The organism is Mesorhizobium sp. B2-3-2, assembly GCF_006442295.1.
In the GTDB taxonomy this organism is placed as follows: domain Bacteria; phylum Pseudomonadota; class Alphaproteobacteria; order Rhizobiales; family Rhizobiaceae; genus Mesorhizobium.
Window position 1 is genome coordinate 1 of sequence record NZ_VFWA01000008.1, and the last position, 57,094, is coordinate 57,094.

A 57,094-nucleotide genomic window follows, 5' to 3' on the forward strand; every position below is an offset into this window, starting at 1 on the left:
CGCAGACCGCCCCGAGAAGCCCCGCGCCCCCCCCACCAGACATCAGTGGCGGCATAGGCATTGGTGGTGTGTTTTAGCTGCGGCAACGATGGCGCCGGTCCGTCGGGCCCTGCTGCTCAGCTGAATGGACGCGCGTTAAACCACAATGCGTCCGCCGTAAGAGCGTACCAATCTGATCTTGCCGGCGCCTGATCAAGGAGTAGCCAAGCGCACAAACGCACCATCTGCGCGAACACGACGCCCGATGGAGCACTGGCCGTTATTGATCGTTGGCGGGGTCAATGGTTTGCGAATGTCCTGCCGCTCAGCCCGCATGGTTTCCCGCTTCGCTAAGGGGCAAAATCACCCACGCGTCAGCATCTTCTCGGACAATTAGCGTGAGGCGGGCAGCTTTTCGGATGCGGAAACAGTCGGCGCAGACGTCTAAACAGGCAATGATCGCTCGATACCGAGAACTAAACAGAAGTCGAATTATATTAAATGCTGTGACCGAGTTCGCGATCGTGTCAATTTTACCGTCAACGTCTGCCAATGATTTTCAGACGTTCTGCTGAACTTCGAACTTAGGCCCCGCTGTCACGTCGCTGCTCAAGAATTATTGCCGTTGCCGAAGAGCAACAGGGGGGCAGAGTTCCTCGCATCATGATCTCTGTCAGTCCATTTAAGGTTTGCCTTTTGGGTGAAGCTGAGATCATACATTAGCCGGAGATGATGCATTCCTAAATTCCTAGTTAGCTGAGATCATAGATTCCTAATTAGTTGATTTGTGGAGATCGGCACCATGGCTGCGCGCGCAAGCGGGGAAGCTGCGGGCGGGCCCTTCCCGGAAGAGAGCGAACCGGCCGAAGCCTCGCCCGATCTCACCTATTCGATGTCGGCTGGGCTGGTGGCGCGGCTGAAGGCGCTGGATATTGCGCTCGCGGTCACCTCATACCAGTCCGGCCTGTTCTATCTCATCGGCCGCAACCCGATGACCGGCGGGCTCAACGTTCACCAGACGCCGATTCTACGGCCGATGGGGCTGGCCCATGCCTCCGACGGGACGCTCATGCTAGCGGCAGGCTTCCATCTCGTGCGCTTCGTCAACGCGCTGGAAGCGCACCAGCGGGCCAATGAGATCTTTGACGCCTGCTACGTGCCGCGCACCGTGCACGTGACCGGGGAACTCGACGCGCATGACGTCGGCATAGGGGCGGCCGGCCAACCCATATTCGTCAATACACGCTTCAACTGCCTTGCTGTCCTGTCAGACCGCTACAGCTTCGCGGAAGTGTGGCGGCCGCCTTTCGTCTCGACGCTGGTAGACGAGGACCGATGCCACCTGAATGGCTTGGCGATGCAGGAGGGCGAACCCGCCTACGTCACGGCTGTCAGCCGTTCCGACACAATCGACGGCTGGCGCGACCGGCGCTCCGACGGTGGCGTCGTGATCGACGTCAGGACCGGCACGATCGTGTGCGAGGGGCTCTCCATGCCACATTCGCCGCGCCTTCACCGCGGTACACTGTGGCTGCTCAACTCCGGCACCGGCGAGCTCGGATGCGTGGAGCTGCCGAAGAATGGCGGTACGGGCCGCTTCGACCCAGTCGCGTTCTGCCCGGGCTTCCTGCGCGGGCTGGCATTTTGCGGGAAGTACGCATTCGTAGGACTTTCCAAGCCGCGCTACCGGCGCTTCGAGGGGTTGGCGCTCGACGCCCGCCTTGCGGCAGCCGATTCGGAGCCATGGTGCGGCATCCAGGTCATCGACCTTGAGAAGGGTAACTGCGTCGACTGGTTCCGCATCGACGGCCAGGTGGCCGAGCTCTACGACCTTGCCGTGATCCCCGGCTTCGCCTGCCCGATGGCAGTGAGCCCGGGCTCGGCCAACGCGGCAACCGTCGTCAGCCATGCGCCGGGTGGGGCGCTGCCGCAATTGCCATCGAACGATTCTCTCGCGGTGGCTGTCGTGCCGCCCTCGGCAGCCAACGACCAAGGTATATGAGTGGGTGACAATCATGAGGCAGGGTGCGAAACTGCGAAATACGGACGGGCCGGCGCTCAGTCTGCGCCACCGATTTGTGCTCGGTAGTGCGCTCGCGACGAGCGCGTTCTTGGGCGGCTACCGTGGATATGTCCGCCGTGCCTCTGCCGACTGCACGCTTCTCGGCGGTACCTACACCTGCGGTGGCACGCTCACGGCGGAACAGGCGCTCCCCGACGAACCACAGCCCCTGACCGTGACCACAGTCCCTGGATTCAGCATCGACACCAGACTAGCCAGCGAGGGGAGCGGCGGCAACGCCTTCACGCTGACCGGCACAGGTGGCTTGACGTTCACCGACAACTATTCATCCACTATTGTTGGCCAACTTAACGGTATCGAAGCCCGCAACAATGGGGGTGGCGCGTTGTCGATCACGACAACGGGCACAGTGATGGGCACGGCAGGCGCCGGCCTCCTCGCAATCAACAGCTCGGCCGGTACCGATCTGACAATCAAAGCGGCGGAGGTGACAGGTGGGTACGCCGGCATTAGCGCATACAATCTCGGGAGCGGGGAGCTGTATATCGCGGCCACCGGTGCAGTAAAGGGAGCGACGTATAGTGGCATTTTCGCTCGCAACTATGGAACCAATCTTACGATAAAGGTCGCGGATGTGAGCGGAGGATCCTCAGGCATCGTCGCCCTTAACAATGGAAGCGGTGCGCTTTCGATCACTGCCACTGGCGCTGTCAGCGGCGAGGGAATGGGCTATGAATCTTGCGAGTGCAGACTTGGGGCAGACGGCATCTACGCCAACAACGATGGAACCAATCTGACGATCAACGCCGTAGACGTGAGCGGTGCATCCTCCGGCATCGTCGCCCTTAACAATGGAAGCGGCGCGCTCTCGGTCACCACCACTGGCGTGGTGAGCGGTGCGGGTGCTGTAGGGTATCCCTTTACCTCTTACGGCAGCGGGGGATACGGCATTGCCGCAATCAACAGGGGAAGCGGCGCCTTGTCGATCAATGCCACCGGTTCAGTGACAGGCACGACAAATATCGGCATTCTTGCCGACAACAGTTCCGGTGCAGATCTCACGATCAGCGCTGCGAATGTGAGCGGTGGCATAGATGCCATCCGCGCTCTCAATGGGGGCACAGGCTCATTGTCGATCACCGCCACTGGCATGGTGACAGGCAATGGCGGCGCGGGCATCTACGCGCGCAACGAATCCGCCGTCACCAGTTCGACGACCACGGTGACGGTGGGAAGCGGCGCGACAGTAAGCGGAACCACGGTCGGCATCGAGCTTGTGTCGGGCACCGGCCGCGCAGCGAGCGTGAATAACGCCGGTTCAATCGCAGGCGCAACGGGTATTCTCGCAAACACGGCGGCCGCGGTGACGATCTCCAACACAGGCTCGATCACCGGCACTGCCGGCAGCGCGATCGATCTGACCGCGAGCGCCCCCAACACTATCAACCAGATGGCCGGTATCATCAGCGGCAATATCCTGCTTTCGGGAGGCAGCCCGGACTTGGTCAGCGTAACGGGCGGCACGATCACGGGCTCGGTGTTTGGTCTTGGTGGTGGCAACAGCTTCAATGCGAGCGGCGGTACGATCGATGGCTCGATCTTCGCAGGCAGCCAGAACGACACAGTGATCATTTCGGGCACCGCAAAGATCCAGGGTAATGCCGCGATCGGGCCTGATGCAGTCGGACTTGAAGACGGCGATGACACATTCAGGATGACCGGCGGTCATCTTGGCAGCGCCGTGAGCGGCGGCAACGGCAACGACACCCTGACCGTCGACGGCGGCATAATCGACTCCTTCGTCGCGGGTAATGATGGCGCCGACCAGATCACCGTCTCGGGCGGCTCGATCGGCGGCGATGTCACAGGGGGCAGCGGTATCGACCAGGTCGCGATGTCAGGCGGTTCAATCGCCGGTGATGTCGACGCCGAAACGGTCACTCTGACTGGCGGCGCAATCGGTGGCAATATCACCGGTCTATCCAGTCTCGTCATCAACGACCCGCTTTCGCCAGCGCCAATCAGCCTGCGCGACGGAGTCGTCTTCAGCGGAACCAACGCCGTTGCCACCATCATCGATACTGACCTCTCTGCGGGCGGCACGAAGACCCAGTTGTTTGAAGGATTTGACAGCGTCACCGTCGACCCGTCGACAATCAAATTCGGCACGGGCATGAATTTTATTAACTTGCTGAATTTGGTGGATGGCTCCACGCTCATCATCAATGGCAATGCCGGTCTGAGCGGTAGGGCCAACGTGGTTGGGTCGACCATCACCATGCTCGATGGCGTTGCCGATGACATATTCACCCTTGGCGGTCTTGCGCTCAACAATGCCCAGCTAGGGCTCGATATCGATCAGCAGACGGTCCAGGCGGACAAGATCGTCACCGGCACGTTTTCGGCCACCGGCACCAACACCATCCTCGTCAATCTTCTGGGCACACCGCAATTCGCCCAGGCGACCGATATCCCGATCATCGTCTTTGCCAGCGGGCCGGTTACCGGGACCTTCAATGTCCTGGGCATTCCCGGCACGCCGGGTTCGCTTTTTACCTATCAACTCGTAACTGGCCCAGGCGGCTTGTTCCTGCGCGCCACACCAGCCAATTTCGGCATTGCCGCGGCGCCCACCAGCGCCACCAATGCCGGCGCGGTCGAGGTGGCAATCGACGCTGTCTATGGCATAAACCGCGACGCACTCGATGCCGACCTTCCTCTCTCGCCCGCAAGCGGCTCTGGAATGGTGCCGGTTTCGTCTAGCTTCGGCGTCTTTGCCTCCGGCCAGTTCGCTCATACCGAGCATGACGGCTACAACATCAGCGGCGGTGGTTTGAATGGCGCCGGCCCGAGCTTCGATGCCAATGATTTTTCGGCCGCCATCAGCCTGGATTTCAATGCCGCCAAACACTTCCAGTTCGACAAGGAGTATGGCCTGAACATCGGCGTTTTCGCCGGCTATGCCTCGACCGACGTCAGCCTCGGTGCGTTCAACGGGTTTGATGCCATCGGCGAAGGCACAAACAAGGCCGGCATGTTCGGCGGTTACGCGCTGTTTCGCATGGACTACAACTACGCGCTAGTCTCCGCCTCCGGCTTCTTCGGCGGAAGCGATGTGACCAACGGCGTGCTCGGCACCACTGGCAGCTATGACACCAGGGGCTACGCCGTTACGGGATCGGTCGGCCACATCTTCACCCTGGGCGAACGCACCCGATTTGACCTGCGTGGCGGACTGCTTGGCGTTTCGTTCCGCGGCGATCCCTATACTGACAGCGGCGGCAACGAGTTCGGCAAGAGCCAACTCTCCTTTGGCGCGATCAAGTTAGAGCCCGGCATCTATGGCGATTACACGCTTAGCAACGGCATGGTGTTCAGCCCCTATGCGCGAGGCGAATTGCAGCAGCGTTTCGACTACAAGAATACGACCGAAATCGGTACCCGAAAGATCGACTTCGACGATGCGGATTTTTCCATGGCGCTAACGGCAGGGTTCAATCTGAAGATATCGGAGTTGACCACCGTCAACGGCGAAGTCCGTGGCAAGGCGTCGTCTGACAGTTCCACCATCGGCGCCAAGCTCGGAATAAAGATTGCCTTCTAGCTAGTCGCTCGTGGGCACCAGAGCGGCTTATGTCTCGTGCGGCGACCCGTGCCCGATAGGTGCTACGCTCGGCGATCGAGCACAGCAATGCGACATTTGTTTTTCCTGACGCAGAAGGCTAGCATAAGCAGCCATCAAACCGTGCTGCCGTTTCATCAATGCTTAGAATTTCGGGAACTCTTCTCAAGGTCGGGTCAACCCGTGTGCTGGTTGAGGTTCGTCCCGATTTTGGCGGGGGCCATATTCGACACGGCGCTCAACAGCCGAGTCTCGAAACATGGGAACGTGTCTCGCCGCCCACGACCCTTGACGCGCTTGTTCGAGAACTGCAGCGGCAATTTCCCCACATGAACATACACGTTACTGGCGGAATGCGGACCGTCCGCCGCCAAGCTGAATTGATGGCGGAGCGGCGGCTTTCGAACCGTACGCAGTTCCTGAGGGTATATCGTCAGGCCCAGCATATTCGGGAGATGGACGAATGGGCCGCTCAACATTCTCGCGCTACCCGATCGCAAGCCATCGAGGCGTTCGAACAGATAATACACCGAGCCCGCGCACGCGGGGCTACGGTTAGCAACCATCTGGATGACCGCGCCCGCGATATTTCCATTCCACTTGGAAATCATCGCCAGCAAACCGAAGTGCAGCGCGCGCTGGAAAGTTGGGGCGCGCATGTCGGCCCGGAGCCGGATGCAACCCACGGGCCGCATTGGCACGTCGACTACACGCCACCAATCGGGCGTAGGCCTTGAATGTGCGCTGCGGAAGAGCGGCTCAATGCGCTCGCCGTCGCGTAGCGCAGCTCCTGCTGTTGTTGAGCCGGGAACCCTAGCCGAGATTTAGTCGCTCATGGGGCAGTACCGGGACGGACAGGGCCGCGGAGAAGCTATTAGTGACCGCGAAATCCTGGCGCGCCTCGCAAAGATCAGCACATGCCATATCTGCCGGACCCCACAATCCAGGTCAAGCCGGGCGAACTGCTTCCGCCTCCCCTTCAAGTCTGTCCGGTGTATATTCGACCGAGCTCAACGAATCGAGTAACTGCGTCGACAAGCGCACCTCTAATCCCATTCATCTCAATTCCCCCAGCTCGAACCTAACACTTCCCAATTCAGTTAGACGAGCCAAAAGGGGCGCTTGCCACACCAAGGTGTATCCCCATAGCTGTCTCAAATGTATACATTTTGAGATTTCATTTACACGGTCCCACTCTTGCGCCCCATGCCACGTCCTAATACGAACTTGGCATCTGATGGGAGTCGACACATGAGCAACGAAGCAGATCACCGCGCATCCGCGCTTGCCGAGCTAACCGCGGATGTTGTTGCCGCATATGTCAGCAACAACCCAGTGCCGGCCGGCGAATTGCCAAGCCTCATTGTGTCTCTACACGCTTCCCTCTCTGGTCTTAGCAAGCCGGTCGCACCGGCAGTCGAGACGTCGCAGGTCCCTGCGGTCAATCCCAAGAAGTCGGTCACGCCCGACTTCATGATCTGCCTTGACGACGGCAAGAAGTTTAAGTCGCTGAGACGCCACCTTCGTCAGCTTGGTATGACGCCAGACGAGTACCGCGCCAAGTGGGGCTTGCCGCATGACTATCCAATGGTTGCGCCCAACTACACGGCCCAGCGATCGGCACTGGCGAAGGCAAGTGGCTTGGGCCGCAAGGCTGTGCCTCTCGCGCCGGTAAAGAAGTCGCCAGCCAAGCGTTTGGCAAAGTGACCCGCCTATCGATCGCCGAAGAGCTTGAAAGCGCCGCGGTACCAGGTGGTGCTCGGCTGCGTCGGCTACTTCGGATAGTCAGCCTGGACCACAATGCGCGTATAGGCGCACTCGACCTGGAACACAGCTTCAACCCTGGTGTCAGTCGATCCTCTGGCCACGCCAACGAAGCAAGACCAGAACCAGCGGCCGGCGGATGGGCCGTGAAGCTCTTTCTTGATGCGACCGACGCTGCGGCCCTGAAAGTCGCCGCAGAAGTCAAATGGCGACGGCGGGCCGCCTATGACCGTCCGGCCCCACTGGAGACGAACGCGGGCGCCTCGATCCATGACATACCGAAATGCGCCTTCCTTCGACTCAAATGTCCCGAGGATCGTACTGCCATCCACGACCTGCCAGCCGCGTTGATCGGCGAGACGAACGATGAGGCGATCGGGTGCCATCAAGCCGATTTAGTGCAGGCTAGGTCAGTTCGCCAAGCCAGCGTCGTGGTAGACGACCGCATCGAGAATCGTATTGTAAACGCTGACAGTATCTTCCTCGATTTCGGCGTAGCTAGAAGCCCGCGCCACTTTGCCGGTGAGCGCGGGCCGATCGGAGGGCCGATCTTCAGCAGGCGACGGTGGCTCCGCCTGCCGCAGCATAAACCTTTAGAGGGGGCTAATGTTCTGTCAACCCGGAACCCGGTTACTGTCCGCTTATCCCCGGTCGAACGTCGGCTTCCAATCGCGGTTTCGCTCCCGCTGCTGGCCTTCGTAGTCAGGAATGCATGTTAAGAACACCGGCAGGCGATCACGCCCAGCGGCCTTGCAGTTTGCGCAGCTAAAGTGACGCACCAATGGCCGCCTTCAGGAGCAGCTCGACGCGCTCAAGGCCCCTCCTCTCGAAGCGCCATTAAAGGTCACCTCGGGCCGCCCTACGTTTCAGGTCGGCAGCATTCAGGAGGTCGATTAGGTCGTCGGCATACTCCATTTCGAGACCCTCGGCGGGCGTGCCATACACATCCGCCGGCTGCCCGGTGAACACATCGAACACCGTCCAGGTCCCGTCCGGTTCCTTCCTGAGGTCAAATCTCTGCTGCGCCATGAGGGTTAATCTAGGGTTCCCTTGTGAGCCTCTTCAATGGCGTCCAGCAGTGAGGTTAGCGTTGGTGGCAGCGCAGGTTCAGCCTCCAACCCAAAGACCCTCTGTACTTGTCGGCAATTGTCCTCGTTGCGTATCAAATCACGAAGATGGTCAGCGACGGTCTTGTGACCGGCTTTGTCGCGCTTGGCCATTATGCTGTCCCCGACATTCCCCGCAACGTATTGTCAGACAAATGGTTCCCCTGCGGGGTCGGAATGTTTGCTAGAAGTCTCTGAGGATGCACCAGGTCATGCGGTCCTCCCGCTTGAGAGGCTCCAGATTTGAACGGTTCGCCCTTTTAAGAAAGTCACCCGAAAGAGCGATTCGGTCGGCAATTGGAGGTAGATGCCCAGGAAACCCAAAAAAGCCCGCCCCGGCGTGAGCCGAGACGGGTAATTTGAGCCGACGCCGACGGGGTGGGGGGCGGAGGGAGGGCATCGGCTAGACCCCTAACCTCTCACGGCGCTGGTCGTTCCGGGCTGAAAGCGAAAAAACCTGCCACCGTTTCGGCAGCGGGGCGAGGCCTGGATCTAACCTGTAGCCTCACTCAGTCGGGCGTAGCCTCGTTCAAGATGTTGTTGACAGCGAGATCAAGGAGAATCGCGAAAAGCATACGAGCTGGTAGGCGGTCAGTCATGGCCGGTATAAGAAATGTTAAAACCGGTTCCGTCACAGGCGTCAGGCTGATTGAATTACAAGCTCGGCGGTGAGCCAAAAGCCGGCCGCCATAAACACCAAGATCACTGCCGCGAAGAACAATATGCGCATGCCCCCCCCCCAGTTCGCGGCCCGCCAATTAGCACACAACAAAATGTACCTGCGACCTTCTTTGTCGGTTAGGGCCTCGACCAAGAACAGGACACAGGGCGCGCCTGGCGACCTTGAGGCCTTCTGCAAGGAGACGTGGCCTGATGACCATGGCCGCCGCCTGGAGAACGAGGGCGGGGCCCCACTGCACAGCCAGAGCTGTTCCGGCTACTCAGCGACGGCAAGACCGGCGACATCCTGCTTGTCGATGGACAGGCCAATCTCGTCGACCAGTTTGCGGCGGAGTGCGACGGCGTAATCACTCTTGTTGGCCGGCGCGATGACGAATGCGCTGGGTCCGCCTATGACATTCTCAGCGAAGTAACTTGTGAGATCGTATTTCACACTCCGAATAAGTGGGGATATGACGATCGCATTGATGGTAAAACCCTTCGAGATCGCCCGAAGTCGGCTCTGCTGAACCGGCAAGCCGTCGTTGTTTGTCCCATTGCCGGCGATGTCTATTATCTTTCTTGCCGCCGCTCCCGGAAAGTATTCGAGGAGCAGACTTCCCTCGTCAATGGCGAAGGATATGGACGTATCGCCTCCAGTGTGCCCGTAGCCTCTCTGGGCGCGTTCGAGGATGGCGGATGCCGCAGCCTTCCCGTCGCTGAGCCCACAGACCCGTGTCCATGGCAAAACCATGTGCAAATGCCCGCGACTTGCCCATTCAAAATAGGTTATGCCCACGCACCCAATACGGTTGCGGGTGATGGCGGCCATGACCTCTGGTGCATACATTGCTGAGGCATGCCCTTCGCGCAGCATGTCGGCTGTCGCTGCATCGACCGACGACGACATATCCACCGCGAACACGATCGCCGCATCGACATCGGCGGCATAGGCCGGCAACGCCAACAATGCCGACGCTACGGGTATCGTCAACCTTCCCAACGGGTTCATTGGAACTTGTCCCTTCCAGAACATATCTCATGAAGGTACTAAATTAGCAATATCTGATGCAAACAGGGCACGGCCCGCCAGTCCAGCAAACCTCGTCTGCCCGTCCGCAGGGGTATAGTCCAACGGTCACTCGGAAACGTGCCCGAAAGGGTGTCCGTTAGGATTGACTTCTGTCTGTTGATTGCCACCGAGAACTGACCCGGTAGCACAGGAATTTCCATCGAGAATTGACCCATGTTTGAACCTTGCCCTGCGTGTTTTCAGCGGGGGCTACGGAGTGATCGACATGGCATTACTGAGCGTGATCCGACGCTGGCATTTTCGAGAGCATCTATCGATCCGGGAGATAAGCCGCAGGACCGGCCTAGCCCGGAATACCATCCGCAAATACCTGCGCCAGGGCAGCGTGGAACCGAAGTTCAAAGTGCCTGATCGGCCGAGCAAGCTTGATCCGTTTGCGGACCGGTTGTCGGCGTGGCTGAGGACGGAAGCCAAAAAGAACCGCAAGCAGAAGCGCACTCTGAAGCAGTTGCATGCCGAGCTGATGAGCCTTGGCTATCAGGGGTCTTATGGTCGTGTTGCCGCTTTCGCTCGGGAGTGGAAGGCGGATTTGCAGAGAGAGTCGCAGACAACAGGGCGTGGGACATTCGTGCCGCTTGCGTTCGATCCGGGTGAAGCTTTCCAGTTTGACTGGTCGGAGGACTGGGCGATTATCGGCAATGAGCGCACTAAGCTGGAGGTGGCCCATACGAAGCTCAGCTACTCCAGAGCCTTCATCGTCCGGGCCTATCTCCTGCAGACGCACGAGATGCTCTTTGATGCCCACAATCATGCGTTCCGTGTCTTTGGCGGCGTTCCCCGGCGCGGCATTTACGACAACATGCGCACGGCGATCGACAAGGTCGGACGTGGCAAGGAGCGGGACGTCAATGTCCGGTTCCTGGCGATGGCAAGTCACTATCTCTTCGAACCTGAGTTCTGCAACCCGGCATCTGGCTGGGAGAAGGGACAGGTTGAGAAGAACGTTCAGGACGCTCGTCATCGGCTGTGGCAGCCCCTGCCGCGCTTTCCGTCGCTGGAAGCCCTGAACGATTGGCTGGAGCTTCGATGCAAAGAGTTTTGGCAGCAGACCGCGCACGGGAAGATGCGCGGCACCATCGCCGATATCTGGGCTGAGGAAGTGCAGGCTCTGATGCCGACATCGCGCCTCTTCGACGGCTTTGTCGAATATACCAAGCGAGTTTCCCCGACCTGCCTCGTGCACCTGGAGCGTAACCGCTATAGCGTTCCGGCATCCTTCGCCAATTGGCCTGTCAGCCTTCGGGTCTATCCAGATCGCATCGTTGTTGCTGCAGAAGGCCTGATCATCTGTGAGCACCGACGCATCATCGACCGCTCCCATGATCGGCCGGGACAGACGGTCTACGATTGGCGGCACTATCTGGCGGTCGTGCAGCGCAAACCCGGTGCCCTTCGTGATGGCGCACCGTTCACCGAGCTTCCCGAGACCGTCAGGACGCTGCAGCAGCACCTTCTGAAGAAGCCAGGTGGTGATCGCGAGATGGTCGACATCCTGGCGCTTGTCCTGCAGCACGACGAACAGGCCGTGCTCTTGGCCGTCGAGATGGCGTTGAAGTCCGGCGTTCCGACCAAGACCCATGTGCTGAATCTGCTGCATCGCCTGGTCGACGGCAAGTCCTCCACGCCACCGACTATCGACGCGCCCCAGGCCTTGACCCTCACCAACGAACCCAAGGCCAATGTCGAACGCTACGATGCCCTGAGAAAGAATGCGGAGGTGCGCTATGCGTCATAATCCAGCCAGCGGCGCAATTGTCATCATGCTGCGGAGCCTGAAGATGCACGGCATGGCACAGGCTGTCGGCGAACTCACCGGACAGGGATCGCCGGCGTTCGAAACCGCCGTTCCCATCCTGTCGCAGCTCCTCAAGGCCGAGACGGCAGAACGCGAGGTCAGATCGACGGCTTATCAGCTCAACACGGCACGCTTTCCAGCCTATCGTGATCTGAACGGCTTCGACTTCTCAAGCAGCGAGGTCAACGAGGCTAATGGCGACGATGCCAAAAGCAGCGGTTTGGAAGGCAATGTCTGTTTGCTGGTGGTGGCTACGAATACCAGCATAGGCGGTAATGTACCCGAGGTATCCAGCTCCTAGCGCGACTTGTATCTGCAACGGAGATTGAAAAAACTGCTCCATTAGAAAGCCCCCTCGCTGGATCAATTAAGCTTACGCCAGTTCTATGGCGACCGCCATTCTTCTTTACTGAGGTATTCGCGGCATTCCACGGATGCTGACGATCCATAGGCCGGCCGTTGAGCGCGTGGTGGTGAGGTGCGCACGTGCTTTCGTGGTGGTCCGGATCGACTACTAGCGCCCAGCTGCCCTTCTGCGGGACACGGTGGTTCACGATAGTAGCGCGTGTAACTATGCCCGACCTTAAGGCAGTGCTCGCATAGCGGTTGCTTAGCGCACTTGGCGCTGTGCGGATGCCCATAGCTTTAGATTGTACCAAGCGTCGCGCGCAGCCAAGCGCCACGGGTACATGCAACCGTCACTTGACCTGGACTCCAACCAGCCGGCACTGTCGTGCGGAACGCGCCCGATGGCGCGCGAGCTCGCAACGGCGTCACCGGCGATGATGCGCCATTCATTCGGCGGAGCGGAACGGGCCAGTAAAGAGCTGAATAGCCCGGCCGGTCTCCGTGTGACACAGGATTCGTGGGCTAGACCATGCTCCCGGTGCTGATCCGGAACGGTCGAACATTGCACCCTTTTGCGGCGTCCCACAATAACTGCCCATTAGCAGGCTCTTGCCTACTGGCGCCGCCACTCCAGAATCCAAAGCATGGCAAGCGGCATCAAGATTGGCGACCAACTGAGCGAGCTCGGTCCTGGTCTCCAATCTCTGCGAGCGAGGAGTCACCTGTCTGTGAACCACTGCCGTCGGGACCTTGACGGCCATCGGGGGGGCATGGCTGTTTCTGAAGCAGGGCCTTCAGGCTATTCTCGAATCCTTTTGACCTCGTGCGGATTTCGGCGATGTCGCGGCCGCTGAGCGTAGCCCTGCCTGAGAGCGAAAGGCCGATCAGGTACATGGCCTTGTCGCGCGCCTGATGAACATTGGCCGGCCTTTGCCGGATCAGCCGCCGCCACGCAATTTTCTCGGCAAGGATTGCTCCCGCGCTGGCGAGATCGATCGCTATGACGCGATAAAGCGATCCACCGCACCGTTGGCGAGCGGCAGTTAACTTTGTCACAAGTCGTAGTCGCTTTCTGTGCCGCTGAATGGCACGATCGGTTCCGCTCACGAAAATCATCCGCGAGATCCTCCGGCGCCAGTTCCAGAGTTCAGGCCACTGCTTGCCCGGCCAGGTGGGGCGCGCTTTGGGACCAAAGTACCGTCTCCGAGACCCCGTAGATTTCTTGGGTGGTTCGAAGGGCATCGGGGCTGATCTCGACCATCAGACCAATGATCGATATGCCGTCGCGCCGCAGCGGCCGACCCAGTCGCTTGGGGTTCCAGCCAATGGAGGCGAAACGAGGCTGCCAATAGTCCTCGCAAACGATGGTCAAGTACCGGATCTCGCGTTGCAGGCAGTATTCCTGGATTCCGCAGTAGACGATACCTGCCGCCTGGCATGACCTGCCCGGCGCGCGCAGCGCCTTGATCACAAAAAATCGGGTCCACTCATACGTATCGGCTCGGCATTTCACGCCGCCCCGTGCCAGTTCCGGAAACACCTCACTCATCAGATGCGGCTGCACGCTTGGAACCAACCGCGATCCAGCAACCACGCCGAGCTGAGGCGATATTCCAATCAGGTAAATTGCGTCGGGTGTGTCGAACGCATCAACTTCCCGGCCATCTGACCGTCTCAGTTCCTTCCAAGCACGCTCGCCAACGTAGATTTCATGGCGCAACCGGAAATGCGCTTCGAGCTCGTCCTTGTAAGAAGCGTGATTATTCCTATCAACGACGTGGATGTTGAACATGGCGTTTCCTCGTTTCACGATCATGTGAACATCCTGATCGGGTGAGGCCATACTCAGTTTTGGCGATGGATCAAAGTTGGATTTCGTGCCGGCGAAATGCCTCCACGACGGCGTGTGCGATGTTGGCGGCGCTCAGCTTCTGACGGATATTGCGCAGATGCGTGTTTACGGTGCTTTCCGAGATGCCCAAAATAACGGACACCTCCCATGCCGTTTTGCCAGCCGCAGTCCATTGGAGGATTTCCCGCTCTCTGTCGGAAAGTCTCTTTTCCGGGGCCCGGCCTGCATTCCCGGCCAGCCGCAGGGCTGCGGTATAGGCGTGTCGGGACAGCGCATGGACGCTGCAACGGGCCTCGGGAGCCAAATCGATCTCAGTTCCCGCCACGGTCACGGCCGCGGGTTCGCCATAGGGTACCTGAATTGGAATGCATACCCCATCCCTGAGGCCAAAATCCTCGGCCTCATCCATCACCTGCCGCGCGCTTGGATCAGTCAAACGACGTCGGACATCGCTCCAAACAAACGGTCCAACCCCGGTACGACATAGAGCCGCACAAGGGTCGTTGCGGTAATGGCGCTCAGCCTGGTAGTGGCGATACCATTCAGCTGGCCAGCCGTTGAGGAGGATGTGTTCGGCCAGCGAGCCGGTCTTCTGCTGCGGCAATTGCGTGATCAGGCATGCAACATATCCGTACCTTTCGATCCCGCTGCGGAGATGCCCCATGATGTCACGAGCAGTGACTGCTCGGTCGATGTGAGACGCGGCTTCGAAGATGCGATCAATACTGCGGCGAGAAGCGGCTGCCGAAAGGTTACCCATTGGCGGTCTCTCAAAGAGTTCTCCAAGCCCAAGGATATACAAGCAAATATTGCAGGCAACCGTCAGGAAGACGTTTGACCACTATAGTAGGTGGCACTAAAGGGTGCGTTCTGACTGCCTCACGCCATGAGGCTGAGGTTCATATTCGCGCGCAATCTGAGGTTGCTCCGTCAGGGTTCCGGCCTGTCACAAGAGCAACTTGCGGATCTGGCCGGGCTCGATCGCAACTATATCGGCAAGTTGGAACGTGAGGAAAGTTCGCCCACGCTGGACACTTTGGAGGTGTTGGCGCTGGCCCTGCATATTGACGCCGAGGTCCTGATCCGCCGCAGCAGGCCATGATGGGGCGCGGCGAAAGTTTCAAACTCGATCCCGTCAACCAGAGCCGCGCCTGCGCTTGGAGCCTGCGGCCGGTGTGCTTTGCGGCGCGCGCAGCAACTCCTCGATGGTGATACTCAATGCCTCGGCGATCTTTGCCAGCGACAAGAGTGTTGGATTGCGGCGGCCTGCCTCAAGCCCGCTGAGATAAGCGCGGGTGAACCCCGAGCGGAACGACAGTTCCTCCTGGGAAAGCCCCTGCCCCCGGCGAATCCGTTGAACGTTGAGGCCGACAACCGTGCGTAGGTCCATGCCGACACGGTCGGTGCAACGCACACTTTATGACGACACACTATAATGAACATTCGTCGTTGACAGCGCAAACCGAAGCTGTATGGTTTCGCAAAATACGGAACATCATTCCGAAATAAGGAACACGTCGCGTGACTGGGAACCTTTCGTTGGAGCGAGGCCTGGCGGTCCTGAATGTCCTCAAGGAGGCCGGCGAAGCTGTTGGCGTGCGCGACCTCGCCCGACGGCTGGAACAAAGTGCTGCGGCCGTCCAGAGGATCCTCAATACTTTGGCCGAACAAGGTTATGTGGAGCAATCTGCGGACTCGCGGCGCTACCGGCTTGGTCCGTCTGTCTTGGCCTTGGCACGCCACGTTCTAAGCAAAGATCAACTTGTCGGTCTGGCGGAGCCGGAGTTGCAGGCTCTGGCCTCAAGGGGATGCTTCAATGCCTTCCTGGCGGTCAGACGAGGAAACAAGGGCCTATATCTCTTGACCGTGCAGAGCAGGAGCCCCGTCGTCATACGGTCCTCTCCGGGTGAGACCTTCCCCCTCCATTCAACGGCTTTGGGCAAGGCATTCCTGATAGACTTTGATCGCGAGACGATTGTCTCGGTCCTGGGCGAAGCGCCGCTGGAGCGCTTGACAGAGCGCACCACCACCGATCCGGGGAAGCTGGCCCTTCAGATAAGGTCATCACGGGCAATCGGCTACACGACTTCCCTCGATGAAAACTTTGTCGGCCTGGTCGCAATCGGCGCACCAATTCGCGACGGCTCAGGCAGCGTCGTGGCGGGAATTAGCGTTGCCTATCCGCGCTCCGTGGGCCCACAGATCGGCATCGCGGATGTTGGCGAGCAAGTCATGGCGGCAGCGTCGAGGGTTTCCGCGGGCCTTGGCTTTCGGCCCGTCGGGGCGCAAGGCGGAGGAGCTGGCAATGTTGCTTAACGAACAGCGTCTGACTGAGCACATCACCGCCGCCGGCCTGGACGCCATTGTGGCGGCCGCTCCAGAAAACGTCACCTACATGAGCGGCTTTTGGGCTCTGCCCCAGTGGATACGCCGCGGGCCACAGACCTATGTGTTCTGGCCAGCTCAAGAAGCAGGCGCGCCCGAAATCATTGCCAGCACCAGCACTCTGGACCTCATCGCTGACCAGCAGCCATGGGTGAGACACGTCCGCCCCTATGGCGACTTCCATGTCGAAGCCGGCTTCGACGCGGCAGGAGCGGTCGACCAAAGGCATCTTGCGTTGCGCAGTTTGCCCCGACACGCAGACGCAATCACGGCGCTGGTGACGTCGCTGCAGGCTGCCGGCTTGGCTTCCGGCCGAATTGGAATCGACGAAGCCGGGTTTCTGCCCGGCGATTTGCAGGCGCTTGGCACCCGCTTGCCCAAAGCCCGCTTGACGCCCGCCTCGGCCATGCTCCGCAACGTGCGGGCCGTCAAGACAGCTGACGAAATCGAACGGCTGGGAGCTGTGGCGCGCATCGCGGAACGGTCCATTCATGCTTCCCTGGCGGCCGCCACGGAGGGCGCCAGCGAGCTCGACCTGGCGCGCGCATTCCACAGGCAGACCGTGGAGGACGGAGCATTGCCCGTGTTGGGCTGCATCGGTTTTGGCGAACGCAGCGCGCTCATGAACGTCCAGCCCTCAGCGCGTAAATTGCGCCCTGGCGAAATCATACGCTTCGACGTTGGCGGACGGTTTCAACATTATCGCGCCGACATTGCCCGCATCGCCTGTCTCGGCGAACCCCCGGCGGAGGCATCAAGGCTGCACAGGGCGTTGTTGCGCGGTGTCGAACGTGCCTGCGAGGTGATACGCCCCGGGCTGCGAGCCGCAATGCTGTTCGAGGAGGTGATGAACGTCGTTCGCCGCGAGGGTATTGCGCACTACAAACGTGATCACGTCGGTCACGGCATCGGGCTCGATGGCTATGATGCTCCCATTCTTTCCGCCAGCAGTCCTGAGACGCTCGAAGAGGGCATGGTCCTGTGCGTGGAGACGCCCTACTACGAAATAGGCCGGTGGGGGCTCCAGGTCGAAGACATGCTGGTCGTTCGCGAGCGCGGCGCTGAACGGCTCATGACCACCTCCGGAGAACTGATGGTGGTGGCGCAATGAGCAAGGTTGCCGGTTATACCTGCATCCGCTGTCGCGCAGCCTTTCCGGCGGACCTCAAGATCGATTCCCGCGGCTGTCCGCATTGCCGCGCGGATGCACCAGCTAATCTTGAGGTGATTTATGCACCGGCTGGAAATGGTGGCGCCGTGGATCGGCTTTCCCGGAAATCACCGCCCTCGCTCTGGCGCTATGCAGACAGGCTTCCCTGCCGAGAAAACGACGCGATATCCTTGGGCGAGGGCTTGACGCCCCTTCTGCCCGCTGAAACCCTGGGTGGGCGGCTGGGTGTTCCGCGTCTATTGATCAAGGATGAGGGCGCCAACCCGACCTGGTCCCATAAGGACCGGTTCTCAACGGTCGCTGTGTCGATGGCGCGCTTGACGGGCGCGCGCGTGGTAGCAACGGCTTCTTCGGGCAATGCCGGCGCCTCGCTTGCCGCCTATGCCGCTCGGGCCGGGTTGAAGTGCGTTGTCGTTACCTTCGCCGGTACTGCCGGCGCGATGTTGACGCAGGTCCGCAAATATGGCGCGACCGTGGTGCCGATGGCCGATAAATCGTTGCGCTGGCCATTTCTTGCCAGTGCCGTCGATCAGTTCGATTGGTACGTCACCTCGCCATTTCATGCACCGGTTGTCGGGAGCCACCCGGTTGGGCTCGAAGGCTACAAGACGCTGGCCTATGAAATCTGCGAGCAGATGGAGGGCGCAGCACCGGAGTGGTGCGCATTGCCTGTGTGCTATGGCGATGCGTTGGCCGGTATCTGGCTAGGCTTCAAAGACCTTTTTGAGCGAGGAGTGATCGAACGCCTGCCCAGGCTGGTGGCAGCCGAAGTCCACGGCTCCCTGACGAGGACGTTGGACAGCGACAGAGATGCCATCATTGACGCTCCTTCGGCCTTCGATTCGCTTGCGATCTCCATCGGAACCACCCGCAGCACCTTCCAGGCGCTCCAGGCGCTTCGCCAATCGCGTGGCACCGCGGTGGCGATCGACAATGACGGTCTGATCGAGATGCAAGAGCAACTTGCGGCTTGCGAGGGAATATTCGCCGAATTGGCCTCAGTGACGCCGCTTGCAGCAATCGGCTCCTTGAGGCGGCGCGGCGTCATTGGCGCGTCGGACCGTGTCGTGGCCATCACTACGGCGAGCGGTCTCAAGGATCTCGACCGTTCAACAGCGTCGGTGTCGGCTCCGCAGTCATTCCAGTCCGTTGATGATGCCTGGCAGCATCTGCGAAAGAATATGCAAGATCGGACGGCCGGCAAAGACGCAGGATGAATTGCATTCGTCGGGCGGTGTCATCGCCGGACCTTGCTCCGTTTTGACCGCGGGCGCCGGCGCAGGCACTCGGTAAGTACCAGGCACGATGACGGGCCAGGCCGCATCAACTTTTACACATCAGGGAGGTTTCGATGCTCTGGAAGATTATAGCCGGCGGCGTGGCCGCCATCATGATTGCACTGACAGCAACTCAGACGATGGCGGCCGAGACAATCAAGGTCGGCATCACCCCAACAGGAGTGCCTTTTACGTTCGTCGACCCAGCCACGCAGAAGCCGGCCGGCGCAATGGTGGATCTGGCCGCCGCTATTGCCGAGGCAATCGGCACGGAAACCGAATTTCAAGTCATTGCGTTTCCCGCGCTCATTCCCTCCCTGACGACCAGACGCATCGATCTGATCTCGGCCAGCATGTTCATTACCGACAAGCGTAAGGACGTAATCAACTTCAGCAGCCCGGTTTATGCTTACGGCGAGGCCATGTTCGTCGCGGCTGCCGATCCCAAGGACTACAAGCTCGACGACCTCAAGGGCGAGACCGTCGGCGCGCCTGTCGGCTCGACCTTCGCGGAGGCTCTGCAGGGCCTCGGCGTTTTCGGCGAGGTTAAGCTCTACGAGTCCATCGCCGATATTATTCGTGACGTGAAGCTTGGAAGGCTAAAGGCCGGTTTTGGAGACAGACCGATCGTCGCCTACCAGCTTTCTCAGAATCGGGGTCTCGGCGTGCGGCTCGTCGAAGGGTATGTGCCTATGAAAATGGGCCAGATAGCGCTTGCTGTCGCCAAGACCAATCCTCGGCTGCTGGAAATGGTTGATGCCACCATAGCCAAGCTGCAGCGAGATGGGCAGCTTAAAAAGATTTTTGCAAAGTACGGCCTCTGACGGGCGACAGCATGCAAAGGGCCGCAGCAGGTCTCAATGAAGGTTGCTTCTTGCCTGGCGCCGACGAACCATTGGCCGGAAGAGGAGTGTGAACATGATTGATTTCGTCACCCGCTCAGCAGAATACCTGCCATTTCTTGCCCGTGGCCTGACAACGACTATGCTCGTCACCACGCTGGCATTGTGCCTGGCGACTGGCTTGGGTCTCATCTGGGCACTGCTGCGAACATCGAATGTCCGCTGGCTGGCGCTACCGGCTCGCGCGGTGGTCGAGTTCGTGCGTGGCATTCCGCTGCTTGTTACGCTGTTTTACATCTATTTCGTCGCCCCAGAAATCGGCATCGAACTGACGGCCTTTCAAGCAGGCGTCATTGGACTGGCGCTCACCCATTCCTGCTATCTCGGCGAGACATTCAGGTCAGGGATCGAAGCCGTCGATCACGGCCAGGTCGAAGCCGCGAAATCAATCGGAATGAGGCGGCCAATGATGATGCGTCGTGTGGTTTTGCCGCAGGCTTTCAGAATCACCTTGCCTCCCTATGCGAACAACATCGTCGTGCTCCTGAAAGATTCCTCGCTGGTGTCGGTGATCTCGGTCGCTGACCTTACCATGCAGGGGAAGATGCTCGCCTATTCGACGTTCGACAATATGACCGTCTTCACCTTAGTGGCGTTGCTCTACCTTAGCCTCACCGTGCCCTTGAATTTTATGATGGGTCGGCTGGAAAAGTCTGTGAGCGTCGGCCGATGATCACGTTCGAAAACGTAGAAAAATCCTTTGGGCGTCACACGGTTCTGAAGGGGATCGATGCCGAGGTCCGCAAAGGAGAGGTTGTCTGCCTGATCGGTCCTTCTGGCTCCGGTAAGTCGACGCTGCTTCGGTGTGTCAATGGGCTCGAGACCTACCAGCGTGGCCAGATTCGTGTCGGAGGTACCCTGGTCGATGCCAGTTCCAAGCTCATTCACGGCATTTGCGCCCGCGTCTCGATGGTGTTCCAGAAGTTCAACCTATTTCCCAATCGCACCGCGCTGGAAAATGTCATGGAGGGCCCTCTCTACGTGCTCAGGGAAAACAGACACGATGTTCGGGAGCGGGCAATGGCGCTGCTGGCCCGTGTTGGCTTGGAAGACAAGATGGATGCCTATCCCGCCATGCTGTCCGGCGGGCAGCAACAGCGCGTGGCGATTGCCCGCGCGCTCGGCATGCGGCCCGAAGCAATCCTGTTTGACGAACCCACCTCCGCTCTGGATCCCGAAACCGTGGGTGAAGTTCTCCACGTCATGCGCGCTCTCGCCGAGGAGCGCATGACAATGCTCATCGTCACGCACGAGATCCAGTTCGCGCGCGAGGTCTCCGACAGCGTGCTTTTCCTGGATAGTGGCCGAATTGTCGAGCGTGGGCCGGCAGAGGAATTGTTGCGCAATCCAACGCAAGAGCGCACCCGCGATTTTCTGAGGCGCGTCATGCATCCCCTGTGAAGCACATCGCAGGCGGCAAACATACGGGCGGTTCCACTCGTCGGCATGCTTCGAACCGCTCGACAATGGTGCCGCGTATCGACTTTTGTGCCTTTGATGCCGCTCATTCCCTCCAAAGGGATCGCCAGCAGACTGGTTTGACGAGGCGCATTCAGACAGACCCCTCAGCCTTGGCAGAACGCGGCCAGCACTTCATTGAGCGTTCGCCGTCTCCATGGAAACCGCGTCCAATCCGTTTCCGGGGCCGGGCCAATTCGATCGATCTCAACCGGCTCAGAGGGAATGACCATCGGCCATCCCTCGATCTTGCTAAGCCATTCGTCATTGTAGACGGTGTCGGAATGGCGATGACCCTCGTCAGGCATGATCACGACGGTGGCCATGTCGGGCATTTGCCGCGTGACCCAGCGGGCAACGAGCGCAGCCGCGCCGCTGGTCGGTCCCATGAATATGCCGTGGTCGCGAAAGAGTTCGTGAGCCATGGCGTAGGCAGGCAGGGCGCCCACCCAATGGACCTCGTCAATCATGTCGTGGCGGACGTTTGCGGGTAGCACACTGTTGCCAAGACCTCGCAGCATGCGCCGCCCCACGGGTTGACCGAACAGCATGCTCCTATGCGTGTCGACAGCAACAATTCTCAGATGCGGGAAGAGCTCGCGCAGGAAGCCGCCAGTGCCGCAAAGTGAACCCCCTGTCCCGACGCAGCCCACCAGACAATCAACACGTCCAAAGTTCCTCACGATCATCTCTGCCAGGCGTGCATAGGCAAGGGGGTTCTCGGGGCTGTCATACTGCCGCGGCCAATATATATCCGGGTTGCTCTCGACGATCGTTTGCAGCCGCTCCAGCCGACCTGGCTGATTACCGTCTCCCTTTGGATCGTCCACGCTCAAGACCTTGGCGCCAAGCCGCTCCAGGCGCCGGGAGAGCTTGAGATCAATCAGGCTAGACGCGGTAATGAGTGTCAGCTCATAGCGACCAACGGCGGCGAGCATGGCCATCGCCAGGCCGAATGTGCCCGATGTTGTCTCGACTATGTGCCCACCTGTCTCGAGGCGGCCGGACGCGAATGCCCGATCGACCATGAAACGGGCCGGCATCAGCTTCATGAGCGGGAAGCAGGCAGCGGTGAGACTTGGTGCGAGTTTGGCAAAACGGGGTGCTTCAAAGGCACGAAGGTAGTCTGCTGCCCCGGTCATGGGTTCCGGGCTCCGTCGGTTCCGATCGCGAAGCGCGTGAAATCTCCGAAGCCTGCGCCTGCCAGGCTCTTCTTCAATGCGGCAACTCGGTTTCCCCTCATGACTTCATCGGCATCCATCAGAATTCCGATCAAGGTCCCGCTATGGGCTACCTGAATCCCGAACGCGCCGTGTTCGTTTGCCAGCGCTGTCAAAGCGTCGAAGCTGGGCTTGCGAAGGCGCCTTTGATTGATCTTGGCGCTCAGCGTCGCCACCCGGCCGAGAAGTCGAGGATCCTGCTGCCGGATTGAGCGGCAAGCCAGCCCTCTTAGCACGCGAAACAGCTCAATCTCGCCGCTGTCATATCGCGCCCGCGGATGCCGCAGAGTGTCGACGGGCTGTCCCCTCATATGTCGGAAACCGAGCACCTCAAGCGGTGGAAATTCCCTGCCGAAATGTTCCAGGACCGCGCCCTCGCGGTGTGCAAACAGCAATGCCCACTCGCCGTAGGCGATTGCGTCACTGGCGCCTTCGGCCGCAACAGCCAGCCTTGCCACTGAGGCATGCTGCAAGGTCGCGCCTGCCGAGGCAGCAACAGCGCGTATCGTGGCGATGACATCTGCGGTTGACGAACCGTATCCGTGACCGATGGGGATGGTGCTTTCAATGGTCAGGTCGCCACCTATACCTGAAATGCCCAGGTGCTGAAGCGTAAGATGCGCAGCGCGGGCAGACTTGGAGCGGCCGGCCGGACGCGTGCCGATACCGGGCTGCTGCCTTGGCCAAAAGGTCGCCACCGCCTGTTGTCGGGCATAGGGCAACGTGAGAAGGGCTCGGTGGAGACGGCCATGTTCGTCTTCAAAAACGCCCTGCAGCAGTTCGCCGTGATGGGCGCTTGCCCGGCCCGTGCCGACCCGCAAGGCAGGGTTCTCGACGGTCGTCGAAGCAGGAGGCTCTGCTTGACGATGGGGTGATTGAGGTTGCAAGAATTTCACTGGTTGTTTCCTACCGTGATCAAGTCTCACTGTGCCAGGAGTGAGCAGGACCGTCACTCGCCAGATCAAGGTAGGATCGAGAGCGCCAATCACCTTAAATGAGGGCGCGATGGCGGAACCCAATCTTGGGAAGCAGCTTGATCGCGGATCGACATCCATCGTGGTCGCTGCGCCGGCGAGCTCGCTTTTGGCTGGAGGCTGTTTCGCCGAACACCTGCGAACGGCCGCGAGCGTGAAAGGTCTGGACTCGACCCCGTTCAACATCAGGCGGCAAGTTACATCGCCTCGGCGGCGACATCGCCTTCTAGGCCGAGTGCGAGCAACTTATCAGGTCCGGGGCGTGGCTCGGCCACACGCAGGTCACACCGCCTCGCTGCCCGTGCAGTCCAAGGGTTCGGCTGATCAGATTGATCAGCTCACCGCGCGGCGGGCAGCTGAGGGTCATCGAGACTGACGAAGCTCAAGCGCCCCGGCCGGCTATGCCCTTGCCTTGCGCTTCGCTCTCTCCGCTTTTGACGGAAGGGCCGCCTTGCGGCCAAGGCCGCTCGCTTTCGCCAAGGCTGACCGTTGCGCGGCATAGCTTGGCGCCACCATCGGATAATCTTTGGCCAAGCCCCATTTGGCTCTGTATGCCTCGGGGGTCATGCCAAGCAGGCCGAGGTGACGTCTCATCGACTTGAATTTTCGGCCGTTTTCCAGACTAATGATGTAGTCGGGAAACACGGACTTCTTTGGATTTACGGCGGGAATGAGTTCGGGCTTAGGTGCGACCGCCGGCTGCTTCAGCTTCGACAGCGCCGCATGCACGCTGGTGATCAAATCGGGCAAGCCCGTTGTCGGCAGTGGATTGTTTTGAACATAAGCGGCCACGACGTCGGCAGTCAAACTGATGAGCTCGCCGCTCTCGATCTTATCCAATTCTCACTCCTGTATTCCCTAGCCTGTATTCCCTGGATGGTTCCATCCTTTCCTATTGCGGAAATTTTGGGCGCGCAACGTCTGGGCTTCTAAATGATCAACAACTAACGCAGGAAATCTGCCGCCGTGCTTGGCCGCACAATCGACTGTCCACTACTCCCCGGGGTGGCGGTCCCCGCACAGGGCAGGACGGATAAAGCCCGCGCGGCGTTAACCGCGTGCCGACCCAAGCTCGAACCAAGGGCACCTGTCTCCCGTTGTGGGACCATGAAAGGTCAGGTCAAGGCCAGGTTCCACTGTCGTCTCGAGCCATCGGGTAGATGGATGGTGTGGGATGATCTCAACAACGCGCCTGCGAGATTGGGAGGCTGTTCCCTTGTTGGCCGTACTCGGCAGCGCGCCAAAGTGGCCTGCGAACTGCTGACGCGCATTTATGATAAGCGGTTGGGGGCTCGCTCGCTCGGGGGCCGCACGAAGGCATCGGTCGGGCCGGCAGACCATGTCGGCGAGCTCATCACGTCCATTCGTAAGGCTCGCGATTTGGAAAAACGGCCTCCCTAGTCCTATTCCGGGGATGGGCTAAGCCCTGATGGTTGCACCCAGGGTGATCTATCGTGCGTCAGTAGGGCAGTGATGCTAGCTGAACTGCATCGACTATATGGGATCCCTGCTATAGTCCCATATGGCCGTTCGAATAGCGATTATCCTGGTGGTCCTTTTTGCCTTCGCCACGGATTCGCAAAACTTGTGGAGCGTTATGGCGGCGACGGCGATGAGCCCTCTCCATGTGCACAATTGTCAAACCTTGGTTGCCCCAAGGCCCCTCCTCCTGCGCCTTAGCGAGACAGTCCTTCTCGCGAGCGATAGCCGAGCTTTTCGTCAGTTGAATGGAGTTCCGGCCGGTGGGTTCGCGCACCCCCCGCCAATCGGTCAGTCGAGCACCGGCTCTGACACTTAGCTGACAGCGCGCAGGCGCCGAGATTGAACAAAGCGCTTTAGTCCCTCCGAATCCAACGCATGGCCGAAAGCATAGCCTTGCAGTATGTCGCATCCCAGACCTTCGAGTATCCGTGCGTGCTCCATCGTCTCGACACCTTCTGCAATAATCTCGATACCCAAGGACTTGCCGATTTCAATGATCGACGAAACGATCTGCCTTCGTTGCGGCGATTTGACAATTGGGATGATCAACTGCCGATCTATCTTCAATCGGCGAGGGTGTAGCTTGAGCAGGCTGACTATCGAAGCATAACCGGTCCCGAAATCATCTATTTCTATATCGATTCCGAGTTCTTTTAGTTGATTTACATTCCAAGTGATCAAATCATCGCTGCCATCGAGGAAAATAGACTCGACAAGTTCGAACGAAATCGTTCTCGGCTTGATGTTTAGCTCTCTTAAGCTCTTTATAAGGTCTTCATCCTGAAGACGTCGCCCGGAAACATTGACCGAAACGCGCGGCACATCGAGGTTCGCGGTCGACCACTCCGCAAAATCGGAAAGTGACTGATTGAGTATCGCCCGATCGATCATGGAGACGACATTCAACTCATCAGCAACTCTCAGGAAGACATCAGGCGCTAGAATGCCTTGCTTTGGGTGTCTCCAACGTGCGAGCGCCTCGACGCCGACAATCTCGAGGGTTTTTGCGCTAAACTGGGGCTGGTAGAAAGCTACGAACTCGTTGCGCTCAAGGCCGCCGAGAATTTCGTCGGCAATCCGCTTTGTGTCGACGATTTCGCTTTGCATCGCCTCGGTGAAGAATTCGTATCGATTGCGCCCACGCGTCTTTGCCTGGTAAAGCGCAATGTCGGCATTCACCAACAGGTGCTTGGCTTCGATGTCATTTTCGTTGTCGACCGCAATCCCCACGCTAGCGCCAAAACGGCAGCGGTGGCCGTGGTAATAGACAGGTTCGCTCATCTGGCTGATGATGTTTTCAGCCAGCAGTGCCAATTTCTTGATATCCTGCACGGTGCACAGGACCACGAATTCGTCGCCGCCGATTCGAGCGACAAATCCCCCCTCTTCCACCGTGGATCGCAGCACTGTAGACGCGTGAACCAGCATCGCGTCGCCCGCCGCGTGGCCAAGCGTATCGTTGATGTGCTTGAAGCGGTCGAGGTCTATGTGAAGCAGGCTCACATGCGCGCGGTCGCGCCTGGCGTTTGCTGTGTACTCTTTCAGCACTTGGTCGAGGTAACGACGGTTGGCCAAACCGGTCAGGGAATCGTGGAGCGCAATATGCTCTATGCGCGCCTTGGTCGCCTCAAGTTCTGCATTTTTCGACTCAGACAGCTGTCGTGCGCGAACCAGGTCGCTGTTTAACAGGACGTCGGCCGTTACGTCCCATTCCGCGCCAATCATCTTGGGCGTCTCGTTTGGCGCCTCGTACGTGGTGGCCCTGGACCGGACATAACGAATTTCACCATCCGGACAAATAATCCGGTACTCCGACGAGTATGTTCCGCGGCTGGCGACGGCACTGTCGAAATCTGCGTTGGCGCGGGCCAGATCCAGGGGGTGAATCGCGCCCGCCCAATCCGAATAGCCGCGAGGACCCCCATCGCTGGGTCTGCCGTATATTTCGTTGACACGATCGTCCCATGACAGGTCGTTGGTCGCGAGATCGTGTTCCCAAACGCCGATCGCTGACGCCTCCAAGGCAAGTTCCAGTCGTCTCGACAAGCGATGCAGTTCGGCGTAATTGCGCTGCCTCTCGCCGATCAGCCGACCCGCTACCAGGAATGGGATCACGACCAAAGCCCCGGCCGCCGCCATAATGGCGCGCAAGACCCAGGCGTTGCTGGGCGTCGAGGGCCAGCCGTTCTTGGGGATGGCTGCGATCTGCCACGAACCGGACGGTAGCAGAACTTCGGCCGTCACTGGATTGTCTTTGCGGACGTCCTCGGAGCCGAAGAATTGAACTCCGCCTGGGCCAAGCGCATCTTTACCGATGAGCGCGATATCGATTCCCAAATTGTCGTCGAGCAGGCCGCTCGCCTTATACAGACGCTGCACGTCGACGACGGCGGATATGATGCCCCAAAACCTTTCACTGTTGCCCGCACTCGCCACGAATACAGGAAAACGGCCGATGAAGCCTTGGCCTCCCTGCTTCAGGTCGACAGGACCGGCAAGAATCAACTTGCGCTCGTCGCGCGCCCTGAGCGCGGCCTTGCGCTGCCAATCATCCTTGCGGTAATCGAGCCCCATCGCTTTCTCGTTGCCTTTCAGCGGGTACATCAAGGAGACGACCAGATCGGGCGCGCCGGCAATATTGTTCAATTGCGAATTTTCGCCGAACAGGTTACTGGCGAGGGACGCAAAGCGCTGTTGTCCCATATAGGGTTCAGTCACGATCGTCGCGACCAGTCCATGCACAAGTTGAAGGTTTCCGTTGATGTTTCCTTCCAGCTTGGCGCGGATCAGATTGACCTTGGCCAGCACGTCCGCGCGGGCCACTTGGTCCGAGACGATCTTGTTTTGATGGTCCGCATACGCTGCGCTGAAGGCAATGACCAAAACTGCCACGGCGGCCGGAATATTCACCGAAGAAAAAACGGCATCCTTCATCCCGGCCAACCTAGCGCCGAAAAGAGCCACTGGCGTGAAACTCCCTATGTTGCTCAGGCGTTCATATCGACCCGTGCAGGAACATTAGCTTTCATTAATTAATTTTGAACTTCACAGCCCTGAAAACTTTGCACTTCCCATGCTGATCTCATCGCGGGCTGGCATGGGCTCCGGTCGACAATTTCACGCTCCTTACGACGCTGATATTGAAGGGGATTCGTCGACCAGCGTCGCCACCTTTGTTGGCGTGACCGCAGTGAACGAAAAAAATCGCCGCACAAAGGGTAAGCCGCAGCTAAACAAGGCTGCTGCCGATCCATTGGACACCGCGCCGCACGACGCTGGCCCATACACGAGATGAGCAGACGGCGACGCTCAAAGTGGGCCGTTCACCCTATCGAGGCGGATGGACATGCAAAGGTCCGACGAGCCGGTGCTCGGAAGAGGCGCTACGCTTAGCCAGCAAACGTCCCTGCAAGGACCGTGAGCTCGGCACGGATCATGAGCACAGGTGACGACAAACGGTTAAGTCGGACCGGTGCCGTCACATCGCTTTAGGCGCAGCAAGATATGGGATCGTGCCGACACTACGCTTGGTCGCGCCGATGGAATAGGCCATCGGGATCTTTGGAAAGTTCTCTGGCAAGCCATACATATCCTTGCCGGCCCTTACGGCAAATGAAAAGTGCTGCCACGAGACCATGTCATGCTCATTCAGAAAATCGAGTGTGAGCCCAGCTGAAACCAGGGCGTTCACCACGTCACTAATCGGATGGATCCACTCGTAGTATCTGGGGTGCTTCAAGCGTCGGTCGTCGCCGGTATAGGTAAGTTCTTCGTTCCAGGCGAGCGGCTGAGCTATTGGGGTTCGCCAGTCGTGCTTCAATTCCAGCACCGCGGCCTTGCGATCACACTGGAACATCAAGGGATGACCCTCAGCCATATAGAGCCGGCCGCCGGGTCGCAGGAGATCGGCAACCACTCGCGCCCATCGACCGACGTCGTCCAGCCAGTTTACCGAACCCCAGGTGACGTAAGCGACGTCAAAGGTCCGGCCAAGCGCTTCGACCGCCTCGAACAGTGGCGCTTCCACGAAGCGCACATCCGCGCCTGCCTTGGCAGCGAAATCCCGCGCGGCCGCGATGGCTGTCGGTGAAAAGTCGAGGCCGGTCACGCTGCGCGCGCCAAGATTTTTCAAGCTGATCGTGTCGAGCCCAATGTGACACTGCAGATGGATGATATCCTTGCCGGCAATATTGCCAACCTCGCGCGTTTCCAGCTCATAGAGATTGGATCCGCCTGCTAGCACATTCTCGATCTGGTAGCTGCCGGTCTTGTCCGTCGAATGCAGTTCGGCCCGATCATCCCAATTGAGGCGGTTCGCACCCAGAAACGATTCCACGCCCCCTCCGATCGCCAGCGCTGACCGACGCTTGGTAAACAAGTGTTTAATATCTTTGCAGCGAACGGGTCGCGCGTCAATGTGATGGCCGCGCCAAAGCAAGACCTCGAACGTATCCGGGAGGTTCCGGGTAACATGGATCCGCGACATGAACGCCCTGGGACCTCGAGGTCGGACGATTTCGGCGCTTGAGCACTGAACGGAATCGACCCCATTCCCGCCTCGCAGGCGCCTCGTCGAGTTGGAACAGCCCCAACCCCGCGCGGACCTCTTGGGAGCCTGCGTGACGACTTGTGCCCTTCTGGTCCGCTTGCGCAGAAGGTCAAGCGAAGTATTCCGCAACACTGGCATAGATTGTGCGGCGCTCCCCGGATCGGCGCATGGAAGTCCTGCAAGAGAGGTTCGAGCCGGTGCTTCACGGCCATGTCGCCTAGACCTTCGCGACGGCAGCGCACCTTCAAGCCTGCCACGCCCGTCTCGTCCTCGTCGAAGGCATCGAGATAGGGGAAGGCCACGTTCCCTCTCGCAGCCATCGAGATGCCGCGCAACGTGCCAGGTGCCGAGCGGCTAACCTTCCACGTCCTGCTCGCGGGATCTCGTCACCGACACCGGAGAGCGGCGCCGGGCGCACGAGAGACAATATCTCTCACTTTTTGAGAGGTAATGTCTCGCAAATATACGATTATATTGGAAGTCGATAGGCACTACCTGTTTGACTGGGTTGGATTGAGCCGCTGAGGAGACCGGCAAATGCCTGGAAAGCCACGATCGAGAGCGCAGTTGGCCACTTTCGCTTCAGCCGACCGCATCGGGGTTAGGATCATCACCCTTGCGGTGGCGGTCGCCGCCTCGGTCGACCCGACCCTGACCGCGCGCGTCCTCCGTCTAGCACACTACGGGCGTACCGAGCGATGAACGACCGACTCTCCGCACTCAGACTGTTTGTCCGCGCCGCGCGCGTCGGCAACTTCTCGCGTGCTGGGCGAGAACTCGGCCTGTCGCAGCCGTCGGCATCCCGGCTGATCGCCGCGCTCGAGGAGGAGGTCGGCACGACACTCTTCAGCCGCACCACGCGAGCGGTGATGCTGACGGACGCCGGCGCGATGTACCTGACGCGCGTTGAGGCGATCCTGGCGGCGCTCGACGAGGCCGATCACGAGGCGCGCGGAACGGGAGAGTTGCGCGGCTCGCTCCGCGTCGGCACGCCGATAAGTCTCGGGCTCAGGGAAATCATCCCACGGCTTCCCGCGTTCATGAAGCAGCACCCGGCGCTGAAGATCGAGCTCCGGGTGACTGACCGCTACCCAGACCTCGTGACCGAGGGCATCGACGTATCGTTCCAGTTCGGCGCCCTGCCCGACTCGAGCGCGACGGCGCGCAAACTCATCCACCAGCCGAGGATACTCACGGCCTCCCCGGACTACCTACGGGAGCGCGGCACGCCCACGATGCCGTCGGACCTCGCGCACCACTCGGTGATCATCAGTCCGGCGCATCCCTCGCCGACCTTCTCCTTCCGCAAGGACGGCCGCGTCACCTCCGTGCGCGTTGACAACCAGCTCTCCATCACCATCAACGAAGGAGCCACTGCAAGCGCCGTCGCCGGGCTGGGGATCGCCACATCAAGCGAAAGCAGCGCGCTGGCGGAGCTCGAGGCCGGGCAGCTCGTACGGGTGCTGCCTGACTGGGATTTCGGCTCGATGGAACTGAATGCGCTCTTCGTCAGCGGAAAGACCATAAAGCCTTCCGCACGGGCATTTACCGACTTCCTTCTCAGGGAGCTCCGTGCTGCCTAGGGCGGCTCCGGCCAGGGCTCGCCCTGACAGCGCGGCATTCCCCGGAGTTATTGATACAATACCTTTACCCCACCCCCGGCAAAACCTAACGCTGGCAAAACGCAACCCCAAACGTCCGCCGTCGCGCTGGAGGTTCTCCATGCGTTTCGATGCCGTGTGCGGGAGCGAAGCGAAATATCCCAAAGTGTAATCGGGCCCGCCCGACTGATGAAGGCTCCCATGACCAAAGTACTCGTGCTCTACTACTCCTCCTATGGACACGTCGAAAAGCTCGCACACGAAATCGCAGCGGGCGCGCGCGAGGCAGGGGCGTCCGCGGATGTGAAGCGGGTGCCTGAACTTCTGTCTCCGGAAGCCGCCAGGGCAGCCAACTATAAGCTCGATCAGACCGCCCCGGTCGCCCGCATCGACGACCTCGCCGATTACGACGCCATCGTCGTAGGCACAGGCACGCGCTTCGGCAGGATGTCGTCCCAGATGGCAAGCTTCCTCGACCAGGCTGGCGGCCTATGGGCGAAGGGAGCCCTCCATGGCAAGATAGGCGGCGCCTTCGCCTCGTCGGCGACGCAGCACGGCGGCCAGGAGACGACCCTGTTCACCATCATCACCAACCTCCTCCACTTCGGTATGACGGTGGTCGGGCTGAATTACGGGTTCGCCGGGCAGATGAAAGTTGACGAGATCACCGGCGGCGCACCTTACGGCGCGACAACGATCGCCGGGACGGACGCGCAGCGACAGCCGAGCGAGAACGAGCTTGCCGGCGCCCGATACCAGGGACGCGCCATCGCGGAGACCGCCGCGAAGCTCCACGGCTAAACGACACAAGCAGCAGGCGGCAAGGCGCTGGCCGCGCCGCCCGCGCAACCAAGCGGAACGGTGCTGGGAACGTGGAAGAGAAGGCTCAAGACCAAGACGGCATGGAACAGGCCGAGCACGACCTGCTCGCCGATCTCAGGCGAGCGCGCCGCTCACTTCGCCTTCAGGACATGGATGAGCCCCCGGTGGTTGTGCGCCTGACGTCAGGGCAAAGGATAGCCGACGCGGTCGCCACAGTCATGGGATCGTGGAGTTTCATCATCGTCCAGAGCGCGATCCTGTTCGTCTGGATAACCGCCAATCTGGTCGGCGCGATCAGGGGCTGGGACCCCTATCCGTTCATTCTTCTCAATCTCGCGCTTTCGTTCCAGGCGGCCTACGCCGCGCCGGTCCTCATGATGAGCCAGAACCGGCAGCAGGACATCGATCGCAAGGCTGCGGAGAACGACTACCGGATCAATGTGAAGGCGGAGCTCGAGATAGAGTTGCTGCATGAGAAGATCGACCGACTGCGTGAGTGCGAAGTTCTCAATCTAACGGAGGCCGTCAGGATGCTGACCGAGCTGTTGGAGCAGTCGGCGTCGGGTGCACGCGGGTCCGATGCGGAAGGTGGACTGCCATCATAACGCGCGGCTATCGACTTCATGGCGTGACGTCATTTCCCATTCGCCGGGCGGAATTCCATGCTTGGCCGGTACCTTGCTCATCTGGCGCACAACAGCTTAGTGTATTGCGCGGGATGACACTCCCTTTCACCAGCCGACGGAGGAACTCCGCTATGGTCACTCGCGGGTTCACAGGCCGCCAATCCGGATCAGAACTATCGGACCGGATCCCCCCGGGACAGCATGTCGTCGACAGCTTCCCGGTGCTTACCGCCGGCCCCACGCCGCGGATCGAGGCCGCGGACTGGACTTTCACGCTGAAGGTCGGTCCTCGTCCGGTCAAAGCGTGGAGCTGGTCGGAGTTCAACGCACTCCCGCGAACCAGGATGACGCGCGATATCCACTGCGTCACCTCGTGGTCGAAGCTCAACACCGCCTGGGAAGGCGTCGCCGTCGACGACATCCTCGCCGACGCCGGCCTTAGCGCACCCACACCGTTCGCGCTCGCACATTGCTACGACGGATACTCCACCAACGTGCCACTCGCGGATCTCGCGGTGGGGAAGGCGATGGTCGCGCTGAAGTACGAAGGCCAGCCGCTGCCGCGCGACCACGGGGGGCCGGCGCGCCTGCTCGTGCCGCATCTCTACTTCTGGAAGTCGGCGAAGTGGGTGAATGGGCTTCAGTTCACGGAGCGCGACGAGGCCGGTTTCTGGGAACTGCGCGGATACCACAAGTACGGCGATCCGTGGCGTGAGCAGCGATACACGAATGACTGAAGCGATTGCCGCAACCGTGCGATGGCAGAGCTGCGCGATTGTCGAGATCACGACGAGAACGCCGGCTATCAAGAGCTTCTTTCTCCGCCTCTCCGAAACGTTCGACTATACGGCTGGACAGCACGTCGACGTGCGGCTGACTGCGCCCAACGGCTACATTGCCATGCGCAGCTACTCGATCGCCTCGGCCCCGAGCGAATCCAAGGTGATCGAGCTGGCGATTGAGCGCCTGGTGGACGGCGAGGTCTCCCCGTTCTTCCACGACGTCGCCCAGATAGGCGACACGATCGAGCTTCGGGGGCCGCTTGGCGGACACTTTCTCTGGCCGGGGCCTTCCAAGAAACCAGTGCTGTTGATCGGCGCCGGCTCCGGCGTCGCGCCGCTCATGGCCATGATCCGGTATCGGAAGGCCAGCGCCGAACCCGTGCCTGTCGCGCTGGTGCTCTCCTCCAGGACCTGGCGCGACGTGCTGTTCAGGGACGAACTCCTCGAGCTCGAGAGGTCGCTTCCCGATTTCGCGTTCGCCTTGGCGCTGACACGCGAGCCGGCGACGCGCCGCGACGACTTCAGCAGGCGAATCGACGCCAGGATGGTCGCTGACGTCGCGGCACGGCTGCCTGTGTCCCCCGGCTGCGCCTTCGTGTGCGGGTCGAACGCCTTCGTTGACATCGCCGCGAACGCGGCGCTCGCTTTGGGACTGAACGCCAAGGCGATCAAGACCGAACGCTACGGCGCTTGAGAGACGATCCCTCTCGCTTTGCGAGAGTATAGTTTTCGCGAACGCCGGATTATCCCTTGGCCGCGCTAGTGACGGTCATACCGGTGCAAGGGGACGTGTCGGTGACGGAGACGGAAGCCACCATGTGCTGTCCAGGACACACTCCAGAAGCAGGATACGAACATGTTTTCAGTGATTTTTGAGGTCCTCCCCAATAAGGAGAACTATGACGACTACCTCGACAACGCCAAGATGCTGCGCTCCGAGCTGGAGCAGGAAGCAGGCTTCGTCGACAACATCCGCTACAAGAGCCTGACCCGCGAGGGTTGGATCCTTTCGCTTTCCAACTGGCGGGACGAGAAGTCGCTCGTGCGCTGGCGCACCCGCAGGCGCCATCACGAGGTCCAGCAGAAGGGTCGCGACGAAATCCTCGCAGACTACCACCTACGCGTCGGCCAGATCACCGCCGACGATCGGGTGCCGACCGGGTACGCGCTCACCGAGCAACGGCTCGACGAGACCGAAGTCGGCGAGGCAACGGCGGTGACGCTGATCAACGCGACTCGCCCCGCGGAGTGGAAGCAGACCAACAACCCGTACGATTGCGCCGAGCGGCTCGGGCTGAACCCGTGGGCCGCAGACAGCACGTCCTGGGACATCTTCGATGCCGTACTCACGCCCGGCGACCTGATTCTGCTCATATCCTGGAAGGACGCCGCTGCGGCGCAGGCCTACGAGGACGCTTCCTTGCCGAATGACAAGGCGAGAGTCCGCAGGGTGCGGATCGTGCGCGACTATGGGAAATATGACCGTCGCGAGGCGCCTCAGTACTACGCAGACGCCAAGGGCGGCGAGACCCTCCACGCCTCACACCTCACCTGTCGGGAAGGGCTGACCTGCCGCGAGTTCGACTCCGCGTTCGCCCAAGCGCGAGCCGTGGAGGGGAGCCCTGTCAAAAATTTGAAAGGAAGATACGATGACGAATTCGAATGACGACGGCGCTTCCCGCCCACAAGCTGTGGTGGCCGGCGACCTTGACAGCGACGGCACGCTCAACGGCCGTGCCGGTGCATCGGAGTTCTCGATCGGCGGCCCCGGCGGCAGGGGCGGGACGGCGGCGGGGGCGAACCCCTACGAATTGCTGAGCGCTTCGCTCGCCGCGTGCACCGCGATGACGATACGGCTGCAGGCGCGAAGGCGGAAAATCCCGCTTTCCCACGTCGAGGTGGCCGTGTCGTACCACCATGGCGGCGATGGCGGGCGCGACTCCTTCGAGCGCTCCATCAGTCTCGAAGGAAGCCTTGGCGACGAGGAGCGCGCCCAATTGATGCAGGCCGCGAACATGTGTCCCGTCGGGCGGACGCTCGGCCTCAGCGCCGATATCCGCACGAACGACAACGTCAGCGGCGGGCGGGCAGCAAGCTATGACGACGACTTGAGTGAGCTTCCGATCCCGAACATCGACCCCGACTAGAGTGCCGCCAGGTAGTCCGCGAGCGGCAACGGCGTTGTTGCGCTTGGTGTCGTAGCAGGCCGCAAGCACCCCTCCAGATATTGGATTCCGCAGCCCTCCCCTTCCCAAAGGAAGACACCTCTCGCTAGCCCGCCTTCGCCGGATCGACCTCTGGAAAATCGATGGGAGTCTGCACCGCGTTGTTCATGAAGTTGGTCAACAGGAACTGGGCAGTCAGCGCGATCATCTCGACGATGTTGGCGTCGGTCCATCCAGCGTCCTTGACCGACGCGAACTGGGCATCGGAAACCTTACCGCGCGTCTCGATGAGAGCTTTCGCGAAGGCCACCGCAGCTTGCCGCTTCGGGTCGCTCGACCGGCCTTGCCGATTCAGCGCGATCTCCTCTGGGGGTATCTTCGCCAAGTTCGTCGAGACGTAGCTGTGCGCGGCAAGGCAGTAGTCGCAGCCGTTAGCCTCCGAGACTGCGAGCGCGATCCCCTCCCGGGTCTTCAGGTCGAGGGTCTTGGACACCGGCCCCATCAGACCCGCCCAACCGCCGAGGGCGTTCGGGCTGATGGACATGAGGCGATAATGATTGGGCACGAAGCCAAGCATCTTGTTGATGTTGTCGAGAATTGCCTGGGATCCGGCGGGCGCGTCGTCGCGGCCTGGGATAGCGATGCGGGACATTGTCTTCTCTCCGTTGGACTCCGGCCGGCTCGACCTTCAGACGGTCGAGGTAGCCCCTACCGTGCCGGGGCATAATCCGGTAATCGTGAGAAATGGCCTCTCGAAATGTGAGAGAAGATGGACCGTTTTGAAGCAATGTCGATTTTGGTAGCCTCAGCCGAGGCCGGCAGTTTCTCTGCGGCGGGACGGCAACTGGGCGTCCCCCTACCGACCATCAGCCGCAAGGTCGCTGACCTGGAGGCCCACCTCAACACACAGTTGCTGGTCCGCTCGACTCGGAAGCTATCGCTGACCGAGACGGGGCTCGCTTACGTAGCCGCCTGCAAGCGCATCCTGGAGCAGGTCGAGGAGGCGGAGTCGCATGCCGCCGGGGAGTACACCGTCCCGCGCGGCACGCTGACGATGACGGCGCCGATCGTCTTCGGACGCCTCCACGTCGTACCGGTCGTGAACGAATTCCTCGCGCGCTTCCCGCAGATCAATGTTCACCTGACGCTCTCCGACCACACGATCAACATTGTCGACGAGCACATCGACCTGGCCGTCCGTGTCGGTGCGCTGCCCGACAGCACGCTCGTCGCCACGAAGGTGGGCGAGATCAGGCGCGTGGTGTGCGGCAGCCCCGACTACTTCGCCGCCCACGGCGTCCCGAAAATGCCCGAAGACCTGGCCCACCACATGTGCGTGACGTTCACGGCCCTGGCATCTGGGATGACGTGGATCTTCAACCCGCGCGGCAAAGCGACCAAGGGCGTGCGCCCCTTCTGCCGGCTGAAGATCAACACGGCCGAGGCCGCGATCGACGCGGCGATCGCGGGCGTCGGCGTGACGAACGTGCTCTCCTACCAGGTCGCACGGGTGGTGGCCGCCGGGCAGCTCAGGCTCATCCTGGAGGACTATGAGCCGGACCCGATCCCGGTGCATCTGGTGCATCCGGGACAGGCGAACCTGCCGCTCAAGCTGCGGTGCTTCACGGAGTTCGCCGCGTCTCGGTTGCGCAAATCTCTGGCGGCCGACCTGGCCAAGCTCTCTGCGCCCAAGACCAGCCCCGAAAAGAAGAAATAGCCTTCTCGCTCGCGGGCGATCATTCATGCATGACAAGAATAACTCAAACTCGCGCAGCGAGACTAGCGCCGCCGCACTGGATAAGCGATTATCCTGCCGGCAAACCGGGCCGCGCGCGACGAGCCGAAAATGTTACTCCAAGACGAACTGGACGCTCTGAAAGCCGAGCGTCTCGCCACGACCCCACCGAAAGTGACGCTGGTTCGACAACGGGCGATGGAAGCGCTTGCCGCATCCGGATTGGCCGAGCGAGCCGCGCACGCCGGCGAGCAAGCCCCCGCATTCCTGCTGCGTGACGGCTACGGCGGGGCGTTCTCGTCGCGCGAGGCGCTGCGTCGCGGGCCGATCGTCCTCGTGTTCTACCGGGGGAGATGGTGCCCCTACTGCAACATCGACCTGCGAGCGATCGAGTCGGTCTTCCACGACATACGCAGCCTCGGCGCGTCGCTGGTCGCCGTCTCGCAGCAGACGCCTGACAACAGCCTTGAGACGCAGAGGCGTAACGGGCTGTCGTTCGCAAGCCTGGCCGACGCGGGAGGCGAGGTCGCGCACGCTTTCGGTCTGCGCTGGAAGGTCTCCGACGAACTGCGTGCCGTCGAGGAGGGTGGCGACATGGATCTCGCGGCCTTCAACGGCGATCGGAGCTGGACGTTGACCATGCCGGCCCGGTACGTCGTGGCGCCCGACGGGACGATCGCATACGCCGACATCAGCGTCGACTACACGCGGCGCGGCGACCCGTCCGAACTGATCCCGGTCCTCGCCCACCTCGCCGCGCACTAGCCCGCCTTCAGAGGCTCCAGAAAGCGTGTCCGTGCGTCCAAACCGATAGAACCGGCCCTTTCCAACGTGGTCCTGCAAGTGGCATCCATACGCCATGAGTGCGGCGTGCCCGGTCACGCCGTCGAGTGCAGAGCCTCGTCAGTATAGTCGCCAGCAACTTGACGGAGAAAAACCCATGGAGCTTCATCAAGTTCGCTACTTCCTCGCCGTAGCGGCCACGCTCAATTTTACCCGCGCTGCCGAGCAGTGCAATGTCACGCAGCCCGCCCTGACCAAGGGGGTGCAGAAGCTCGAGCGGGAGCTCGGCGGCCAGTTGATCTACCGCGAGCGCCAGTTGACGCAGCTCACTGATCTTGGGAAGGAAGTCCTTCCGATGCTGGAGCGCACGCTGGCCTCGGCAGAGGCGGTGCGCCGCAGAGCCCAAGAGTTCCAACGCAAGGAGGTTGCGCCACTGAAGATCGGCCTCGCCCCGTCCATCTCTGCGTCGCTCGTCCTCGATCCGATCGCGGAGATTGCAAAGTTCCTTCCTGGACTTCAAGTCGAACTGCGCGAGGGCGCAGCGGAAAAACTCGTCGATCTCTTGCTTGAGGGGGAGATCAACGCCGCAATGGTCGGGGACGTACAGGACATCCCCGACCGCATCGACGGCTGGTCGCTGTTCGAGGAGCGCTACGTCGCAGTTCTCGCGCCGACACACCAGCTCGCAAACCGTCCGTCGATCGGCATCGACGACCTCCGCGAGACCATCTTGCTGGAACGCACCGGATGCGACGTCGCCCCGAAGATCCAACGGTCGTATTTCCCCGAGGAACCGCCGCATCTCGGCCACTGCAGTGGTCACGACTTGCACCTGCAGCACATGGCCGCGGCTGGCTTTGGCGTGATACTCGCGCCCGAGCACATGCCGCGCCTTCCGGCACTCAAGACCATTCCACTCGAAGGCGATCCGGTTTCGCGGCAGGTGCGGTTGCTGGCAGTGCAGGGGCGCCGCTACTCGCCGGCGCTGGACGCCTTCGTCAAGGTCGCGCGGCTTCGCGACTGGTCGGTCGAAATCCCCGACCCGGGCAACGACACGCACGCCCCCCGCCAATCGCTTCCAGCCAATCGATCCGCAGCCTGACGACGCCTCACCGATGCCAAACCAGACCGACAAAACACTTGCCCAGATTCGCACAGAGCTGTTGACGACGTTCAGCGCCGCGGATTGGGAGTCATACAACCACCTCGTGGGGTGGCTGCGCGATACAGGCGTGGCATCGCATGCGTTGAAGGTCGGAGACGCCGCGCCGGACTTCCTCCTGCCGGACGCCGACGGCCATCTCCACTCCTCCGAGGAGCTGCGCCGCAACGGACCCCTCGTCCTGAGTTTCTTCCGAGGCGGCTGGTGTCCGTTCTGCACCGCCGAGCTGTGCGCCCTCCAGGCCGCGAGGGACGAGTTCGAGAGCGTCGGCGCGACCCTCGCGGTCGTCACACCCGAGACCAGGGATTTCCCGCGGCAGCTCAAACAGAGCCTGGACTTGGACCTGAAGGTACTCGCCGACGTCGACTACGGCGTTGCCATGTCGTATGGCGTACTGTTTCGGATGCCCGACGAGACCAAGGCACACTATTCCGGGCTAGGCTTCGACCTCGGCGCCCGGCACGGGTCGTCGGTCTGGATGCTGCCCATTCCCGCGACCTACGTGATCGACGCGGCAGGCCTGATCCGCAGCGCGTTCGTCGAGCCCGATTTCACGATACGGGCAGAGCCGGCACAAATCTTGGCCTCGCTGCGCCAGGCCGCCTCCACATCCTAGCTGGAAGGGCCCGCCATCCCAGAACGGCAACGCGCAACGCATGGACCGGCGATACGTCTCAAGCCTGGGAGCCGTCTGGAACATATCCGAGGACGAATGCGATGACCTTCTCGACCGGCATTTCGCAGGGCCGCAAGGAGCTCTCGCCGGACCTCAGCCGGTAAAGGTTGAAGCTGACCACGTCGCCGCCGGCGAGCGCTCGCGCGAACAGGCTGCTCCGCTTTCGGTCGCAAGACCTGCGGACGGTGACGCCGTACCGCAGCCCCTCATACAGGCCTTCACCGTACCCGCACGGAATCGCGGCGAGTGCCGATTCAAAATCTCGTTCTAGCAATGTCTAACCCTTCGGTTCGGGGGCAAGTGAATCCGTTCCCGCCAGATAGAAACACCTCGGGCGGCGATCCGCGTGGCATCGTTTCGATAGCCGCAGGTGATTGGACGCTCACCAGCCCCGTGCCTATCTTTGGCGCACGACTAAAGGGAGTAGCGCGATGCCTACTTACAGGAAAAACCCCGAGGCGGTCTCAAAGTTGACCCCCGAGCAGTACCGCGTAACACAGACTGACGGGACCGAGCGCCCCTTCGCCAACGAATACTGGGACAACAAGGAGCCCGGCCTCTACGTCGACGTGGTATCGGGCGAGCCGCTCTTTGCGTCGACCGACAAGTTTGACAGTGGCACGGGTTGGCCGAGTTTCACGCGGCCTCTTGAAGCCGCGAACGTCGTCGAGAACGTGGACAGCTCGCGCGGCATGACACGGACCGAGGTCCGCTCCAAGCACGGCGACAGCCACTTGGGCCACCTTTTCCCGGACGGGCCGCGCGACAAGGGCGGGTTGAGATACTGCATGAACTCAGCCTCTCTGCGTTTCATCCACCGTGACCAACTGGAGAGCGAAGGTTACGGCGAGTATGCAAAGCTCTTTGCAAAGCAGGAGGTCTGACGATGGCAGCGACTACAGAGCGCGCGATCCTGGCAGGGGGTTGTTTCTGGGGAATGCAGCAGCTGGTGCGGCGCCTTCCCGGCGTCGTGGCGACGCGGGTCGGATACTCCGGCGGCGACGTCAAGAATGCGACCTACCGCAACCACGGCACGCATGCGGAAGCGATCGAGATAACGTTCGATCCGAGCAAGACGAGCTTCCGCGATCTGCTGGAGTTCTTCTTCCAGATCCACGACCCGACGACTCCCAACCGCCAGGGAAACGACCACGGCGCCAGCTACAGGTCTGCGATCTTCTATGCCAGCGAGGAGCAGCACCGCGTCGCGCAAGACACGATCGCCGACGTCGAAGCCTCGGGGCTGTGGCCCGGCAAGGTGGTGACCGAGCTCTCTCCCGTTGGCGATTTCTGGGAGGCTGAACCCGAGCACCAGGACTATTTGGAGCGCCACCCGAATGGCTATACTTGCCACTTCGTCCGTCCGCAGTGGAAGCTTCCGCACAGAAGCGCCGCCTGAGGGCGGCGTTGGGACGTGTCGGCGGCGGCGGCGGACGCGGCCTACCTCGCTTGCATAAATGAAGGTTGCGATGCGTCCTCGCTTGCCGGCGGACGCATCGCTGCGCAATGATCGGCAGACCCACAGGAGAGAGACGAAATGACCACGGACAAGATCATTCAGAACATGGAAGTGATCGGTGCGGATGGCGTCCACGTCGGCACCGTCGACGGCGTCGCCAACGGTCGCATCAAGCTCGCGAAGCGCGACAGCGGCGAGGGTCAGCACAAGGGCCACGCGCACTTCATCGCTCTTGGACTGGTCGCCGACGTCGAGGGGCAGAGGGTTCGCCTTTCCGCGAACGCGGCTGTGGCGGTGACATTCGAGGAAGAGCAGTCGGGAAAGCCCGTCTGAAGAAGGACGGTCCGATGACCCTGACCACGCGCAAGGCATAGAACAGCGCGAGCCGGCGACAAGAAGGCAGGCTCGCACCCCGTGCCGCATACAAGGGCGTGGCCGACATCAAGAGGAAAAGGCCTTGGCGTCGAAGCTGGATCAACTACGCGCAATGACTACGATCGTGGCGGACACCGGCGATCTCGCAGCGCTGGCGCGTGTCAAACCGGTGGACTGCACGACGAATCCCGCGCTCATCCTGAAGGCGGTCGACACTCCCGAGTACAGGGATGTCGTAGACGAGGCGTTGGCATGGGGACGCAAACAGAGCGGCGATGATGTACGCGTCGCCGCCGCGACGGCAGACCGGCTCGCAATCTCCGTCGGGGTCGAGCTCTTGCGACTCGTGCCAGGGTATGTTTCCACCGAGGTGGACGCCAACCTGTCCTTCAACATCCGAGCATCGGTCGCGCGAGCGCGGCAGATTATCGACGCCTATAAGCAGCGAGGCATCCCGCCCGAGCGCGTGCTCATCAAACTGGCTTCGACGTGGGAGGGAATACGCGCTGCAGAGATCCTCCAACGCGAGGGTGTGAAGTGCAACATGACGTTGCTGCTGAACAGGGCCCAGGCGGTCGCGAGCGCTGAGGCTGGAGCCTTCCTGATCTCACCCTTTGTAGGCCGCATCTACGACTGGCACAAAGAGTCTACTGGAAAGGAATTCGCCGCCCACGAGGATCCCGGCGTCCGCTCCGTGCGGGACATCTACGGGTACTACAAGTCGAATGGGATACAAACGATCGTCATGGGCGCGTCGTTCCGCAACACCGGCCAGATCGAGGCGCTGGCCGGATGCGATCGGCTCACGATCGCGCCAGCGCTCATGGACGCCCTTGCCTCCGAGGAGGGCGAGCTCAAACGCGCCTTGGCTCCGGCCGCCGCGGAGCCGCGCTCCCTTCGAACGGCCGAAGACGGGATCTGCCACTGGTTCGTGAGCGAAGATGCTGTCGACATAAAGCACCCGGACCCTGCGGACCCGATCGACGAGACAACCTTCCGGTGGATCATGAACGAGGACGCGATGGCGACCGAGAAGCTGGCCGAAGGCATCCGCGTGTTCGCTCACGATCTCCAGACGCTCCGCCACAGGATCGCCGAACGCCTCCAGTGAGTCCCGCGACGTCGCCACCATCGACAGCAAACACAGCCAAGTTTCGTCGCAGAGTTGCAGGCCGGTGGACGGACCGTTCGCGCCGTCCAAACCTCGAAACCCGGGGCACCCTTTCCAGTCGCGTCCAGCACGCCTTGCCACGGTCGCGCGCGAGCGGCGCCTATGCTCTGGCGGAGTGAATGCCGGCGTCAGGCTGCATTGGATTCCTCGATCGCGTCTTCGGTCGGCGTGGCGCTGTGAGACGAGTCGCGCCGCGCCCTGGCACGGTATTCCGACGGGTCGCTGTCGTAGTACCTGCGGAAAGTGCGCGTGAAGCTGCTCCGGCTCTGGTAGCCGGCGTTCAAGGCAACCTGGTCGACAGACAGCGCATTGGCCGCGAGCAGGTCTGCTGCGTGGCGCATCCTGACCCGGCGGAGCAACGACATCGGAGACTCTCCGAAGGCGGCGGCAAACCGCGCCATGAAAGCCGAGCGGCTGAGACCGACGGCGTGCGACAGGCTCTGGACGGTGTGCGGCACGGACGGGCGCGAGGCCATTTCGGCGAAAGCCCGTGCGATCGGCGGATCGCTCAAGATCGAAAACCGCTCCACCCACGCGTTCATCGAGACCAGGCAGCGCCGGAGCAATGCGAGCACAACGAGTTTCAGCAGCGCCGCCGACATCGGCCCTCCACCGACATCCTGGGCTGCGAGCTCGGTCATTGCATAGGCCATCACCTGGTCGAGCTGGTCGTGCACGTCGAACGTCTCGACGATGGGCGTTGCAAGGGAGGCGAACAAGTCGAGTGCTGGACCGTAGTTGGCGCGAAAGGACCCGCACGCAAGCACCAGCGCCGGCTCGCCGTTGCCGACGGTGTGCCGCTGCGAGGACCCCGGTATGAAGCCGCAATTGTTGTAATTACTGGCGTGCCGCGGTGCGGTCGCGCGCTGCGTCGCGGCGATCGTCATCGATCGCCTCGGCGGAACGATCACCAGCGTGTGCGGCGTCAGGCGTATAGGTGTTTCGTCGTCGAGGAAGATGAATCCGGCGCCTCGAAGACAATAGTGGATCGTGGAGGCGTCGGTGCGGGCGAGCGCTAAATGCGTGCCCGCCGCAAGCGCGCACTCCGACAGCCTGACGAAAGTGACGTCCAAGGTGGTCATCAATTTGTCCAGGTCTTGTCGCGATATACGCCGGAACGGCTCGCCTGCCACGTCCAGAAGCCTTTATGGTGCTCAGGCCCACATCAGCTCGGCTTTGGGACAGCGGGACGATGCCATCTCACGCAGGCGACCAGCCTTCGCGACTGGGTGATGGGGCCTAGCGCACTCCAACCTGATCTGGGCTCTTGATCGGTTCGGTCTTCGTTGCCTTCAACTGAAGACGCTGAACAATCGCCCAGTTGCGGTCGATCGGGTAGTGGTTGCTGCCGAATTTGATAAATTCAGCAGCAACATGAATAAACCGGCTGAGCGTCTCAGCGACCCGGCGAAGCTCTGTGAATTCACCCGAACGCACGCCGACGCGCGTGAACGGGAGGCGCGCTAAGTCAGGCACTATGCGCCGACTGGAGCGCCGGTGGTCCATCCGTTCGAGTTGCGTGAGTGAATTGAAAGGCGGCTGATTTATAGCTGCCCGAGTTCCCTTAGTTCCCGCAAGGCCGCCGCGTCGCGCGCGGAGACATCGGGAAATTTCGGATCGGAGCCGACATCGTCGGTATAGCGCCAGGAGCGGGCGCATCTTCGCCCTTTTGCCCTGGCGAAGACGACCGCGACACCCTTGACGTCCTCCAGCGTGAAAGCGCCGGCGGGCGGCTCCTCGGCGCGGATGTCGATGCCGCTGGTGATGCAGATCTCGGCCATATCGACGCCCTCAATCGCGGCGCGCAGCTCGAGATCGGTGATGTTGACCACGGGCGCCGCTTCCAGCGAGGAGCCTATCGTCTTTTTTGCACGCTCGATCTCCAGCGATGCCGTCACAACGCGTCGAACCTGCCGCACTTTCCGCCACTTCTCTGCCAGCTTCTCGTCGCGCCATTTTGCAGGAACGCTCCGGAATTGCTCGAGATGGACGGACGCCGCCTCGGGATGACGCTCCAGCCAGGCTTCCTCCATGGTGAACGGAAGCATTGGCGCCATCCATCTCACCAAATTGTCGAAAAGGCGCCGCACGACTTCGACCGCTGCCTTGCGCCTGAGACTGGACGGCGGGTCGCAATAGAGCGCGTCCTTGCGAATGTCGAAATAGAAGGCCGACAGCTCGACCACCATGAAATCGATGAACGCACGAGTGATGCGCTTGAACTCGAAGGCGTCGTAGCCCTGGCGCACCACCTCATCGAGTTCGGCGAGGCGATGCAGCATCAGCCGTTCCAGCTCCGGCATCTTCTCCAACGGCACCTCCTCGCCATCGTCATGGGCGAGCGTGCCCAGCATCCAGCGGATGGTGTTCCTGAGCTTGCGGTAGGCGTCGATGTTGGTCTGCAGCACGTTCTTGCCAAGCCGCTGGTCTTCCCAATAATCGGTCGTCACCACCCACAGGCGCAGGATGTCAGCGCCGGACTGTTTCATCACATCCTGCGGCACCACCGTGTTGCCGAGCGACTTCGACATCTTGCGATCCTCCTCGTCTGTGGTGAAACCATGGGTGACGACGGTGTCGTAAGGCGCCCTGCCCCTGGTACCGCAGCTTTCCAGCAGCGAGGACTGGAACCAGCCGCGATGCTGGTCGGAGCCTTCGAGATAGACATCGGCCGGCCATTTCAAGTCCGGCCGGTCTTCAAGCGTGAAGGTGTGGGTCGAGCCTGAATCGAACCACACGTCGAGGATGTCCTTGACCATCGCCCAGTTCTCGTTGGCGCGGTTTCCAAGGAAGCGCTCGCGCGCGCCTTCGGCGAACCAGGCGTCAGCTCCCTCCTTCTCGAAGGCCTCGACTATGCGGACGTTGACCACCTCGTCCTTCAGGACATTGCCGTCTTCATCCGCGAAAACGCAGATCGGCACACCCCAGGCGCGCTGGCGCGATAAGACCCAATCCGGGCGCTCCTCTATCATGGCGCGCAGGCGATTGTGTCCCCCGGACGGCACGAAGCGCGTGGCCTCGATCGCGGCGAGCGCGCGCGAACGCAGCGTTGTGCCGTCGCCCAGCTCCTTGTCCATATAGATGAACCATTGCGGCGTGTTGCGAATGATCACCGGCTTTTTCGAGCGCCAGCTATGTGGATAGGCATGCTTTAGCCGGCCGCGCGCGAAGAGCATGTTCTTCCCGATCAGGGCGCCGATAACCGCCTGATTGGCATTGCCCTTCTTGCCGTTGGCGTCGATGACACGCGCAGCGCCACCCGGTCGATCCGGACCGAAGCCAGGCGCGTCCAACGTGAAGAAGCCGGCATCGTCGACAGTGAAGGGGATGGCCGAGGAGATGCCTCGCGCCTCAAGCTCGCGAGCATGCTCGACCCAGACATTGAAGTCCTCGCGGCCATGGCCCGGCGCGGTGTGCACGAAACCAGTGCCGGCGTCGTCGGTGACGTGCTCACCGGAAAGCAGCGGCACGGCGAACGAATAGGGCTCGTGCTCATACATATGGCCACTGCGGGTCGCGCGGCTCCAGCCTCTCAGCGGGTGCGCGCAAATGATGGCACCGAGTTCCTCAGCCGAGACATCGCGCCGCCGCTGGCAACGCAGTTTGGCCTTGGCGAATGACCCTTCCGCCAGCACATCGGCGAAGATCAGCTTCTCGCCGGGCTGCGGGCCAAAGTCGTTCTGGGCAGCGGTGACCTCGTAAAGGCCGTAGCTGATCTTGGCAGAATAAGAGATTGCGCGGTTGCCAGGGATCGTCCACGGCGTAGTCGTCCAGATAACGACAAAGGCGTCGGCGAGTTCCGCCGTCTCGCCGGCCACCGGAAACTTCACCCAAATCGTATCGCTCTCATAGTCTTGATACTCGACCTCGGCCTCGGCCAGCGCGGTGCGCTCGACCACGCTCCACATAACCGGCTTGGAGCCGCGATAGAGCTGGCCCGACATGGCGAATTTCAGGAGCTCACCGGCAATCATCGCTTCAGCGTGGAAGTTCATGGTCGCGTAAGGATTGTCGAAGTCGCCCTCGATGCCGAGACGCTTGAACTCCTCCGTCTGCACATCGATCCAGTGCTGCGCAAAGTCGCGGCATTCCTTGCGGAACTCGTTGACCGGCACCTCATCCTTGTTCTTGCCCTTGGCGCGGTACTGCTCCTCGATCTTCCACTCGATCGGCAGGCCGTGGCAGTCCCAGCCGGGCACGTAATTGGCGTCGCGGCCGCGCATCTGGAAGGAGCGGTTGATGACGTCCTTGAGGATCTTGTTCAGAGCATGGCCGATATGGATGTTGCCGTTGGCGTAGGGCGGACCGTCATGCAGCACGTATTTCGGGCGGTCGGCGGAGGCCTCGCGCAGCTTGCGGTAGAGATCCATCTCCTGCCAGCGCTTGACCAGCACCGGTTCCTTCTCGGGCAAACCGGCACGCATCGGGAAATCCGTCTGCGGCAGGTAAAGCGTCTTGGAATAGTCGATCGTCTCAGCTGTATCGGTCATTGTTTCGCCATGTGGTGCCCACCGGATTTTCAGCCGCGGAATCCGCGAAATCTGAACCGACAACGGCCATGAATTCCAGGGCGACGAGTTCCAGGCCCAAACGGGAGCGCCGCAGGCTGCACGCCGCCGCAGCGGAAAAGGTAAGTCCGCGGATCGCACCGCGAATCCACAATCCGTCGCCGTTCGTCCAGACACAGGGCTCGCCGCGGCCCTATCCGGACAATCCAGCCATGAGCCGGCTTGAAATGTCTTTCCGCGACGGCGTGCTCGCAGTTGCCTGCCAAAAGGTCCAAGACGGCCGCGAAGCGTTGCGAACGCGACCGGGAAAGAGTGATCGCAAAGTGCCCCTTCATGTTCTTTCTACGCCGTCCGGCACCCCGCGCGCGGCGCGCTCCTCTATGGCTGACCGCAGGCTGACGGGACGCCGGCGCGCGCGCTTTTTCCGACGATACCTCGGGCAATCGAATGCATGTCCAAAGGGAATTTCTAATTTCGTCCGCTGCGTTCGATCCTGATCTCGGCAGGAAGCGATCGATACTTCGGCCGGGGCGGAGGGGCCGCCGCGCATCAATGATCACACGATTATGCCGCGATGAAAAAGTGGACTCCAACTCCGATGACCAATGACCAGAGCGACAAAACCTTCCATCCGAGCCGTCGAGGCTTTCTCAGCGTTGCCGCTGCCACGGGCGCTGCTTCGCTGGCACCGGCTGTCGTGATAGGAACCACCGCGACGACCGCGGCTCTCGCGGAAGCATCCGAACCGGCCTCCTCCCCCCGTGGATGCTTCCGCGAGTACTATCGCCGTCAAGTTGCCGCCGCCCATGTCCAGCTATCTGTCCTTCGGTCCGGACGAAGCCGGCTTCGTCGAGGTCCTGATCAACGTGATGGGTCCTGCGGATGCACTGATACCCGGCGGCCTCGATTGCGGCCTTGCGGCCTACATCGACCGACAACTGGCAGGTGGTTTCGGCAAGGGCGCGCGCCTTTATACGCGCGGCCCCTGGCGAGAGGGTAAGCCTCAACTGGGCTACCAATTGCCGCTCACACCCGAGCAGTTCTTCAAGGCGGGACTGACCGCCGCGGCCGCGCCACCTCTGAGTGCGACTAAAAGAAAGGACGTACCCAATGAAAGGCCCAGGAAAGATCGGTGCGTTTGTCGCGGTACTCGTACTTGCGGGAGCAACCGTGAATCATGGCTACGCGCAGGACGCCGAGCACGGAAAAACCATCTTCAAATCCTGCGCGGCATGCCATGCGACGGACCATGCCAATCGCGTCGGACCGGGCCTGGGAGGAATCATCGGCAGGAAGGCGGGTGCGGTTCCCGGCTTCCGTTACAGTAACGCGATGAAGACGTTCGGGATGGTCTGGGATGCGAAGATCCTCGATGCGTATCTGGAATCGCCACAGAAGGTGGTTCCCGGAAACAGGATGCCCTACGCAGGGCTGAAGAACGCGACGGATCGGGCGGACCTCGTTGCCTATCTTGCTACGTTGAAGTAACGGCGAGAAGCCCACGATTACATTTATCGTGCAGAAGAGCACGCCATCGACGCTAGCGGGCCGATCGCGGAATCTGGTCGTCAGTACTTTGCCGAAGATTTGAGGTAGCGGACCAAACTCGGCACATCATCCGCGGTGGACGACCGATCGTGCCGGTGGAATAGACGGCAGCGCCCGTATTACGCGGCCAAGGGGCTCGTGATCCGGGCCCGTTGCCGGTCCGCCCAGGCGGAGACGGCATCAGGTGCGATTCCGAACGCGGTAAGCAGCGCTTGAGCCGCTTCAAGGCCGTGAGATTCGTCGGGCGAAACCACTGCTTCGAGTCCAAGCTCATTGAGCTGCGCGGCCTCGTCGTCGGTGCGTGTCACCCAGAGCCGGTGAAGGTCCGGGTAGAGCGCCAGAGACGACGGTATCCAGTCCCGGGCAGCCGCGATCGAGGAGGCCGTCATCACGCTGAACTGTCGGCCGCCCAGGTCGAAGGCACGCCAAAGCCTCGCATCCGACGCATCCCCGAAGGAAGCATTGTAGCCGTCGGCTATGGCGTCGCGAAGTCGGGCGCCATCGCGTTCGACAGCGTCATAGCCAATGTCAAACTCCTCAAGCGCGTCCGCGATCGTCCGCCCGACATCTCCCATGCCGACGATGATGACCGGGTTGATCTTTCCCTGTGGTACCATCTCGGTTTGCATCTTGCGTGTCGCGCGCGTCCGCAAACGTCCGGCAATGTTCCGGCCGATATAGGCAAGCGCCGGGGTTGCGGCGAGCGTGAGAGCAACGGCTGCGATGAGCTGCGCGACCGTAGCGTCGCCGACGCGCGCGCGAACGCCGGGCATCGCAAACACCACGAAGGCGAATTCCGAGCCGCCTGCCATCAATACCCCCAATTGGATCGAGCCGGGCACAGACCATCGGAAGGCCAAGCTCGCGAGGATGTTGCCGGCCGACTTCAGCGCGATGATCCCGACCGCCATGACGACGATCGCGGCCCAGGCGCTCGTGATCACGGCGCGGTCCAGCGAAGCGCCGGTCGACAGGAAAAAGAAGCTGACCAGGAGACCTCGGAAAGGGCCGATTTCCGAGCGCACGCTCGCCTTGAACGGACTCTCCGCCACCATCATCCCACCCAGAAAGGCGCCGAGTGTCATCGACAGGCCGACCATGGCAGCCGACCAGCCGGCGGCGAGCGCGATCAGCAGGGCTGTAGCGGTGAAGACCTCCTCGCCTCCGTGCCGCGAGAGGATGGCGAAGAGCGGGCGGACGATGAAGCGGGCCGAGAGCAGCGCCACCGCAATCGCTACCACCGTCTTCACCAAGGCCGCGAGCATGGCCAGGAATGCGGAGCTATTCGCCGGCGTCGACGTCAGGATGAGAAGAAAGATGGCGGCGACATCCTGAAAGATCAGGATCGCTATAGCCGTGAGTGCGACCGGACAGTTTTGCTGCCGACGATCGGCAATGACTCCCGCTACGATCGCGGTCGATGAAAGCGCCAGTGTAGTGCCGACAACGAGCGCAGCGATTGCCGACAAGCCGAGCGCCCATGCGCAGCCACCGATGAGGATCGCCGACGCACCGACCTGAAGCGGCCCGAATCCGAAGATGTCGCCCGCCTCGCGGCGGACGTGCGCCGCTGAGAAATGAAGGCCGATATCGAAGAGCAGGAAAACAACTCCAAGCTCGGCGAGCAGGTGAACCGTTCCTCCAGCCGAAAGAAGCTCGGGGCGAACGGCGGACACGACCATGCCGAGGAACAGGTAACCAACGATCGGGTTCACTTTGACCATGCGCGACAAGACGGCGGTCGCGATGCCCAACGCCAGTATTACCAATATCGGAAAGATAGCTTCTGCAATCTCCACTGACTATCCCTACTGGCCGCGGAGACCGGGCCGAGGTGCCAGGCGCGAGCTAAACAACGGAGATTGGCGCATCTCATTCCCCCAGACCTCGGCCCTCGGCAAATCATCCTCGCGTCTCAAATTCGACCGCGCACCGAATCTCTACGAGCGTGCTTACCCAACCCGGCTTTGCCTGGAATTCCGAACACCATCGATGGAACTATCCGCACTGCACACGGCACGCTTAAACACCATGGAGGTCGAACCTTTGGCGAGGAAATCACCTCTCGCCATTGAATCGATAGACGATTGTTATCGCCCGGCGTGACGCGGCGGCCGGCGTTACCTGGCTTGATTTGCGAAGGCTAGCGAGGACTTCCGTCGCGCTATTCCCCACCACTATGGAAACCATATGGGCCGGCTATTGGAAAAATTTGTCCGGCGCTGCGATCAGTAACTGCGGCATTCGCAAATCTCATCGAGTAGCGCCCAGCTCAAAACAGGAGACCCCTGATGTCCGAGACCTTTCCACTCCCAACTGAACCCGAAGACATTATCCCGTCGCTGGTTAAGCGGTTTAACTCGGGCGAGGTCAGCAATCAGATGGCCATGTACGCCCCGGAGGCCGTGTTCGTTGCGAACGACGGTCGAACGATCACTGATCGCGCAGAGATCGCTGCCATAATCGAGCACGACATCAAGCTCGGCCTGCCGCTGAAGGCAAATGTGCGCCATGTGTTCGTTGCCGGCGATACCGCCCAGATCGTGTTGGACTGGTCAATTGATGGCACAGGTCCCGACGGCAAGCACGTACACCTGCATGGCACAGCGAGCGACATCATGCGCCGCGGCGCGGATGGGTTCTGGCGCTATATTATCGACAACAATCAAGGGACGGCAGTGCGACAGCCTGCCTGACATAGGTGCGCCACGGCAGCTCTCGGCGATGGAGCCACTCTTGGGCCTGGCGTCGACGATCACCGCCACTTGGTGAAACTGCCTGGTCGCAGATTTTGGACCTGCGCGCCCAAATTCCCGGGAGACGAAGGATGCACGGCTCGATGCAGAACGTGGCGCCAGTGATCAACGAGGCTCGCCGGGACGGAATGCTCCGGCTGGCATTCTTATCTGCGGTAGTCTCCCTGGTGGCCTCGTTTGCCGCGGCGGCCGCGCCGATCCCCCTGTACAACATCTATCGGGCGCAGGACGGCTTCACCAACGCCAGCATCTCGATGGCCGTCGTCGCCTATGCCGTCGGCACGATCGCCGCACTGTTGGTGCTGGGACGACTGTCCAATCATCTGGGCCGCCGGCTCACTGCGATCGCTAGCCTCAGCCTGCTCCTGCTGGGCTGTCTGCTGTTGCTGAATGTGCACGACGTCGGCACCCTGCTGGCCGGTCGGCTGCTGGTGGGCGTCGGTACCGGGTTAGCCAGCAGCAGCCTGACCTCCTACATTGTCGACGCCGCGCCCAGCAGGCCAGAATGGCTGGCCTCCGTCGCCTCCAGCCAGGGACCGATGCTCGGCCTCGCTGTCGGGGCAATCGCCTCCGGCGCTCTGGTCCAGTTCGGCCCCTGGCCACGCGAGCTCATCTACCTGGTTTGCATCGGCTTTCTGTTGGTGTCTGCCGCACTCATCGCCATCAGCCCCGAAACAGCGACTCCGACGCAGGGTGCTTGGCGATCGCTGCAACCCCGGGTCCACCTACCGGCCCGGGTCAGGCATCTGCTCCCTGTCGCGGCAGCGGTGTTCCTGGCCACCTGGGCGGCCGGAGCCTTCTACCAGGCCTTCGTGCCTGCGCTGGTCGAAGATCAACTCCACACCCGCAGCCCGCTCATCCTCGGATTGGTGTTCGCCGCCTATATGACCCCCAGCGTTCTCGGCGCGCCGATCGGCGGCCGATTCACATCCGCGGCAGCCCAACGCCTCGGCATGATCACCTTCCTGGCCGGAATGATCGGCATCATCGCGGCGATCTCCGCCGGCACACTGGGATTGTTCATCATCGCAACCATTGTCGCGGGCGCCGGCCAAGGCATCGCCATCAGCGCCGCCACCCGTGGTCTGCTGCACGGCAGTGCCCTGGCCGACCGCGCACCGATATTCAGCGTGATCTACCTGCTCAGCTACAGCGGCGCCGCCTTCCCCAGCCTCATTTCAGGCCGGCTGTCCAACACGTTCTCGATACCGCAGATCGCCTTCGGATATGGGGTACTTGCCCTCGGCGCCACCCTGTTCACCGTCCTCGGTGCACGCAACCCGCACCCCGACACGACCGGTAACAACACCTGCGACAGTTCGGGCGCCAACGGTTCACCAATACATTGAACAGTGTCATGAGGATCGTCGCTGTCTTGGGCGTCACATCGAAACGATGATTGGCGTCCGGCGACCGACGACGGAGAGTAGGCCATGAGGATGGTCGTGATCGGCGGCACTGGCCTGATTGGCTCGAACACCGTTGCCATTCTGCACCAGGGCGGCCACGAGGTCGTCGCGGCATCGCCCAAAGGTGGCGTCAACACCGTCACCGGAGAAGGGCTCAAAGCAGCCATGTCTGGCGCACAGGTGGTGATCGACCTCTCCAATGTGCCGGCATCTGACCGCGAGGCGGCGTTGGAATTCTTCGAGACCTCCGGCCGCAACCTTGTCGCGGCAGAGGCCGCAGCGGGCGTTCGGCCTCATGTCGCGCTGTCCATCGTCGGGACCGACAGGGTACCCGACCAAGGCTATTACCGCGCCAAAGTCGCCCAGGAGAAACTGGTCGAGGCTTCCGGTATTCCCTACACGATCATCCGCTCGGCCAGTTCCTGGAATTCCTCGGCGGCATCGCCGATGCGAGTATGGATGGTGGCGTCGTGAGGATTCCGGCGGCCTGCTTCAGCCGGCTGACGACGTTGCTGCCGCCGAAGTGGCCTTCGACAAGCCGCGAAACGGGATCGTCGAGATCGCAGGCCCGGAACGAGCGGAGTTCAACGAAATCGTCGCTCGTTATTTGAAGGCTGCCGGCGACCCGCGGAAGGTCGTGAAAGATCCCGAAGCCAGGTATTTCGGAGGGCGGCTCAAGGAAAAAGTCGCTCGTACATTGGGCGAAGCGCGTCTCGGCCGGCTCAATCTCGAGGAGTGGTTGGGCCGGTCGCGGATGTGGTGGTCGACGAGCTCATCTGGTAATACCCAGGCGACCAAAACGCATGATCGGCCGTCCGACATCCTCCCCGCCGCGCTCTCACTCAAGTCTTGGACGCGATGCAGTGAGGTCGCGGCGATACTCCATTTATGATGTGAGTGAGGCTCGTCCCGAGCGCAGCCTTCGCTCGATAGAACCATGCTTTCTCCTCAGCGCGAGAACCGTCGCGCAACGTTACGGTTCCGGTCATGCCGGAGACCAGCGGCATACCAGGCGGTACCTTGTCGATGGCGATTCTGACCGGGACTCGTTGTGCAAGCCGTACCCAGGTGTAGACCGGGTCAACATTGGGGAGACCCTGAGCGCCGGCCGCCGCATTGGACACGCTAACGCCACGGGTGATCGTCGTCACATGGCCGACGATCGGGGTAGCATAACCCATCAACTTGACCTCGGCGCGATCGCCAATGCACAGCAGCGCCAACTTTGTCTCCTCGAAATAGCCATCCACCCAGAAGCTATCGGTGTCGACGATGGAAATGTTGCTGACGCCCTCGTGCGCATAGTCGCCTACTCGTAACAAAAGATTCGTGACATAGCCGTTCACCGGGCTACGAACCTCCGTTCGCTTCAGATTGATATCTGCCTGGGCGACCTGTTGACGCGCCGCATCGATCGCCGCTTTCGCCTGTTGGGAGCTACCTTCGAATACCTGTTGCTGCTCGCGCGTGGTGGCAAGATCCGATAGCCGCTTCCGCCGTTCGGACTGCAGATCCTTCACGTAACCGTCGGCTTCCCTTTGCTCCAGCAGCGCTTTGCTCGAGCGCAACGCAACTTCGAAATCAAAGGGTTCGATCTGGTAGAGGATGTCGCCCTTGTGAACGAATTGATTGTCGGCAGCCAGCAGCCGTGTAATCTGACCCGACACTTGAGGTGCGACGCTTGCGACCTGAACACGCACGCGTCCGTCGCGGGTCCATGGCGCGATTACATACTGGTCCCATACCGTCAGTGAGACGAGCACCGCCACAAGGAAGATCGCCAACGTCGCAGCTCTGCGCGATAGCGCCCGCACAAACCACGTCATGGCTCTTTGCCCCGCGACTTGTGGCTTGGGGGGCAGTACGACAGGCTTCTGCTCGTATGGTGGAGGCTCCTCGGATTTGGCACGCGCAACCGCACTGAGCGCAGGCACAGCTTCAATTTCGGTCGACCCCGACAAAGAATCGGACCGTTGTTCTCCTCGATCGATCGTCTGATCTTGCCGGGCGGCCTGCATGAAAAATTTCCTTCAAAAAAACAAGACGAGCAGACCCAGAACGGTGACGTAGAGGCTGAGCTCGGCAACCGCCGCATTGCTGAAGATCCGAGAAAATCCGACAAGGCGCAGAAGCGGCCTGATCAGAAGCACGACAAAGAGAGCCAGCACCGCATAGGTGATGAACGGCGCGACCAAAACGCCGCCGATAACCAATTCGCGGAAGGTATGGGCCATCAGGCAGCCTCCCCGAGATGAACGCGTCGTCCGAGCCCCGCCTCGATGTGGTAGCTCGCGACCATGAGCGCGGCGCAGAGTTGAGCCACAGCATGATCTGACGGCGACGCCTGGCATAAGAGCTGGGCCGCGGCGCGAAGTGCCTGCGGCGCGCGCTTCTTGAACGAAGCACGCACCTCTTCAGCCAAGACGCTTGACGGCCCGCCGGCGAGCTTCTTCAGCTTGTCGTCGCACAACCGGATAATCGAAGATTGGTCGAAATGGGAAAGCACCTCCTCGATCGTCTCCGCGCTATTCGGAGCGTTCCCTCCCGCGGACAGGATCTGACCGATCCTTCCCGCGTCACGAAACATCTCCTCCTCTGGCTCATGTCGCCGATCGCGGGATGGCGCCTGAGCGAACTCTTGGCGAACAGATGACAACATCAAGCGTTTCCGCCGCTCTTGTGAGACTGGAGGCACAAGAAGTTGCATCGTCAACAACACGCCGGGTGCAACGCAAGCAAAAAGAAAGAAGAAGATGTACGACTGTCCGTTATAGGTCTGCGGATTGGTCAACGAGACTATCACCAAGGTGAATATGAGGACAAATCGACCGAGAGCCGCCACTATGCGATTGGGCAACGTTATCAGGAGACCCGCTCCGATCATGAGAGGAGCAAGTGCGATCGCAAGCAACGGGAAGGCGTCAACGCCATCGAGGACGGCGAACTTGAGAAGCCCCGCCAGAAAACCGCCAATGGGCGCCGCCACCAGCGCCAGGGCGGTCGTCGCGCGTGGATTGGGCGTAGTTGCCCCAAGGCCGACGAAGGTTCCCACGAGGGCAAGGGAAGTGTTCGCAGCGGGCCAGCCCGCATACACAAGCAACATCCCCGTCAACGCAACCCAGATCGCTGCTCGAACACCACCCTCAACCGCTGCTCGGTGGGATCGATAGATCAGCGGACGCCAATGCCACGAAGGACGTTCGTCAGTGCGCAGGGCAGCAAGATTCTGTCGAGCCTGCTCATCTCTCCTGAACAACTCCTCAAGTGTCCAGGCCAGCGATGCGGTTGTATCTGTGTTGCTTTTCGCATTGGCCCTCCACATGGCCGTCGACGATGGGAGTATGCTTTCGTCGCGCTCAAGCGCGCGCGCTATCCTCTCCGATGTTGCCTCATCAGCGACCACCGGGAGCACATTCAGGCTCCGGGCGGCATGCAGCTCTGCCACGAGCGCAACTGCCGCGTTATGGCCCGCGATGCTTCTAGCTGGGCCGTTACTCGACTCAAACACCAGGCTCGAAGTGTCCGCCCGAAGCGAGGAAATTTCAGCGAGCAGAGCAGCGGATTCCATTGGCTGCGTGACCTCACCAAGGATCGCCGATTTGGCATAGTTCCCAACCCGGCGATGGATATCCGCCAGTTGCGTCGCGAGCCTCGTATGACGGTTGGGTGCCAATAACAGGTCGTTGACAATCGTTAGGGATGCGATTCCGATGAGGATTCCTGCGCCGCGCATCATGCCCGCCTCGAACACGTGTCCCGGATTGTCGATCTCCTGGATCGCAACCAAAGCCACCGTGAAGCCCGACAGGACCGCCGCGTAAGCGCGATTGCCGTCGAGAAGGAGTGCGACGTACAC

General features: G+C 61.1%; 51 protein-coding genes and 2 pseudogenes (1 of these 53 cut by a window edge). 32 read left to right on the forward strand and 21 right to left on the reverse strand.

Going from position 1 to position 57,094, the window contains the following annotated elements; translation table 11 throughout:
* The first annotated feature begins 781 nt into the window (after window positions 1–781).
* Together FJ964_RS18790 and FJ964_RS31015 are read left to right on the forward strand one after the other, a co-directional pair.
* Window positions 782–1,981: a TIGR03032 family protein gene (locus FJ964_RS18790; RefSeq protein ID WP_210243371.1), complete on the forward strand. Its 1,200-nt coding sequence runs from the start codon at window positions 782–784 to the stop codon at window positions 1,979–1,981.
* Window positions 1,982–1,994: 13 nt separating this feature from the next.
* Window positions 1,995–5,606: an autotransporter outer membrane beta-barrel domain-containing protein gene (locus tag FJ964_RS31015; protein ID WP_181172522.1), complete on the forward strand. Its 3,612-nt coding sequence runs from the start codon at window positions 1,995–1,997 to the stop codon at window positions 5,604–5,606.
* A 194-nt stretch (window positions 5,607–5,800) separates the two neighbouring features.
* Here the strand turns inward: FJ964_RS31015 and FJ964_RS18800 are convergent, their stop codons facing one another.
* A complete protein-coding gene (locus FJ964_RS18800) occupies window positions 5,801–6,283 on the reverse strand; it encodes a hypothetical protein (RefSeq protein ID WP_140551784.1) in 483 nt (160 codons plus the stop codon).
* 592 nt (window positions 6,284–6,875) lie between these two features.
* Here FJ964_RS18800 and FJ964_RS18805 point away from each other — a divergent pair.
* Both FJ964_RS18805 and FJ964_RS31020 read left to right on the forward strand, forming a co-directional pair.
* Window positions 6,876–7,331, forward strand: a complete 456-nt coding sequence (locus FJ964_RS18805) for a MucR family transcriptional regulator (protein WP_140551785.1) — start codon at window positions 6,876–6,878, stop codon at window positions 7,329–7,331.
* A 203-nt stretch (window positions 7,332–7,534) separates the two neighbouring features.
* Window positions 7,535–8,107 (forward strand): hypothetical protein, encoded by a 573-nt coding sequence (locus FJ964_RS31020; RefSeq protein WP_181172523.1) that lies wholly within the window; start codon window positions 7,535–7,537, stop codon window positions 8,105–8,107.
* Window positions 8,108–8,225: 118 nt separating this feature from the next.
* Here FJ964_RS31020 and FJ964_RS18815 read toward each other — a convergent pair whose 3' ends face one another.
* The 3 genes from FJ964_RS18815 to FJ964_RS18825 all read right to left on the reverse strand — a co-directional run bounded on the left by FJ964_RS18815 (window position 8,226) and on the right by FJ964_RS18825 (window position 10,166).
* A complete protein-coding gene (locus FJ964_RS18815) occupies window positions 8,226–8,417 on the reverse strand; it encodes a hypothetical protein (protein WP_140551787.1) in 192 nt (63 codons plus the stop codon).
* Window positions 8,418–8,422: 5 nt separating this feature from the next.
* Entirely contained in the window at window positions 8,423–8,608 is a 186-nt protein-coding gene (locus FJ964_RS18820) for a hypothetical protein (protein ID WP_140551788.1), read from the reverse strand.
* Window positions 8,609–9,431: 823 nt separating this feature from the next.
* Entirely contained in the window at window positions 9,432–10,166 is a 735-nt protein-coding gene (locus tag FJ964_RS18825; protein ID WP_140551789.1) for a DUF1194 domain-containing protein, read from the reverse strand.
* 286 nt (window positions 10,167–10,452) lie between these two features.
* On the opposite strand from FJ964_RS18825, the gene istA reads away from it, so the two are divergent.
* Both istA and FJ964_RS18835 read left to right on the forward strand, forming a co-directional pair.
* The gene (gene istA, locus FJ964_RS18830; protein ID WP_140551790.1) at window positions 10,453–11,982 is read left to right on the forward strand and encodes an IS21 family transposase; all 1,530 of its coding nucleotides are present in this window, start codon (window positions 10,453–10,455) and stop codon (window positions 11,980–11,982) included.
* Window positions 11,972–12,235: pseudogene (locus FJ964_RS18835) on the forward strand (ATP-binding protein); the annotation flags it as partial. The gene istA and the pseudogene FJ964_RS18835, both read left to right, overlap by 11 nt.
* 812 nt (window positions 12,236–13,047) lie before the next feature.
* Here FJ964_RS18835 and FJ964_RS18840 read toward each other — a convergent pair.
* Genes FJ964_RS18840 through FJ964_RS18850 form a run of 3 tightly spaced genes read right to left on the reverse strand, consistent with a single transcriptional unit; the run spans window position 13,048 to window position 15,002 of the window.
* The gene (locus FJ964_RS18840; RefSeq protein WP_140551791.1) at window positions 13,048–13,506 is read right to left on the reverse strand and encodes a hypothetical protein; all 459 of its coding nucleotides are present in this window, start codon (window positions 13,504–13,506) and stop codon (window positions 13,048–13,050) included.
* Between the two features lie 31 nt (window positions 13,507–13,537).
* Window positions 13,538–14,206 carry an acyl-homoserine-lactone synthase gene (locus FJ964_RS18845; protein ID WP_224660110.1) on the reverse strand — a complete coding sequence of 223 codons (669 nt, stop codon included), beginning with the start codon at window positions 14,204–14,206 and terminating at the stop codon, window positions 13,538–13,540.
* 46 nt (window positions 14,207–14,252) lie between these two features.
* Window positions 14,253–15,002 (reverse strand): autoinducer binding domain-containing protein, encoded by a 750-nt coding sequence (locus FJ964_RS18850; protein WP_140551792.1) that lies wholly within the window; start codon window positions 15,000–15,002, stop codon window positions 14,253–14,255.
* Between the two features lie 126 nt (window positions 15,003–15,128).
* Between FJ964_RS18850 and FJ964_RS18855 the strand changes: the two genes are divergently transcribed.
* Window positions 15,129–15,344 carry a helix-turn-helix transcriptional regulator gene (locus FJ964_RS18855; RefSeq protein WP_140551793.1) on the forward strand — a complete coding sequence of 72 codons (216 nt, stop codon included), beginning with the start codon at window positions 15,129–15,131 and terminating at the stop codon, window positions 15,342–15,344.
* A gap of 33 nt (window positions 15,345–15,377) precedes the next feature.
* On the opposite strand, the gene FJ964_RS18860 is transcribed toward FJ964_RS18855, so the two are convergent.
* Window positions 15,378–15,632, reverse strand: coding sequence for a helix-turn-helix transcriptional regulator (locus tag FJ964_RS18860; RefSeq protein WP_140551794.1), 255 nt, complete (start codon window positions 15,630–15,632; stop codon window positions 15,378–15,380).
* A 131-nt stretch (window positions 15,633–15,763) separates the two neighbouring features.
* Here FJ964_RS18860 and FJ964_RS18865 point away from each other — a divergent pair, with 131 nt between their 5' ends.
* The 6 genes from FJ964_RS18865 to FJ964_RS18890 all read left to right on the forward strand — a co-directional run bounded on the left by FJ964_RS18865 (window position 15,764) and on the right by FJ964_RS18890 (window position 21,378).
* Window positions 15,764–16,558, forward strand: coding sequence for an IclR family transcriptional regulator (locus tag FJ964_RS18865; RefSeq protein ID WP_140551795.1), 795 nt, complete (start codon window positions 15,764–15,766; stop codon window positions 16,556–16,558).
* Window positions 16,548–17,738, forward strand: a complete 1,191-nt coding sequence (locus tag FJ964_RS18870) for a Xaa-Pro peptidase family protein (protein WP_140551796.1) — start codon at window positions 16,548–16,550, stop codon at window positions 17,736–17,738. The genes FJ964_RS18865 and FJ964_RS18870 overlap by 11 nt, the downstream gene beginning before the upstream one ends.
* A complete protein-coding gene (locus tag FJ964_RS18875) occupies window positions 17,735–19,015 on the forward strand; it encodes a threonine synthase (protein WP_140551797.1) in 1,281 nt (426 codons plus the stop codon). Before FJ964_RS18870 ends, FJ964_RS18875 begins: the two co-directional genes overlap by 4 nt.
* A 134-nt stretch (window positions 19,016–19,149) precedes the next feature.
* On the forward strand, window positions 19,150–19,899 hold the full coding sequence (locus tag FJ964_RS18880; RefSeq protein WP_181172524.1) for an ABC transporter substrate-binding protein: 750 nt from the start codon (window positions 19,150–19,152) through the stop codon (window positions 19,897–19,899).
* A 94-nt stretch (window positions 19,900–19,993) separates the two neighbouring features.
* Window positions 19,994–20,650, forward strand: a complete 657-nt coding sequence (locus FJ964_RS18885) for an amino acid ABC transporter permease (RefSeq protein ID WP_140551798.1) — start codon at window positions 19,994–19,996, stop codon at window positions 20,648–20,650.
* Entirely contained in the window at window positions 20,647–21,378 is a 732-nt protein-coding gene (locus FJ964_RS18890) for an amino acid ABC transporter ATP-binding protein (protein ID WP_140551799.1), read from the forward strand. The genes FJ964_RS18885 and FJ964_RS18890 overlap by 4 nt, the downstream gene beginning before the upstream one ends.
* Before the next feature lie 164 nt (window positions 21,379–21,542).
* On the opposite strand, the gene FJ964_RS18895 is transcribed toward FJ964_RS18890, so the two are convergent.
* The 5 genes from FJ964_RS18895 to FJ964_RS18915 all read right to left on the reverse strand — a co-directional run bounded on the left by FJ964_RS18895 (window position 21,543) and on the right by FJ964_RS18915 (window position 29,447).
* A complete protein-coding gene (locus tag FJ964_RS18895; protein WP_140551800.1) occupies window positions 21,543–22,577 on the reverse strand; it encodes a PLP-dependent cysteine synthase family protein in 1,035 nt (344 codons plus the stop codon).
* Window positions 22,574–23,551 carry a kinase gene (locus FJ964_RS18900; protein WP_224713251.1) on the reverse strand — a complete coding sequence of 326 codons (978 nt, stop codon included), beginning with the start codon at window positions 23,549–23,551 and terminating at the stop codon, window positions 22,574–22,576. Before FJ964_RS18900 ends, FJ964_RS18895 begins: the two co-directional genes overlap by 4 nt.
* Before the next feature lie 477 nt (window positions 23,552–24,028).
* Entirely contained in the window at window positions 24,029–24,469 is a 441-nt protein-coding gene (locus FJ964_RS18905) for a MucR family transcriptional regulator (RefSeq protein WP_140551802.1), read from the reverse strand.
* A 954-nt stretch (window positions 24,470–25,423) separates the two neighbouring features.
* Window positions 25,424–28,045, reverse strand: coding sequence for an EAL domain-containing protein (locus FJ964_RS18910; RefSeq protein ID WP_181172525.1), 2,622 nt, complete (start codon window positions 28,043–28,045; stop codon window positions 25,424–25,426).
* A gap of 544 nt (window positions 28,046–28,589) precedes the next feature.
* Window positions 28,590–29,447 (reverse strand): class I SAM-dependent methyltransferase, encoded by an 858-nt coding sequence (locus FJ964_RS18915; RefSeq protein WP_140551803.1) that lies wholly within the window; start codon window positions 29,445–29,447, stop codon window positions 28,590–28,592.
* Between the two features lie 911 nt (window positions 29,448–30,358).
* On the opposite strand from FJ964_RS18915, the gene FJ964_RS18920 reads away from it, so the two are divergent.
* The 7 genes from FJ964_RS18920 (at window position 30,359) to FJ964_RS18950 (ending at window position 35,638) form a co-directional block, all read left to right on the forward strand.
* Window positions 30,359–31,243: a LysR family transcriptional regulator gene (locus FJ964_RS18920; protein ID WP_140551804.1), complete on the forward strand. Its 885-nt coding sequence runs from the start codon at window positions 30,359–30,361 to the stop codon at window positions 31,241–31,243.
* A gap of 219 nt (window positions 31,244–31,462) precedes the next feature.
* On the forward strand, window positions 31,463–32,062 hold the full coding sequence (wrbA, locus tag FJ964_RS18925) for an NAD(P)H:quinone oxidoreductase (protein ID WP_140551805.1): 600 nt from the start codon (window positions 31,463–31,465) through the stop codon (window positions 32,060–32,062).
* 71 nt (window positions 32,063–32,133) lie between these two features.
* Window positions 32,134–32,688, forward strand: a complete 555-nt coding sequence (locus FJ964_RS18930; RefSeq protein ID WP_140551806.1) for a DUF1003 domain-containing protein — start codon at window positions 32,134–32,136, stop codon at window positions 32,686–32,688.
* A 152-nt stretch (window positions 32,689–32,840) separates the two neighbouring features.
* Complete coding sequence (locus FJ964_RS18935; protein ID WP_140551807.1) at window positions 32,841–33,446, forward strand: sulfite oxidase-like oxidoreductase; 606 nt, start codon at window positions 32,841–32,843, stop codon at window positions 33,444–33,446.
* Complete coding sequence (locus FJ964_RS18940) at window positions 33,439–34,185, forward strand: ferredoxin reductase (protein ID WP_181172526.1); 747 nt, start codon at window positions 33,439–33,441, stop codon at window positions 34,183–34,185. Before FJ964_RS18935 ends, FJ964_RS18940 begins: the two co-directional genes overlap by 8 nt.
* Before the next feature lie 162 nt (window positions 34,186–34,347).
* On the forward strand, window positions 34,348–35,157 hold the full coding sequence (locus FJ964_RS18945) for an antibiotic biosynthesis monooxygenase (RefSeq protein WP_140551808.1): 810 nt from the start codon (window positions 34,348–34,350) through the stop codon (window positions 35,155–35,157).
* On the forward strand, window positions 35,141–35,638 hold the full coding sequence (locus FJ964_RS18950; RefSeq protein ID WP_140551809.1) for an OsmC family protein: 498 nt from the start codon (window positions 35,141–35,143) through the stop codon (window positions 35,636–35,638). Before FJ964_RS18945 ends, FJ964_RS18950 begins: the two co-directional genes overlap by 17 nt.
* 124 nt (window positions 35,639–35,762) lie before the next feature.
* Here FJ964_RS18950 and FJ964_RS18955 read toward each other — a convergent pair whose 3' ends face one another.
* Window positions 35,763–36,308: a peroxidase-related enzyme gene (locus FJ964_RS18955; protein WP_140551810.1), complete on the reverse strand. Its 546-nt coding sequence runs from the start codon at window positions 36,306–36,308 to the stop codon at window positions 35,763–35,765.
* A 117-nt stretch (window positions 36,309–36,425) separates the two neighbouring features.
* Between FJ964_RS18955 and FJ964_RS18960 the strand changes: the two genes are divergently transcribed.
* From FJ964_RS18960 to FJ964_RS19000, 8 genes are all read left to right on the forward strand, one after another.
* Entirely contained in the window at window positions 36,426–37,373 is a 948-nt protein-coding gene (locus tag FJ964_RS18960) for a LysR family transcriptional regulator (protein ID WP_140551811.1), read from the forward strand.
* 129 nt (window positions 37,374–37,502) lie between these two features.
* The gene (locus FJ964_RS18965) at window positions 37,503–38,156 is read left to right on the forward strand and encodes a peroxiredoxin-like family protein (protein WP_181172527.1); all 654 of its coding nucleotides are present in this window, start codon (window positions 37,503–37,505) and stop codon (window positions 38,154–38,156) included.
* 175 nt (window positions 38,157–38,331) lie between these two features.
* Complete coding sequence (locus FJ964_RS18970; protein WP_140551813.1) at window positions 38,332–39,276, forward strand: LysR family transcriptional regulator; 945 nt, start codon at window positions 38,332–38,334, stop codon at window positions 39,274–39,276.
* 13 nt (window positions 39,277–39,289) lie between these two features.
* Window positions 39,290–39,952, forward strand: coding sequence for a peroxiredoxin-like family protein (locus FJ964_RS18975; protein ID WP_181172528.1), 663 nt, complete (start codon window positions 39,290–39,292; stop codon window positions 39,950–39,952).
* Window positions 39,953–40,443: 491 nt separating this feature from the next.
* Window positions 40,444–40,896, forward strand: coding sequence for a peptide-methionine (R)-S-oxide reductase MsrB (gene msrB, locus FJ964_RS18985; RefSeq protein ID WP_140551816.1), 453 nt, complete (start codon window positions 40,444–40,446; stop codon window positions 40,894–40,896).
* Window positions 40,897–40,898: 2 nt separating this feature from the next.
* Window positions 40,899–41,411, forward strand: coding sequence for a peptide-methionine (S)-S-oxide reductase MsrA (gene msrA, locus FJ964_RS18990; protein ID WP_140551817.1), 513 nt, complete (start codon window positions 40,899–40,901; stop codon window positions 41,409–41,411).
* Between the two features lie 138 nt (window positions 41,412–41,549).
* Window positions 41,550–41,804 (forward strand): DUF2171 domain-containing protein, encoded by a 255-nt coding sequence (locus FJ964_RS18995; protein ID WP_140551818.1) that lies wholly within the window; start codon window positions 41,550–41,552, stop codon window positions 41,802–41,804.
* 124 nt (window positions 41,805–41,928) lie between these two features.
* Window positions 41,929–42,957 carry a transaldolase gene (locus FJ964_RS19000; RefSeq protein WP_140551819.1) on the forward strand — a complete coding sequence of 343 codons (1,029 nt, stop codon included), beginning with the start codon at window positions 41,929–41,931 and terminating at the stop codon, window positions 42,955–42,957.
* A 188-nt stretch (window positions 42,958–43,145) separates the two neighbouring features.
* Here FJ964_RS19000 and FJ964_RS19005 read toward each other — a convergent pair whose 3' ends face one another.
* From FJ964_RS19005 to ileS, 3 genes are all read right to left on the reverse strand, one after another.
* Window positions 43,146–44,099, reverse strand: a complete 954-nt coding sequence (locus FJ964_RS19005) for an AraC family transcriptional regulator (protein WP_140551820.1) — start codon at window positions 44,097–44,099, stop codon at window positions 43,146–43,148.
* Between the two features lie 157 nt (window positions 44,100–44,256).
* Window positions 44,257–44,454, reverse strand: coding sequence for a hypothetical protein (locus tag FJ964_RS19010; RefSeq protein ID WP_140551821.1), 198 nt, complete (start codon window positions 44,452–44,454; stop codon window positions 44,257–44,259).
* A gap of 107 nt (window positions 44,455–44,561) precedes the next feature.
* Window positions 44,562–47,507, reverse strand: coding sequence for an isoleucine--tRNA ligase (gene ileS / locus FJ964_RS19015; RefSeq protein ID WP_140551822.1), 2,946 nt, complete (start codon window positions 47,505–47,507; stop codon window positions 44,562–44,564).
* A 1,128-nt stretch (window positions 47,508–48,635) separates the two neighbouring features.
* Between ileS and FJ964_RS19025 the strand changes: the two genes are divergently transcribed.
* Window positions 48,636–49,013 carry a cytochrome c family protein gene (locus FJ964_RS19025; RefSeq protein WP_140551823.1) on the forward strand — a complete coding sequence of 126 codons (378 nt, stop codon included), beginning with the start codon at window positions 48,636–48,638 and terminating at the stop codon, window positions 49,011–49,013.
* Window positions 49,014–49,192: 179 nt separating this feature from the next.
* Here FJ964_RS19025 and FJ964_RS19030 read toward each other — a convergent pair whose 3' ends face one another.
* Window positions 49,193–50,872, reverse strand: coding sequence for a cation:proton antiporter (locus FJ964_RS19030; RefSeq protein WP_140551824.1), 1,680 nt, complete (start codon window positions 50,870–50,872; stop codon window positions 49,193–49,195).
* Between the two features lie 492 nt (window positions 50,873–51,364).
* Here FJ964_RS19030 and FJ964_RS19035 point away from each other — a divergent pair, with 492 nt between their 5' ends.
* From FJ964_RS19035 to FJ964_RS19045, 3 genes and pseudogenes are all read left to right on the forward strand, one after another.
* Window positions 51,365–51,769, forward strand: coding sequence for a DUF4440 domain-containing protein (locus FJ964_RS19035; RefSeq protein ID WP_140551825.1), 405 nt, complete (start codon window positions 51,365–51,367; stop codon window positions 51,767–51,769).
* Window positions 51,770–51,900: 131 nt separating this feature from the next.
* Window positions 51,901–53,178 carry an MFS transporter gene (locus FJ964_RS19040; protein ID WP_140551826.1) on the forward strand — a complete coding sequence of 426 codons (1,278 nt, stop codon included), beginning with the start codon at window positions 51,901–51,903 and terminating at the stop codon, window positions 53,176–53,178.
* 84 nt (window positions 53,179–53,262) lie between these two features.
* A pseudogene (locus tag FJ964_RS19045) lies at window positions 53,263–53,989 on the forward strand (SDR family oxidoreductase); the annotation flags it as partial.
* Window positions 53,990–54,080: 91 nt separating this feature from the next.
* On the opposite strand, the gene FJ964_RS19050 reads toward FJ964_RS19045, so the two are convergent.
* From FJ964_RS19050 to FJ964_RS19060, 3 genes are all read right to left on the reverse strand, one after another.
* Window positions 54,081–55,064: an HlyD family secretion protein gene (locus tag FJ964_RS19050; protein ID WP_224713262.1), complete on the reverse strand. Its 984-nt coding sequence runs from the start codon at window positions 55,062–55,064 to the stop codon at window positions 54,081–54,083.
* Window positions 55,065–55,268: 204 nt separating this feature from the next.
* Window positions 55,269–55,472: a DUF1656 domain-containing protein gene (locus tag FJ964_RS19055; RefSeq protein WP_140551828.1), complete on the reverse strand. Its 204-nt coding sequence runs from the start codon at window positions 55,470–55,472 to the stop codon at window positions 55,269–55,271.
* Window positions 55,472–57,094: the 3' portion of an FUSC family protein gene (locus tag FJ964_RS19060; protein ID WP_140551829.1), read on the reverse strand. The gene runs 312 nt beyond the window's last position; 1,623 of the gene's 1,935 nt are visible here — the last part of the coding sequence; its start codon lies beyond the right edge, outside the window; the stop codon is at window positions 55,472–55,474. Before FJ964_RS19060 ends, FJ964_RS19055 begins: the two co-directional genes overlap by 1 nt.

Excerpts from the sequence above, each read along its gene's own strand:
- FJ964_RS18790 (WP_210243371.1), top strand. The coding sequence starts at position 782 with ATGGCTGCGCGCGCAAGCGGGGAAGCTGCGGGCGGGCCCTTCCCGGAA.
- FJ964_RS31015 (WP_181172522.1), top strand. The coding sequence starts at position 1,995 with ATGAGGCAGGGTGCGAAACTGCGAAATACGGACGGGCCGGCGCTCAGT.
- FJ964_RS18800 (WP_140551784.1), bottom strand. The coding sequence starts at position 6,283 with ATGCGCGCCCCAACTTTCCAGCGCGCGCTGCACTTCGGTTTGCTGGCG.
- FJ964_RS18805 (WP_140551785.1), top strand. The coding sequence starts at position 6,876 with ATGAGCAACGAAGCAGATCACCGCGCATCCGCGCTTGCCGAGCTAACC.
- FJ964_RS18815 (WP_140551787.1), bottom strand. The coding sequence starts at position 8,417 with ATGGCGCAGCAGAGATTTGACCTCAGGAAGGAACCGGACGGGACCTGG.
- FJ964_RS18820 (WP_140551788.1), bottom strand. The coding sequence starts at position 8,608 with ATGGCCAAGCGCGACAAAGCCGGTCACAAGACCGTCGCTGACCATCTT.
- FJ964_RS18825 (WP_140551789.1), bottom strand. The coding sequence starts at position 10,166 with ATGAACCCGTTGGGAAGGTTGACGATACCCGTAGCGTCGGCATTGTTG.
- istA (WP_140551790.1), top strand. The coding sequence starts at position 10,453 with ATGGCATTACTGAGCGTGATCCGACGCTGGCATTTTCGAGAGCATCTA.
- FJ964_RS18840 (WP_140551791.1), bottom strand. The coding sequence starts at position 13,506 with ATGATTTTCGTGAGCGGAACCGATCGTGCCATTCAGCGGCACAGAAAG.
- FJ964_RS18845 (WP_224660110.1), bottom strand. The coding sequence starts at position 14,206 with ATGATCGTGAAACGAGGAAACGCCATGTTCAACATCCACGTCGTTGAT.
- FJ964_RS18850 (WP_140551792.1), bottom strand. The coding sequence starts at position 15,002 with ATGGGTAACCTTTCGGCAGCCGCTTCTCGCCGCAGTATTGATCGCATC.
- FJ964_RS18855 (WP_140551793.1), top strand. The coding sequence starts at position 15,129 with ATGAGGCTGAGGTTCATATTCGCGCGCAATCTGAGGTTGCTCCGTCAG.
- FJ964_RS18860 (WP_140551794.1), bottom strand. The coding sequence starts at position 15,632 with ATGGACCTACGCACGGTTGTCGGCCTCAACGTTCAACGGATTCGCCGG.
- FJ964_RS18870 (WP_140551796.1), top strand. The coding sequence starts at position 16,548 with ATGTTGCTTAACGAACAGCGTCTGACTGAGCACATCACCGCCGCCGGC.
- FJ964_RS18875 (WP_140551797.1), top strand. The coding sequence starts at position 17,735 with ATGAGCAAGGTTGCCGGTTATACCTGCATCCGCTGTCGCGCAGCCTTT.
- FJ964_RS18880 (WP_181172524.1), top strand. The coding sequence starts at position 19,150 with ATGCTCTGGAAGATTATAGCCGGCGGCGTGGCCGCCATCATGATTGCA.
- FJ964_RS18885 (WP_140551798.1), top strand. The coding sequence starts at position 19,994 with ATGATTGATTTCGTCACCCGCTCAGCAGAATACCTGCCATTTCTTGCC.
- FJ964_RS18890 (WP_140551799.1), top strand. The coding sequence starts at position 20,647 with ATGATCACGTTCGAAAACGTAGAAAAATCCTTTGGGCGTCACACGGTT.
- FJ964_RS18895 (WP_140551800.1), bottom strand. The coding sequence starts at position 22,577 with ATGACCGGGGCAGCAGACTACCTTCGTGCCTTTGAAGCACCCCGTTTT.
- FJ964_RS18910 (WP_181172525.1), bottom strand. The coding sequence starts at position 28,045 with ATGAAGGATGCCGTTTTTTCTTCGGTGAATATTCCGGCCGCCGTGGCA.
- FJ964_RS18920 (WP_140551804.1), top strand. The coding sequence starts at position 30,359 with ATGAACGACCGACTCTCCGCACTCAGACTGTTTGTCCGCGCCGCGCGC.
- wrbA (WP_140551805.1), top strand. The coding sequence starts at position 31,463 with ATGACCAAAGTACTCGTGCTCTACTACTCCTCCTATGGACACGTCGAA.
- FJ964_RS18935 (WP_140551807.1), top strand. The coding sequence starts at position 32,841 with ATGGTCACTCGCGGGTTCACAGGCCGCCAATCCGGATCAGAACTATCG.
- FJ964_RS18940 (WP_181172526.1), top strand. The coding sequence starts at position 33,439 with ATGACTGAAGCGATTGCCGCAACCGTGCGATGGCAGAGCTGCGCGATT.
- FJ964_RS18945 (WP_140551808.1), top strand. The coding sequence starts at position 34,348 with ATGTTTTCAGTGATTTTTGAGGTCCTCCCCAATAAGGAGAACTATGAC.
- FJ964_RS18950 (WP_140551809.1), top strand. The coding sequence starts at position 35,141 with ATGACGAATTCGAATGACGACGGCGCTTCCCGCCCACAAGCTGTGGTG.
- FJ964_RS18955 (WP_140551810.1), bottom strand. The coding sequence starts at position 36,308 with ATGTCCCGCATCGCTATCCCAGGCCGCGACGACGCGCCCGCCGGATCC.
- FJ964_RS18960 (WP_140551811.1), top strand. The coding sequence starts at position 36,426 with ATGGACCGTTTTGAAGCAATGTCGATTTTGGTAGCCTCAGCCGAGGCC.
- FJ964_RS18965 (WP_181172527.1), top strand. The coding sequence starts at position 37,503 with ATGTTACTCCAAGACGAACTGGACGCTCTGAAAGCCGAGCGTCTCGCC.
- FJ964_RS18970 (WP_140551813.1), top strand. The coding sequence starts at position 38,332 with ATGGAGCTTCATCAAGTTCGCTACTTCCTCGCCGTAGCGGCCACGCTC.
- FJ964_RS18975 (WP_181172528.1), top strand. The coding sequence starts at position 39,290 with ATGCCAAACCAGACCGACAAAACACTTGCCCAGATTCGCACAGAGCTG.
- msrB (WP_140551816.1), top strand. The coding sequence starts at position 40,444 with ATGCCTACTTACAGGAAAAACCCCGAGGCGGTCTCAAAGTTGACCCCC.
- msrA (WP_140551817.1), top strand. The coding sequence starts at position 40,899 with ATGGCAGCGACTACAGAGCGCGCGATCCTGGCAGGGGGTTGTTTCTGG.
- FJ964_RS18995 (WP_140551818.1), top strand. The coding sequence starts at position 41,550 with ATGACCACGGACAAGATCATTCAGAACATGGAAGTGATCGGTGCGGAT.
- FJ964_RS19005 (WP_140551820.1), bottom strand. The coding sequence starts at position 44,099 with ATGACCACCTTGGACGTCACTTTCGTCAGGCTGTCGGAGTGCGCGCTT.
- ileS (WP_140551822.1), bottom strand. The coding sequence starts at position 47,507 with ATGACCGATACAGCTGAGACGATCGACTATTCCAAGACGCTTTACCTG.
- FJ964_RS19025 (WP_140551823.1), top strand. The coding sequence starts at position 48,636 with ATGAAAGGCCCAGGAAAGATCGGTGCGTTTGTCGCGGTACTCGTACTT.
- FJ964_RS19035 (WP_140551825.1), top strand. The coding sequence starts at position 51,365 with ATGTCCGAGACCTTTCCACTCCCAACTGAACCCGAAGACATTATCCCG.
- FJ964_RS19040 (WP_140551826.1), top strand. The coding sequence starts at position 51,901 with ATGCACGGCTCGATGCAGAACGTGGCGCCAGTGATCAACGAGGCTCGC.
- FJ964_RS19050 (WP_224713262.1), bottom strand. The coding sequence starts at position 55,064 with ATGACGTGGTTTGTGCGGGCGCTATCGCGCAGAGCTGCGACGTTGGCG.
- FJ964_RS19055 (WP_140551828.1), bottom strand. The coding sequence starts at position 55,472 with ATGGCCCATACCTTCCGCGAATTGGTTATCGGCGGCGTTTTGGTCGCG.